Source organism: uncultured Chloroflexus sp., assembly GCF_938091255.1.
In the GTDB taxonomy this organism is placed as follows: Bacteria; Chloroflexota; Chloroflexia; order Chloroflexales; family Chloroflexaceae; genus Chloroflexus.
This window is the reverse complement of sequence record NZ_CALLJH010000014.1, coordinates 57,672-115,342: the sequence shown is the minus strand read 5'-3', so window position 1 is coordinate 115,342 and position 57,671 is coordinate 57,672. Positions and strand designations below refer to the sequence as shown.

Sequence of the window (57,671 nt, the reverse complement as noted above, 5' to 3'; positions counted from 1 at the left end):
AATATCTAGCTCACCGTTCTGGTAAGCTTGGAAGGCCACTTGGCCATCGGTGATCATGTAGTACTCAACCCGCTTGAGCTTGACCGGCCCCAGCGGTCCCACGTAATAGGGATTCGGCTCCCAGATTGCCTTGCTGTCGTGTTCCCACTCTTTCAGCACGAAGGGGCCGTTGCCAATGTAGTTGGCGGGATCGTACCACCAGTCCTCACCTTTCGCCACGTCCTCTTCGCGTACCGGTGCGCCAATCCAGAGCGCGGCCATGCTGAGGAAGTAGGGCGCCGGCGCGACCAGTTCGATCTGTAGCGTGTAATCGTCAAGCGCCTTGACACCAAACTCATCGCGCAGCTTGTCGAGATCGAGTTTCATCACCTCTTCCATCGACAAGCCTTGGCAAGCTGCGGCGCTATACTCGCTGTAGCCCTTAATAATGCCACACGGCAACGACTGGTACTCGCCCGCCGTTTCTGGGTCGGCGAGCCGCTTCCACGCATATTCAAAGTTGCGTGCAGTTAACGGCGTACCATCACTGTACTTACCGTCGCGGCGCAAGGTAAAGGTGTACACCTTTCCATCTGCCGACACGTCAACCTTCTCAGCCGCCCCCGGAATAGGGTTCATATCGAGATCAAAGGTCATCAAGGCCTGATAGGCCATCATAATGAACTGGATCTCGTTGACGAAGCTAGCCTTCTGCGGATCGATATTGTCTGGCTCCGAGCCAGTGTTAAGCCGCAACACACCGGGTTGCGCCGTTCCAGCAACTGGCGCAGCGGTTGGCCGCGTTGCAGCGGTTGGTTGCGGCGCAGCGGCGGTCGTTGGCTGTTCAACTGGGGCTGCGGTTGCTTGCGTAGCCGGGGGATTGCCGCCGCCGCAGGCTGCCAAGATGGGCAACAATAGCCCAAAGAGCAACCCAAGAGCGAGTGCGTGACGCCAGTGAAGTGAATTCATCGCCACACTCCTTGTAGCATCTGTAAAACAGCGAAACCTATCGAATCGGGGAAATGACACCTGAATTGCACCATCGTTACGGGTATCCATGCGAGGAACGTTACCAATAGCCTGCGTCCCTGACCTCCTTTCTACCTGATTCGGGTACAGTACCGAAACGGAGCGGGCAATACAGGTGGTTTATGTGGAACATTCCCTCATTCGATAGAGCGATCGTACCACGCTGGTTGGATGGTTGTCAAGGCAAATGAAAAGGTAGGGGTAAGTTTGAGACCTACCGTTATTGCCACGCGATTAGATAATTTTCAAGGCAAATGAACGTGGCGTCAACGACCAGCAGCTAACGGCTCACGATCGCAACACAGCGATTGTCGCAATCGCAAAGAAGAACTGCACACCGACCGAAAAGGCTTGCAAGAGAAGGGCAGCCAAGGGGCTGCGCCGGTAGACGATCAGACCGCCAACGAGATTGAACAGCGCGGTCAGCACCGCCGCTACTGGCAAGAAGAAGATACGGATGCGCGGGGCTAATTCGGCGGCAGCGCCAATTTGGTCACCCCGCCATGCGATCTGAGGCGGCAACGAGGGATAGATGACCGCAATCGCCCCAAACAAGCCCAGATTAAGAATGAGCGTCACGAGTAACAATCGCCGGATGACCGGATCGGCCCAGAAGTCGTAGACCAGAAAGCGGGCAACTTCAATGCCGGGAGCCAACGCTTGAATGGCGCCAAGCCGCCGTCGCTGCTCTAATTCTTGCACGAAGCCGGCTTGGTCGGTGGGAGAAATGGCGTAGGCTTCATTGCCGGCGTAGATCACTAATGCTTCGGCCAATGGCCGGGTGGTAAAGCGATGAATGACAATGCCGTCATGGGTCTGTACCCGGCCATGGTAATAGCCGATGCTCGCCAATGCTGTACGCCAACTGCCGATCGCTAACGCGCCCTGTTCAACCCGATCGATCAGGGTAAGTGGAATGACTGTGCGGCTGCCCAGCCACTGGATGTACAACCCATTGCGGTCAAGGCTATACCGTAAGGTCAACGCAGCAGCAGTCCGGTAGAGGAGGAAACCGGCCAACACTAGCAAGCCAAGCACCAGTACAGCCTGCCCAAACAGCCAGCCGTCAATCGGCCACTGCTCTGGCGGCCCGCTCAGCGCCGCCCTCATCATAAACAACAGCCAACCTGCCCCCGCTGCGCTCACAACGGCAAGAATAAGACCAAGCCAGATACGAGCTGTTGCTATTGGTCGCCAGCGTTGCATAGTGCGTCATGAAGCCAATCAGGCCCGCAATAGCATCATTGCCGGTCTGTGGCAGCAATTGCGTCCCTCATCTCATCAAACGAGCCGCACTGCCTAGGGATGGAGTGCGGCAGTTTTTACCTGCCGCACTCAGTCCCTGAGGATGTCAAACGCACCCTTCACGAAACCGGCGCTCCCCAATTACGGCGTCACCGTCGCCGTCGGCTCCGGTGTGACCGCAACGGTCGGCTCTGGCGTCGGCGTTGGCAACGGGGTCGGCGGGCCGGGCAAATAGGTCGGCACCAATGTCGGAACCGGCTCAGTTGGGAATGGCGTCGGCGTCGGCGTTGGCTCGGGGAAGCGCCGCACGTCGGCTGCAGCCCGTTGCTCAGCAATCCAACGATCGAACGATTCGGTGCGCGCCTTCTGCAACTGATCCTCTTTCGACGGGATCGTCTGATCCGTCACTTCCAGAATATGCCAGCCAAACTGGGTTCGGATCGGATCGCTGATTTGGTTCACCGGCAACGCGAAGGCAGCCTGCACCAGTTCCGGCGGGTAGGTAGCACCGTTATCGGCAAAGCCATTGCGATCAAACGAACCGATGTCGCCCCCATTCTCGCGCGAACCGGGATCGTCCGAACGTTCGGCGGCCAGCGTCGCAAAATCGGCACCGGACCGCAATTGGTCGGCCAGCTCTTGCGCAGCCGGCAACGCCGCAGCAAAGGCCGCATCGATCTGCTCGGTCGTCGCATCTGCCGGCGGGTTGACCGCGATCAAGATCTGGCGCGCGCGCACCCGCTCTGGCTCAGTGCTGGCAACGAAGGTTTCTTCCGGCACCAGCCGGGCCTGAATCTGATTGTTGAGCAACCGATCGCGGTACTGGTCGAGCAACGCTTGGCGGAACTCGTCTTTGCTCAGCTCCGGCTTTGCTTCAGTAGTGATTAGCTCAAGCTCGTAACGGCGATAAATCTCGTCGATAATCTGATCAAACTGCGTGCGCGCCTCAGCGGGTTGGGGTGTTGGCACTGGTGTAAAGGTTGGGAACGGCGTCGGCGACGGTTCTGGGGTTGGCGTTGGCCCACCGGGAGTCGGCGATGGCGTCGCCGTCGGTTCTGGCGTTGCTGTCGCCGCCGGATCAACCGTCGGCGATGGTGTTACATTCGGATCAGGCGTCGGAGTTGGTTCGGGCAGCGGCGGGATGAAGATAAAGGACAAATCGGCAACCGCTTCTTGGATTGCCGCATCGTCGCTGATCGTGATACCAAAGTCAGCCGCAGCCCGCTGTTTAAGCTGCCGATCAATCCAATCCGAAACGATCCGATCTTCAATCGCGGTATTGCGCAACCCGCGGATCTGCTGATCGATCACGATGCTGCGCCCCTGAAACTGCTGGGCAATCTGTGGGTTGCTGGCTCCAAACAGATCGAGCAACTGGAAATTCTGATAGATCTCGCGGGCGTAGGCAAGGCGACGTTCGCGCCAGTAATCGCTGCGGGTGAGGGTCGCTGCACCAACCTGCGCCACTGGCCGGCTGGGAATCCACAGTTGTTCGTAGATCAACCCGCTGACGATAGCTAATAGGGCAATCGCCAGCGCACTCGCCGTAGCGATAATGACCAGACGCTGACGGCGCTCTTCTTCGAGACGGCGGCGCGATGGGCGACGCGGCGCGGGAGGTTGCGCCGGCGCTTTTACGCTCCGTGGCGGCTTGGGTGTTTGTGACATAGGCTAGAATGGAATATCATCATCACTAATATCTGGCGGCGGTTCGCGACGGGGCGGTCGTGACGGTGAGTCGTCGGTGCGCGATTCGCGCTGCTCAAGCAAGATCATATCTTGCGCAACCACTTCCACCCGCGAACGAGCTTGCCCAGTTTGGGCATCTTCCCACGTCCGCGTTTGCAAGCGGCCCTCGATGTACACCCGCGCTCCCCGGCTCAGATACTGGTGGCAGATTTCGGCCAATCGGTTCCACGCAACGATATGAAACCATTCAGTCTCATCGTGTAGATTGCCGTTGGGATCGCGCCATTGACGGCTGGCAGCGACCCGAAAGGTAGTCACCGGCGTGCCGGTAGCAGTGTAGCGTAGTTCAGGATCGGCGCCAAGGCGACCAATGATCAAGACTTTATTTAAATCACGCGCCATGGCGCCCTCCACCACGATGAACTGCTGTCTTCACCGGCACGCTGGCGCAAGTGTTATTCGTCGCTCAGCGCCGGCTCTTCCTCTGACTCCGGCTCGACCGGCTCGACGAGGCTCGACTGAGTGGCTTTGTCCTCAACCAACACCAACAAGTGGCGTAAGATGTTGTCGTTCAACCGAATCGCCCGATCCAATTCGGCCACCTTCGACGCGCTCAAGGTGAGGGTGAAGAAGACGTAATACCCCTCGGTGAAGCTGCGGCGGCTGGCTTCGCCGGTCACATACTCGCGGATCGGGTAAGCCAGCTTGCGGCGCCCCCACGGCGACGATTGGCTCACGGTGTTGACTTGGCCCCCCAGTTGCTCGACCGTCTGCTTGACACGGTCGATGTTGGCGTTGATCCCCTCTTCGTTGGCGAAGAGCGGGCTAATGATGATGACTAGCTCGTACTCTCGACGACGATCGCGCACAAAAGCCTCCTCTGGTGATGTTCCGCTCGCCTCTCGCCCAGCGGCGCGATCCGGACGCAACGGCGGAACAGAAAGACGATTGGGAGCGTATTCCTGTTCACGCTCCCACGTGACATCATGCGATTATACCATATCTTATTTGGGCTGCGTTCGCTGTCCGCTGCGACGTTACGGCGTCACACTACTCTTGCAGTGCGCGCCACGCTTCCGGCGTATCGGCGTCGGTTATCACCGCCGGATCGTTCGTTTCATGCCAGACGATCTGATCGGTGTAACGATTGAAGACAGCGCGGGCGCCGGCGTCGCCGCGCAGCGTTGTCAGCTCGGCGAAGAGGTCGGCAGCGATGATCACGGGGTTACCGCGCTGGCTGCGGTAGACGGGCACGAGCGCGAGTGCCGCCGGCACGGCGCGATAGGCGTTGATCAATTCGTTGATGAGCCGCACCGTCACCAGCGGTTGATCAACCAGCAAGACCATCGCCGCAGTGGTATCGGCCGGCAACGCGCGCAACCCTACGGCGAGCGAGGTACCTAACCCTTCGGCATAAGCCGAGTTGGTGACGATCTGCACCGACAGATCGCGCAACGCGACCCGCACCTGCGCTTCGGCGGCGCCAACCACAACGGTAAGTCCGGCCAGTTGGCTGGCTAACGCTTCGGTAGCGATATGCGCGACCAGTGGCCGGCCTTTCCAAACTAGCAACTGCTTGGGTTGGCCCATCCGGGTCGATTGGCCAGCAGCCAGCAAGAGACCGACGATCTTCATGGTGTCACCTTGTTGGGCAGCGCGCCGCTCTGCCCTCGCTCGGCAACGCAATCCCCCGCGCGCACCTTCGCGCCCACGCTACTGGTAAGCCGCGATCAGCGCCTCGCTCAGCGTGGCGTCTTCGGCGGGAAAGACGCTGCGCAAGTCGCACACGACCTGCTCATCCATAATCCGGGCCACGACTGGCGGATCACCGGCGCGCAAGCGCGCGGCTAACGCCGTGGCAGTGCCGGTCGCCGGAACTAGCGCGACGCCAGCGCTAGGTTGGGTCGCGCCGGGGAGCGATCCGCCGCCGATCGCGCTCTCGCAGGCGATGGCGCGCGCCGACAGGCCGGCAGCGACTAGGGTGGCTGCCATCGCTTCCGCCCGCCGTTGCAATTCCGCCACCGGCGTGCTGATCAGTTGCCAGACCGGAATCTCACGCAGAGCCGCGCCGCGCAGGTAGCTGCGCAGCGTGGCAGCCAAACCGGCAATCGTACCCTTATCGACCCGTAGCGCACGGGCGAGCGGGTGGCGGCGCAATTGCCCAACGAGATCGCGCCGGCCCACGATAATGCCGGCCTGCGGCCCACCGAGCAGTTTGTCGCCGGAAAAGGTCACCAGATCGGCCCCGGCGGCAACGCTCGCTTGCACCGTCGGCTCGGCCTGCAACCCAAACTGGCGGGTATCGATCAGCGTTCCGCTGCCCAAATCGTCGAGCAGCGGTAAGCCGTGCTTGTGCGCCACTTCAGCCAGCTCGGCCAGCTTCGGCTCATGCACAAACCCAATTAAGCGGAAGTTGCTGGCATGGACGCGCAAGATCAGCGCGGTGCGCTCGGTGATGGCAGCTTCGTAGTCGCGGGCGTAGGTACGGTTGGTGGTACCCACTTCCACCAGCGTCGCCCCGCTCGCGCGCAAGACATCGGGAATGCGAAAGCCGCCGCCGATCTCGACTGCCTGCCCGCGCGAGATGATCACTTCGCGCCCAGCGGCCAGCGCAATCAAAGCTAGATAGACCGCCGCTGCATTGTTGTTGACCACCAGCGCCGCTTCCGCGCCGGTTAACCGCACCAGCAACGATTCCAGATGGACGTGGCGCGACCCGCGTTCGCCTGCCGCCAGATCGTACTCAAGGTTGCTATAGCCTGCCCCTACTGCCTGCATCGCTGCGCGCGCTGCGGCGCTGAGCGGGGCGCGGCCAAGGTTGGTCTGAATTACGACGCCGGTGGCGTTGATCAACGGGCGCAAGCTTGGGGCAAAGTTCGTCGCCAGCTCGGCATGCACCGCTGCCACTAACACCGGCAAACTAGGCGGCGGGCTGCCAGCGGCAATCGCTGCCCGTGCTTGCGCCAACACAGCCCGCGCCGCATCGCGAATCAGCTCGTGTGGCACGTCGGGCTGGCTAGTGCGCACCTCGCGGATCAAAGCATCAACGCTCGGCAAATGACGAAACGACATCGCTCACCCCAGACCATCGCGGCCCGGCTGCGTCAATTCAAACGCCTTGCGCAGCACCTGCTCGTAGCTCGGCGTCAGCTCGCGTTTACGCCGCGCCATCACAATCCGGGCCACGCTAATCATCGTATCGATCCGGTACTCGCGAAACACCTCGCCGCCCCACGTAAAATGCGGCACGTTTTTGGGTACGCTGTGCATGCCAAATACGTTCGAGCCGGTGCCAATCATCGTGCCGCCGGTCAGATGCAAGCCAATCCCTAATTTGACGTGATCGGCCAGAAAACAGCCCAACTTGAGAATGCCGGTATCGATTTGACCGATCCCCTCAAGCAACACTCGCACCGAACCATAGTTGTTCTTCAGATCGGAATTGGTCGTCATCGCGCCGATATTGACCCATTCCCCCAGCCAGCTATGACCGAGAAAGCCGTCGTGGTGCTTGTTCGAGTATCCCTGAATGATCGATGCTTCGACCTCACCGCCGACGCGGCAAACCGGGCCGAGACAGGTTTCAGCTCGGATGCGCGCGCTGGCAACTAGCGTCCCCGGCCCGATATAGGCCGGCCCCTGAATATAGCTGAACGGCTCGATCTGGGCCGCTTCGACAAACACCGGCCCGTCGCGGCTATCGAGCACTACCGGCCCAACCAACTGCGCCGTCGGATCGACATAAACGCGCCGGCCATGCGTGATCACGTGCGGCTGATCAGCCGTAAAGAGCGGTAACTGGCGCGCGAGCAACGGCTCATCGCGAATCAGTTGCTCGCCGGCTTGAGTAATCAGATCCCACGGGTAAACGAGCAACGCTGCCGGAACCTGCACCTCCACCACCCGCGCAAACCGCGCCAGCTCATTGCGCGCCGCCTCGCCCTGCTGCTCACGCAGATCATAGATGATCGCGCTCGCCAGCGCTGGCGACACTCGCGCGCCGAGTAACGTCTCACCCACGATGTACATCGTATTCACCGGCTCGCAGTCAAGCGCCGGCAACCACTCCAGATTAAGCGCGCGGCCATTCACAAACAGGATTGGATCGCTCGTGGCGAGCAGCTCGGCCAACCCTCCCGGCGGCCCAAAGTGCGGCATCAGGTGCGGACGGGCCAATCCACGCGCCGGGCGGCCAAGGATGACCGCTGCCCGCTCGCGAGCGGTAAACGCGCCACAACGCAGCTCAAAGACCGGACGGGCCTGCACCAAGGTGGCAAAATGGCGCCACTGTTCATCTTCAAACAGAATAAGGGTCATACGGATTTGGGAAAGACAGCCAATTGATCCCGGCTCGGTTCCCTTCCCAGCATAGCATAGATTGGGGCGCAAGTGATCTACGTCTTGCAAGAGTGGTTTTACCGATCACAACATTGGCTGGCGCTTGTGCGAGCAAGTCATGCGTTCCCACTCAGGCATGGCATTCCGCGAATCAGGAGATGGCTTCGGGCGCTCCGCGCCCGCGCTCTGATATTCGGAAAGCGCACTAAACTGTCATCAACCTGTAATCCACCGATATGCAAATATTATCCACAAAGTACGGCTAGTTATCCACATTTCTATCTCTTGTAGTGGAATATATGGGGATAACGAAGATAGAAGGTCAATCCGGCGGGTTGCAACAGCACCGTTCGCCTACGGTGCTACAATATGCCTAGCAAAAGTGAACTACTGGAGCGCGCTATGACCACCACTCTGATTCGCGGCTGCTGCCCGCACGACTGCCCCGACACCTGCGGCACTATCACCGAAGTGCGCGATGGCCGCGCGGTGGCGTTTTACGCCGATCCCGATCACCCAATCACGCAAGGTTGGCTCTGCGCTAAAGTGCGCCCCTACCTCGAACGGGTCTACAGTCCGGATCGGTTGCTCTACCCGCTGCGCCGGGTGGGGCCGAAGGGAGGCGGGCAGTGGGAGCGGATCAGTTGGGAGGAGGCGATTGCCACAATTGCGGCTCGCTGGCAGGCGATCATTGCCGAGTACGGCGCGGCGGCGATTTTGCCCTATTCGTACAGCGGCACGCTAGGGCTGTTACAAACCGCGATCGTTGATGCCCGGCTGTGGAACCGGATGGGGGCGAGTGGTCTTGATCGGACGATCTGCTGCGCCGCTGCCCACGCCGCCGTCTACGCCACCCTCGGCGCGCGGCACAGCCCCGATTACAACGATCTGTTGCACAGCCGCCTGATCATGCTCTGGGGGCACAACCCAGCCAGCGCCGGCCCCCACGCGATGCCGTTCATTCGGCAAGCGCAACGGGCCGGTGCGTATGTGGTGGCGATTGACCCGCGCCGTACCGCGACGGCTCGATCGGCTGACCTGCATGTGCCGATCAATCCGGCTACCGACGGCGCGCTGGCACTCGGCATGATGCATGTGATCTTCGCCGAGAATTTACACGACGAGGCGTGGCTGGAACAGCATACGAGCGGGTGGCGCGAACTGCGCGCCCGCGCCGCCGAGTACGACCCTGAGCGGGTGGCGGCGATCACCGGCTTACCGGCGGCAACGATTATCGATTTGGCCCGCCGCTATGCCACCACCAAACCGGCGATTATCAAAACTGCCGACGGTATTCAGCGCCACCAGAACGGTGGCCAAACCTTCCGCGCGCTGCTCTGTCTGCCGGCAGTGGTGGGGCAGTATGGCGTGCGTGGCGGCGGGTTTGCGTATTCCACCGGCGGCTACGCCACGTGGGATGGCGCCGCAGTTGGGCATAGCGCTGAATGCCCGCCCACACCGCGGATGATCAATATGAACCGGCTGGGGGCAGCGCTGACCGGCGAAGTGACCCATCCGCCGATTATGTCGCTCTTTGTCTATTGCGCTAACCCGCTGGCTTCGTCGCCCAACGCTAGCTTGATCGAGCAGGGATTGCGGCGCGACGATCTCTTCACCGTCGTGCATGACCTCTTTCTGACCGATACCGCACGCTATGCCGATATTGTGCTGCCGGCAACTAGCCAGCTTGAACATCTTGATCTGCACCGCGCCTACGGCCACCGCTACCTTACGCTTAACCAACCGGTGATTGCGCCGTTGGGGGAAGCGAAGAGCAATTGGGACGTGACCCGCTTGCTGGCGACGGCGATGGGCTATACCGAACCATGGCTGCACGAGAGCGCCGAGGAAGCGATCCGCGGCGTGCTTGACGCTTCGCGCGCGCGTAATCCGTTTCTGGCCGGAATTACCTACGAGCGATTGCACCGCGAGGGTACAGTACGATTAGCGTTCACACCGGAAACCGAAGTTCCGTTCGCCGATGGCCGCTTCCCGACGCCGTCGGGTAAAGTCGAGCTGTGGAGCGCGACCATGGCAGCACAGGGACTTGACCCACTGCCCCACTACGAACCGCCCGCTGAGTATATCGCTCATCCGTTGGAAGATGGCTGGCTGACCTTGATCTCAGCCGCGCCGCATCACTTCGTCTCGTCGAGCATGGCCAACCAGCCGAGTTTGCGCGCCAAAGAAGGGCCACCGAGCCTCGAAATCAATCCAGTTGACGCTGCGGCGCACGGGATTCGTAACGGTGATGAGGTGGTTGTTGGTAACCAACGCGGCGAATGCCGATTGCGCGCCGTGGTCAGCGATAACGTTCCGCCGGGAGTGGTTTTTGCTGCCAAGGGTCATTGGGCTTCGCTCTCGCCCGATGGCCGCAACGTCAATTGGACCACACCCGACGCCTTGGCCGATCTCGGCGGGCAGAGCACCTTTCACAGCAACCGGGTGAGGATTTGGCGTGCCAGTAAGTGATCCAACAGTGTAACAGGCGAGAAGTAGTCGTTGATCCACCCCCGCCGATTGCTGTGCGCTGTTGCGCTTTTGTCATCACAGGAGGCGTCACGATGACCCCCCCAAGCAGGAGAGACGCCGGCCAATCGTTCACTGAGTTGGCAATTCTGCTCGGATTGGTGGCAGCCGTTGTAGTGGTTGGGTTAACGCTCACAGGAGAGGGGACGCGCGACGCGCTCTGCCGCGCGTCCAGCGCGTTTGGCGTGGAATGCGACGATCTGCTACGAGATGATTTTTCTAGCCTTGACAACTGGTCAATTCAAAATGGACGCTGGCAGATCCGCGATGGTCGCCTCTGCATTGATGGCCCCGGACGGATCTATCACCCGCTGGACCGGAATGACTATGTGATCAACATTGATCTAGCCCGCATCACCAAAGGCAACGGTTACGGCATTTTCTTCCGTGATTCAGGTGGGGCCAAATTCAACGGTTATTCCTTCCAATACGATCCGGGTTATGGGCGCGGCGCGTTCATCATTCGCAAGTGGATCAACGGCCACGAGCTGTCGATGCCGATTGCCCGTGTCGATGCGCCCCGTGGCTACGATTGGTATGGCGCTGATCGGAAAGTGCAGGTTGAAGTGCGCGGTGACACCTTTACCGCCTCTATTGACGGCCAACCGGTCGTGCAAGCGCGCGACAGCAGTTTTACCAGCGGTGGTATTGGCTTTCGCAGTTGGGATAGTACGAGCGCCTGTTTTGATAATCTCAGTGTGCGCAGGCCATGAGCGACGCGCATACGCGACAGAGGTTTGTATGCTCTGCGTTATGAATATGTAAGGAGGCGAGCGATGTCTGAACCGCAGAATTCATCGCAACCACCATCGGGCGGCTCCGTCAATCCCGATTATTACGTTCAATGGAAACCGCCGCTCATTCCACCCGGCCAAGGGCGGCGTGTGGTACGCATCGCGATTGCCGTGCTCGCCGTTGCGCTTGTGTTCATGGGAGCAGTCACGCTCTGGCGCAGTAATTTGATCGCGCTACCCGGCGGGCGTGGCGATATTATGGGGCGTGTTGCCGCGCCAACCGGCGGCGCCGTCGTCTTTGTGCTGCCGAACCCGACCGAAATCCCGGTTGCTGCCGATGGCAGTTTCACCGTGCCCAATGTGCCGGCGGGTCGCCAGATGCTATACGTCGCTCTAGCGGGGATGGCTTGGGAGGTGCCGGTCGAGGTACCTAATCAAGGATCAGTGGATGTAGGCGTCATCACGGTCGAAGTGACAGCCGAACCGGCCCAGTAACGGCGCGGCGGTGACAGCTACCGCCGCGCCCTCCCTGATTACCCCACCGCTTCCCGCACCTGCTCGAGCGCGGTGATGATCGCCAATGCCCACTCACGCTCGTCACCCACCATCGTTTTGCACAATTCGATGAGATTGCCAATCATCTGGCGACGCTGGTCTGGCGGCGCCGCCATCATCACATCGATGGCGGTGGCATCACCCTTGAGCGCGTCCTGTAGCCGATCGTCTGCTGCCGGCGCTGCGCCGAGCACCCCGCCGCGCTCGCTCATCGCCGCACCCAGCCGTTCGACAGCGGCAACCATTGTGCTGCGCGCGTCGAAATGCACCTGCGGCGGTTCATCGGCGCTACGCAGACTCACCGTGTAAAAGAGATCACTTTCGCGGGCAATCTCTCCCTCAACGGTGGTAATCACCGGCTCCGCTGCGGCTGTGGCGCCAGCGCCACCCAATACCGGCGGTTCACCCATGCCAACCAGCATCGCACCCACCGCAAAGTGACCGTAATCAGTGCCATGCAACGCAATTTGGTAGTCACCAGCCGCCGGATTATCAATCACCACCAGATTGAGCGCCTTGCCCGCATGACCATAATTGCGCCCGCGCACCCGCCGCTGCCGGCGTAGAGCACGACTTGGCGCTGCGCCCAACACGCCAGCCGGCGCCAACGGCGGCCCGGCTGGCACTGCGACCTCGACTGTAATTGGCGATGCGGTCATTACAACCAGCCGCGGGGTTGGCGACGCTGGCAAAGCTGCCGGCGCTGCGCCCAACACACCGGGGCTAATCCCCAACTCATCAAATACGAGCGCCAGCGCCTGCGGGCTATCGGGCAATGCGCCGTGGCTCACCGCAAGCGGCGGCAGATTGTTGGCCTGCGGCACTGTCGCCATCCGCTGCAACACCGTGCCATCGCCTTGCGCATCGTAATGGCGGCTGAGCGGCACGCCATCGGCGTAGCGCAGGGAATGATCGGTTGGCGGCGGGCCAACAAGGATAGTACTAAGGGTGTTAAAGCCGACGCCGGTGATCGTCGTCACCGCAACCCGCTGTGTCAGCGCCGCCACCGCTTGGGCTTGATTGGCCATTTCACCCCACAGATTGCGACTCGTCATCCCGGTAATCGGTTTAAGTTGCGGCGGATTGCCGCTGAGCAGGTAGTCGTCGATAGGCAGCAGATCACGCACACCGGGCACTTGGGTCTGGATGGTCTTCACCTTGTCGAGTTCGGTCTGGATCGGGTGAATGTGGCGCAAGTACCACAGATAGACCGCAAACACGGTGCGAAGCATCTCGTCGGCGTGCGGTTCGGCGCCGGCCCATGCGGTGTAAGCTTCCGCCGAGCCGCGGTGTGGCGTGCCGAGTGTGATCAGATGCGCCACATCGTTACGGTTTAGGTATTCAGGCGATTGGATATAACTGCGCGCCACCAAGCCACCCATACTGTGGCCGACCAAGACAACTTTGTTGGCATTGGCCGCCTTTTTGGCCCGATCGATCCAGCCGGTCAGATAACGCCGCGCGCTCTCGTCCACCGGCTTGCGCCAGTCGTAGAAGGCGACAAAGAGATCACGGTTACGGCGATAGCCGGCCTGCATGAAGGTTTGCAGCAGTGTTTTGCCATAATCAACGAACGGCGGAAAATTCCAGCCGTTCAAGGTGGGGCCACGCCAGTCAAGTAGCACCGGCAGGTTGAACGAACCGGTAAAGCCGGGGATGAAGATCACGGGCAGGCGTGACATAATAGTTCCTTCCATGTGGAATTGACCCAGCGGCGCACTGCACACCGAATTGAACGGCTCGACCGAGCGTTTTGAGGTATTACAGCCAGTATACGCGGGCAATCCGGCAAATGCAAGATGATGCTAGGTTTCCCTCTTGGCGGGCAAGCCTCCTGCCCTCTGCACCGGGGCGCACGCTGCTGGCCCCTGTATATCGTAGAGTGCGGCGGTGGTACTGCCGCATGCGCTCCCTAGGACGCAACCAATGCTTGCCTAAGCCAGCGTAATCTTCCGCTATAATGCGGGATATGAAGCAGCTTATCCTCTTCTATTTTGGGATCGCTCTGCTCGCCAGTTGCAGTCCGCCCCCTGCAAACCCAACCGATCAACTTCGCGAACCGTTCCGCAGCGCATGGCAAGCCGCTGGCGGAGCGCGCATCGGCCCGCCACTCAGCGAACCGCGCTGGGTAGATGGCGCACTGGTACAGTATTTCGCGACATTACGGATCGTTGCACTGGAAAACGGCGGCGCTGCCGCCGAACGGCTGCCCGCCGATTGGCGCGCGCAGACGCCGGCACCGGTGTTCGAGACACCACCGGCCCCCCAGCAAGCTTCGCTAGCGCTCACTACCCCAACCCTAACGGTACAGCCGCTGCAACCGGTGACGATCACGCTGCGCATCCCGGCGTACAGCGGCCCAGCAACAGTGCAACTCTACGATGCTGCCGGGATGCTCAGCGCCGAAGGCACGGCAATCGTCACCGATGGCGCGGGTGAAATAACGTTGCCGGCGGGTGGCGCGCTTGGCCCACAGTGGGCAGTGGCATTCATCGATGGCCGGCTAGCTGGCGCGCAAAGCCAGATCGTCACCCTCGATGCCCAGACGGCGCTGATCAGCGGGCAAAGCGACATCGACTTGCTCTATCCACGCATTCGCCGGCTGATGACTGAAGCACGAGTGAGGTATGAACTGAATGGCCGCCTCATCAGCGGTTACCGCTCACCCGACAACCCGCTGCTCTGGTTGCGCGATCACGTCTATCAGGGGCGCGGGTTTCGCTACTTCGAGCACGATGTTACCAGCTTGCTCGACGCTTTTCGCGATGCCCAATTCCCCGATGGCAGCCTGCCTGATGTGATTGACTACCCTGAACGGTACGTTACAGCGTTCCGTAAAGAGGTCGAATCCGACCTTGAGTTTCTCTACATTCAAGGGGTCTACGAAGCGTGGCAGATGACCGGCGATGATGCATGGCTGCGCAGCCACCTGCCGGCTATGCGCCGCGCAGTCGAGTACATTACTACCAATCCGTTGCGCTGGAATGCCGAACGAGGCCTAGTGCGCCGGCCCTACACCATCGACATGTGGGATTTTGCCTACGGCCCGACTACAATCAGTCCCGACGGCAAACCCGCCCCACGCCACTGGATCGAGCCGGACACGATTTGGGGGACCTTCCACGGCGATAATACCGGGTTAGCGGCAGCGTTGATGTTGCTGGCCCGCATCGAGCAGCGAGTGGGCGAACCGGCATGGGCCGAGCGCTACTTCCGCCTCTCGGATGAAATGATGCAGCGGCTGAACGAGCTGGCGTGGAATGGTCGCTTCTTCACCCATTTCGTCCCCGAAGACCCGGCCTTTACCCCGGCGGGAGTCGATGCGACAGAGCAACTGAGCCTGTCGAATGCGTATGCGCTTAACCGTGGCGTGCTCTCGGCAGCGCAGGCGCAGGCGATTATCAGCAGCTACTATGAGCGGCGCGATTTTTCGCGTTCCTTTGCCGAATGGTACAGCATCGATCCGCCCTTCCCGCCGGGCAGTTTCGGTATGGCCGGCGGCAAGGGCGAGCAACCGGGCGAGTATGTCAATGGCGGGATTATGCCATTAGTCGGCGGCGAGTTGGCTCGTGGCGCATTTACCTTCGGCTTTGAGCCGTATGGGCTGGATCAGCTCCGCCGCTACGCCAACTTACTGCGCTTGACCAATGCTTCGTACCTGTGGTATTACCCCGATGGCCGGCCCGGCATTTCTGGCCCCGACACGATCCCCACCGACGGTTGGGGCGCGAGCGCGATGCTTGGTGCATTGTTTGAAGGGCTAGCCGGCATTGTTGACACCGCAAGCCGCTACGATGATGCGATTATTAGCCCCCGTTGGCCGGCTGAACCTGCTATCATGCAGGCATACGTCGTCGCCCGCTATCCTGCCTCTGATGGTTACGTCGCGTATCGCTGGCAACGCGAAGCACAAAGCTTGCGCTTGTACCTTACCGGTAGCGGTCGCACCGCCTACGTGCGTTTTATGCTACCGCCCGATGCCAGTGACGAAGTGACCATGACGGTGGCTGGCCAGCCGGTCACACCGGTGATAGAGGAGGTTGGCCTAAGCCGCTATGCCGGCGTTGCGCTCGACCGGCTCAACGTCGAGGTGGTGGTAGCGTGGCGATAGGAAAGCGCAAGCTGGTTGGCACGCGGTGGCGACCATAGCGCCCTTACCGAGCCTATGGAATGCGGCAGTGCAACGGCCGCACTCGCTAGAAGCGTAGCAATCCCTTATGCGTATCGGTTGCTTCAGCTCAGACATGGTATGCGCTAAAGCGGGAGATTGCTTCGGGCGCGGGGCAATGCTTGGCATCGCCTTATACCCTCGCAATGACAACAGCGCGCGCCAACGCAAACGATGCGGTGACATACACATACGCCAGCATACGCTCGCGTTCAAGGAGGTTCGTGTGCCGCACCCAGCCTTTCGCCCGGAAGAACACGGCTTTGCCTTCATCAATGCATGGCCGCTCAATCTCGAACAGACGGCGGAATTGCGCCAGACGCTCAGCCGTTCGGCGCAGACGGCGGTACGCGACGTGCGTGCCTCAATCGGCGGGTTCGATATTAGCGGGATGGTGCAGCGAGTGGCCGATATGTGGGCCGATGCCAACCTGCCGACCCATTATGGCATGTGCGGCGGCATGGCGTTCGCCGCTGCCGACTATTTTCGCGCGGGTACGCCATTGCCGCGCGGTAAGGATTGGAGCGATCTGCCACTCGATGACTCGCCTCGCTCGCGCGCGTTGCGTGATTATCTCTGGCAGCGGCAGGTCGAGAGTTTTGTCACCAATGCGCTGCAACTGCTGGCGTGGATGGTAATGCTGCATATGCCATTGCCGTTCGCCGGTCCGGGCTGGCTGCTCGAACGCACCAAAGCCCAATGGCGCACGCTGAAGGCCAAGATCGACGCCGGCGAGCCATGGCCGATTTGTTTAATCGGCAGTTCCCGCTCGCCGTTTGATAATCATCAAGTACTGGCGATTGGCTACGACGAAACTAGCCCCGATACCAGCGTGATCAGCCTCTACGATATGAATAGCCCCGGTCGCGCGCAGACTATCACCCTCGATATGCGCGGGTGCGAATTGATCGCGTTCGAGACCAGTCCGAGCCCGGCTCGTGGCCAATTGCGCGGCTTCTTCGTCGAGCAGTATACGCCGCAACCGCCGCCAATCTTGCCGGCAGCATAGAGAGAATGCAACGACCCGGCAAGGGTTTGCCTTGTGCGCACATTACGTCTTGACGGCTGCTCGCTGCGTTCCGCGCAAGATACGGTATACTAAAGGCCGGAATTGCATAAGGGAGCAGAACTATGCGCTACGCGCTCGAACGCTTCATTACCGAAATTACAGACGCGATTGCCGCCACCGGCAAAGTGCCGGTCGAGCTTATCGAGATTACAACCCCTAAACCGAATATTCCCGCCGACCGTACCTTTGTCGCGTTTAAGGCAGCCAAGACGCTCGGCGTTGATCCGGCAAAGCTGGCCGCTGAACTCGCTGCCGCTATCGCGCCGCCCGCCAGCTCACTGATCGGTGAGGTGACGGCCACCGGCGCCTTTCTCAACTTCTCGCTGCACCCGCAACGGCTGGCGGCGGCTGTCTTGACCGAGATCGAGACCGCCGGTGAAGCGTATGGCACTGTGGCCGATGGCGCCGGGCGCACGGTGGTGATCGACTATTCCTCGCCCAACATCGCCAAGCGCATGCACGTCGGCCACATCCGCTCGACGATCATCGGACAGGCGCTCGTGCATATCTTCCGCGCGCTTGGCTATCGCGTGATCGGCGACAACCATCTCGGCGATTGGGGGACGCAGTTTGGCATTATTTTGGCCGCAATGCAACGCTATGGCCGTCCGCAAAACGAGGGTGAAGCGGCGATGGCCGAACTTGAGGCGCTCTATGCCCGCTACAACGCCGAGATGAAAGACAATCCCGCCCTCGAAGACGAGGCCCGACGCTGGTCGCTGGCGCTCGAACAGGGTGATCCAACCGCCCGCGAGCTCTGGCAGTGGTGCGTTGATCTCTCGCTGCGGGCGGCGCAGCGTAACTACGACCGGCTCGGCATCCGCTTCGATTACGCCTATGGCGAAAGCTTCTACGAGGCGATGCTGCCCGGTGTGATCGAAGAGGCGCTTCGTTCCGAAGCAGCCTTCCGCGATGTTGATGGCGCGGTGGTGGCCGAACTCGATAAGCTGCCCAAGTTTATCATCCAGCGCAACGATGGCGGCACCGTCTATATGACCCGCGACATCGCCACGATTAAATTCCGCCTCCAAGCGTTTAACCCGTCACACATCATTTACGTGGTCGATGCCCGCCAAGAACTACACTTCCGCCAGCTCTTCGCGATAGTGCGGGCGATGGGCTATGCCCGCGATGTCGAATTGGTGCATGTACCTTTCGGCGTGATTACCACACCCGATGGCCAGCCCCTCTCGACCAAGAAGGGCAATATGGTCTACCTCGAAACCCTGCTCGACGACGCGGTAGCGCGAGCGCGCGCCTTGGTCGATGCCAAGAGCGCCGATCTGCCGCCTGCAGAGCGGGCCGCTATCGCCGAGGCAGTGGGCATTGGCGCGGTGATCTACAACGATCTGTATCAAGACCCGCGCCGCAACATCACCCTCGATTGGGATCGTATGCTCTCGATCGAGGGCAATAGCGCAGCGTACCTGCAATACTCGCACGCGCGCTGCCGTTCGATCCTACGCCGCGCTGCCGAGGAAGGGGCAACGCTGGCTGCTGCCGATCCTGCCTTGCTCACCCACCCCAGCGAGCAACGTCTGATCCGCCATCTGGCCCGCCTGCACGAAGCGGTACGCGAGGCCGGCGCGCGCTACGCGCCGTTCGTCATCGCCGACTGGTGCTACACCACTGCCCGCGAATTCGGTATCTTCTTCGAGCAGTGCCCTGTCTTGCGCGCCGAAACGCCAGCCCTGCGCGCCGCCCGGCTGCAATTGGTCGCAGCGACGGCTAATGCTCTGCGTAATGGCTTGGCCCTACTGGGCATCCGCGCGCCCGACCGAATGTAACAAGGGAGATGGGCATGCTCGCTTTCACTACCATCCGCGCCGTGTTGTTCGATATGGATGGCGTGCTCTACCGGGGGCAAACCCCGCTGCCCGGTGTAGCCGATCTGTGGCAGTTTTTGACCGAACGCCAGATCGCTTTCGCCTGCATCACCAACAACGCCTCGATGACGCCGCAGCAGTACGAGGCCAAGCTAGCGGCGATGGGCATCGCGCTGCCGGCTGAGCGCGTGATCACGTCGGCACAGGCCACGGCCCGCTATCTGCGCGAGCAGTACCCACCCGGCACGCGAGTGTTTGTGATTGGTATGCAAGGCTTGCGCGAGGCGCTCTTCGCTGACGCTCACTTCGTCGAGGATGATCACGCGCCGGAGTTGGTCGTGCAGGGGGCCGATTTTACGCTCACCTACGAGCAGCTCAAGCGGGCAACGCTGCACATCCGGCGCGGCGCTCGCTTCATTTCCACCAACCCCGACCGCACCTTTCCCAGCGAAGAGGGACTGATCCCCGGCGCCGGTGCGATCGCCGCCGCTCTCAGCGCCGCCACCGATGTTACGCCGCTGGTCATCGGCAAACCGGCTCCCACGATGTTTCTGATCGGTGCGGCTATGCTCGGCGTAACCCCAGCCCAAACCCTCGTCGTCGGTGATCGGCTCGACACCGACATTGCTGGCGCAATCGCCGCCGGTATGCCATCGGTATTGGTCTTGACTGGCGTCAGCACAGCGGCGGAAGCGACTTCCGGCCCGATCCATCCTGATCTCATCGTCACCGATCTGCCCGATCTCTTGGCCCGCTGGCGAGCGGCGGCGAGCCATGGGTCATAGAAACGGATAGCCACGACGCTGGCGAGCCGGACGGCTGGTCGGCTCCAACAACGGACGCAGGGGAATTGGTATCATCCTCTGCGTCCTCTGCGGTAAACTATTCCCTCTTCACGGCGGGAGAGTGGCCTAGATACATAGACCAAGCATTCATGCTCGGCACCTGCACACACCCGCACCGCTCTGCGCTATCATACATGGGTTAGCTCCATGCCACCATTCCACCCAGAGGGCTACGCATGCATAAGCCGACGCCAAAAGGCTGGGCGTCGAACCTGACCCTACCGGGCCAGACGCAAGCACAAGAGCACAGCTATGATTCAACCTGCTATTGTCAGTTATAACCGCGCACAGGTGATCGAAATCATCCGCACCCAATCACCCGAAGCGATTCGCGCTCGCTTGCGCGCCGGCGACTTCGATCAGGTACTTGACCCCGACGGCCATGCCCTGCTCGATGAGTTACTGACGGCATGGATTCAACGTGCGGTTGGCCCGCTGACACTCCGCGATGCGATGCTGATCGATCCCTACCGCGGCCGGCAGGTATACGGCATTCTTTGTGCAATGACTGTTCGCCAGCGGGTTGAAGTGCCGGCGGATATGGCAATCTATCTCCCCGCCGCACCAACCGATCTGGCCCAACTGCCACCGCCCTTAGCCGGCCTGCCGGAATTAGCAGCCTTGGCCGCCCAAGCCGCCCAAACCGGCCTCACCCTCGCGTGGCAGGCTCAACGCTACGACTTTGCCCCGCCCTCTAACTTGCTTGAACTAACTCCACCGCCGCCAGCGCCTTATCGCAACGATCTCGTCTTTGAACAACCCACCGGCTTGCGCCGCTGGATCGCCATCGTGTTAGCAGTATCCGGGGTGATTGTGTTGATCGTACCGCTGCTCTTCGGCCACATTCCCGAACACCCGGCAAGCTGGCCACTGGCCTTGCTCACACTAGCTTTGATGATCGGCATCAAGGCCGGCCCGCTCGGCTACCTCGGCGCATTCTGCATCTGGTTGGTCGCCAATTTACCATCATTGCGCCAAGGCACGCCGCCGATCAGCCTCTGGCCGGATATCCCGCTCGTTGCGCTAGGATTGCTGCTCTTGTGGCGTGATCGCCGGGTGCGCGCGATGTGGCAGTTCATCCGCCGCCAATTCAAGCGCCGGCACGACGTAAGCGATGCAGACTAACTTCAGGTGGGCAGCCAAAGCGTAGTGGTAACCCGCCTACCCCACGCGTAACGAACAAATGCATCGCACCGACGCGGAAGTGGCCCATATCGTAGCGCCAGCCGTGCCGCGGCAGGCAAAGCGGGCCGAGAACCGGTATGCGCACGTGTCCGCCGTGGGTATGCCCGGAAAGTTGCAGGTGGAAACCGACTGCCGCTGCTTCATCAGCAATATCGGGGCAGTGCGCCAGCAAGAGGCGAAAGTCGTGATCTGGCGCGCCACCCAATGCCAACCCCAAATCAGGCTGCCCATCCCAGTGATCATCAACCCCCGCCAGCAACAGCCGCGCGCCATTGCGCTCGATCAACCGGTGGCGATTAATTAGCAGCTGCACTCCATGTTCGCGCAAAAGCTCGGCAATGTGCGGCATCCCTTCCCAGTAATCGTGATTGCCGGGCACGGCATACACGCCAAGCGGTGCGCGCAGCCGACCCAATACCTCCGGCAATCGCGTAATGGCCGCCCGCGTCTGCACCAGATCACCGGTCAACACGATCAGCTCCGGCTGCGCCGCCAGCAGATGCTCGATCGCGCGCTGAGCATTAGCAAAGCTGTAGCGATGGCCGAGGTGCAGATCACTCAACTGGCCGATGGTCAACCCATCAAGACCGGCGGGTAAATCGGCAAATGGCAATTCATGCTCGACCAACTGCAACCGCCGCGGCTCAATCGCCAGTGCATAACCGGCCCCCGCCGCTCCTGCCCCGACCAGCGCCGCCGCCACCACCGGCCCGCCGTAAACACTGGCCACACCGGCCAGCACCCCGCCCGCTAGCCCGACCCCGATCCAGCGCGGCGAATAGCGCAACCGCGGTTGCGGTTTTGGTTTCGTTGTCGGTTGTGATGATGAAATAATCGATGCCATATCCACACCTGTCATGTGGTGACAGAATATCATCCCTCTGTAGAGCCGCACCGCCGTGCGGCGTCATCACGAGCCAGCACCTATCACCCCGCCCGGACGACCACCGCCACAAATAGCGCGCAGGATAGGTCTGTCTCATCATGCAGCCCATCCTGCGCCATTACGCCCCCTCGCCATTGACAATATACCACGAAGATGAATAATACCTGAATATGAGGGGTAACACGTGACATTGTGACTGGATCGTCATCGCTGGCCGTACCTTCCCCCTCTCCCAGTTCACTTCAAGCGCGGACAGCAAACCTGAGCGAAGATACGGTTTATGGCTTTGGGATGTGCTGGCTCAACCTCACCCCTGTCCCCTCGCCCGCCGTCGGGGGGGAGAGGGGGCCGGGGGTAAGGGCCATCAGCCCGCGTAGCAGGTTCGTAGGGTTCTCTCAGATCAAAGGTTCTGTCTGCTCTTGAACCTCATTCACGGGAAAAGGGGCTGGGGGTGAAGGTGCAACCCTACCATTCATTGGTAGCTACATTCGCCGAGAATTCGCTCGTTTTGGATTATACTACCGCGTATGGATCTCTCTCACACTGCTGTGCGTGATCACGCCGCTTTTCTCGAGCGGCTCCGCTTAGTGCCCGATCAGCCGGGTGTCTACCTTTGGAAAGACGCCACCGGTCGCTTGCTCTACGTTGGCAAGAGTAAGCGGCTGCGTGACCGCATGCGCTCGTATTTCGGCTCGCCGCGCAGCCTTACCGGCAAAACGCGCCGGCTGGTCAGCCATATCGCCGATTTTGAAATTATCGTCACCCAGAGCGAGTTAGAGGCGCTGCTGCTTGAGATGAATTTGATTAAACAGCATCGCCCGCCGTATAACATTTTGCTTAAAGACGATAAAACGTATCCGTATATCAAAGTCACCGTCAACGAAGAGTGGCCGCGCGTCTTCGCCACCCGGCAGGTGCTCAACGACGGCGCGCGCTATTTTGGCCCCTACGCCAGCGCCGGCTCGGTCTACCATGCCCTTGATATTCTCAATCGCCTGTTCGCCTTCCGCCCGCCCTACGAATGCAAAGACGACAAGTTCAACCGCCACCGCAAGCTCGGCAAACCCTGTCTCTACCACCAGATGCGCCGTTGTTTGGGGCCGTGTGTACCGGGGTTAGTGACGAAAGAAACCTACCGGCAGGCGATCGACTCCGTCTGCCGCTTCCTTGAGGGCAAGAGTGACCAAATCGTGCGCGAGTTGCGCGCGCAGATGGAAGAGGCCGCCGAGCGGCTTGAGTTCGAGCGCGCCGCCTATCTGCGCGATCGGATTCAAGCTATCGCCAAGATTTCCGAGCGCCAGCAGGTGTTGCGCACGGTTGATACCGACCAAGATGTGATCGCGTTTGCGCGCGAAGACGGTAGCGCCGTAGTGCAGGTGCTCTTTATTCGCGGCGGCAAGCTGATTAACGCCGAACCATTTACCTTGCAGGGGGCCGAAGACGAGAGCGACGAGGCGTTGCTCACGTCGTTCCTTACTCAGTTTTACCAGAACGCTCCCAGCATTCCGCCGAGCCTGTTGCTAGCCGATCATGTCGAAGAGCCGCTGATTATCGCGTCGTGGCTGCAACAGAAGAGCGGGCACCGAGTCGAGATTACCGTGCCCCGCCGTGGCGAGAAGAAGCAATTGGTTGAGATGGCTGCTGCCAATGCCCGCCAGAAATTGCGCGAGATTCGCGAGCAGTGGCTCAATTCCGAGCAGCGAGCAGTCGCGGCATTGAGTGAGTTGCGTGATCTGCTGGAGTTGCCTGCCCTGCCGCGCCGGATCGAGTGCTACGATGTCTCGAATACCCAAGGCCAGCAGTCGGTGGCCAGCATGGTCGTCTTCGAGCACGGCGAGCCGCGCCCGGCCCATTACCGCCGCTTCAAGATCAAGACGGTCAGCGGCGCGAATGATGTCGCCTCGTTGCGCGAGGTGATCAGTCGCCGTTTCCGCCGTGCCGCCGAGGCTCTCGGCGAAGCGCAGCAGGCCGCTGCCGCCGTCGAGATCGAAGGCGACAGCGAGCCATCAGCTACCGAGACAAGTGACGCCGATCGGCAGGCGCTCGAACGCTGGGCCGATCTGCCCGATCTGCTGCTGGTTGATGGCGGGCCAGCGCAGGTGGCGGCGGCGCAGGCCGCCTTGCACGAATTGGGTTTTGCCCAGATTCCAGTAGTTGGTGTGGCCAAAGGCCCCGATCGCAACCGGTTTGATCTGGTGCGCGCTGGCAGCGAGCCGCTCGTGTTGGCCCGCGATAGCAAAGCACTGGCGCTGGTGCAGCGTATCGACGAAGAGGCCCACCGCTTCGCTATCGCCTACCACCGCAAACTGCGCAATAAGGCCGCTCTGCGCTCACCGCTCGAAGAGATTCCGGGCATTGGCCCTAAACGCAAACGCGCCTTGCTCAAGGCGTTTGGTTCCCTTGACGGTATCCGCCGGGCAAGCGTTGACGAGATCGCCGCTGTGCCCGGCATGACCCGCAAAGCCGCTGAAGAGTTGAAGAGTTTGCTCTAGCCGCCGGAGGCAGCGATGTCGATCATTCATTCGCACGTGCAAACCAACAGCCCCGATTTTCAAGCCAATTTCGCCCACCACCAAGCATTGGCTGCCGACCTGCGTGAACGGTTGGCTCAAATCCGGCAGGGTGGCGGCTCCGAACAGCGCCGCCGCCACGAAGAGCGTGGCAAGCTTTTTGTCCGTGACCGGATCGACACCTTGATCGACCCCGATAGCGCCTTTCTCGAAATTGGCGCGCTGGCGGCTTACAACGTCTACGAGGAAGAGGTGCCCGCCGCCGGAATTGTCTGCGGCATTGGCCGCGTCGCCGGTCGCCCGGTGATGATTGTCGCCAACGATGCCACCGTCAAGGGTGGCACCTACTTCCCGCTCACGGTCAAGAAGCACCTGCGCGCCCAAGAGATTGCCCGCGAAAATCGCTTGCCCTGCATCTATCTCGTTGATAGCGGCGGCGCCTATCTGCCCTTGCAGAGCGAGGTCTTCCCCGATCGCGACCACTTTGGCCGCATCTTCTACAATCAGGCCCAGATGTCTGCCGAGGGCATTCCCCAGATCGCCTGCGTGATGGGCAGTTGCACCGCCGGCGGGGCCTATGTACCGGCCATGAGCGATGAAGTGGTGATTGTGAAGGGCAACGGCACCATCTTCCTCGGCGGGCCGCCGCTGGTCAAGGCCGCTACCGGCGAAGAGGTCACCGCCGAAGAACTGGGCGGGGCCGATGTCCATACCCGGATCTCCGGCGTCGCCGACTATTTCGCCAACGACGACCGCGAGGCGCTCGCGATTGTGCGCGATATTGTCGCCAATCTGGGGCCGCGCCAGCGCGCCCAATGGGAGCTGCGCGATCCTGAACCACCGCGCTACGATCCGTGCGAAATCTACGGCATTTTGCCGCGCGATTTCCGCCAGAGTTACGACGTGCGCGAGGTGATTGCCCGCATCGTTGATGGTAGCCGTTTCCACGAATTCAAAGCTCGCTACGGCACCACGCTCGTCTGTGGGTTTGCCCACATCGAAGGCTTTCCAGTTGGTATTCTCGCCAACAACGGCATCCTGTTCAGCGAAAGCTCGCTCAAGGGCGCGCACTTCATCGAGCTGTGCAGCGCGCGCAATATTCCGCTCGTCTTTTTGCAAAACATCACCGGCTTTATGGTCGGCAAGCAGTACGAAAACGGCGGCATCGCCAAAGACGGGGCCAAACTGGTGACGGCGGTGAGCTGCACCAATGTGCCGAAGTTTACCGTCATCATCGGCGGCAGCTTCGGGGCCGGCAACTACGGCATGTGCGGGAGAGCCTACCAGCCACGCCAGCTCTGGATGTGGCCCAATGCCCGCATTAGCGTTATGGGAGGAACGCAGGCCGCGAACGTGCTCCTCACGGTGCGCCGCGATAATCTGCGCGCTCGCGGCCAAGACATGACTCCCGAAGAGCAAGAGCGGTTTATGGCGCCAATTCTAGCCAAATACGAACAGGAGGGCCATCCGTACTACGCTAGCGCCCGTCTGTGGGACGATGGCGTGATCGATCCGGTCGAGACGCGCCGGGTCTTGGCGCTCGGTCTAGCTGCCGCCGCCGAAGCGCCGGTGCAACCGACCCGCTTCGGCGTCTTTCGCATGTAGGCGCCGATGACCTTCCTCCGCGCCATCACCATCGTTCTGCTGATCTGGCTGTTCTTCGATTCTAAGCCGGTGATCAGCCTGACCGTGTATGTTTTAATCGGTGTGCAGGTGATCGCGTGGCTCTGGCCGCGAATCGCGGGTCAGCAGATCGAATGGCGGCGGCAAGCGCCTCTTGTAGTATCACCCAACGAGCCGGGCGAAATCACGATCACGATCACGTACCGGGGTCACTTGCCACTGCCATACCTTGTCATTACCGAAGACATCCCGCCCGCCCTCAGCACCGACGCGCGCAAGCGGTGGGTGATCAGTCTCAAACCCGGCCAACAACAGGTGTTGCGCTATACCATCCAAAGCCGCCAGCGTGGTCTCTACTGGCTTGGGCCATTGCGGATATCGATTGGCGCTGTGCTCGATCTGAACGAAGTCCAGTTGGTCGAACAGCAGCAGACCCCGGTGACCATCATTCCCTCGGTGGTACCACTGCCGCTGCTCGCGCTGCCGGCTGGGTTGCCCTTCAGCCACGAACGGCAGCGCCTAAGTCTGTTTGACGATCCGGCGCAAAAGATGGGGGTGCGCCCCTACCGTCCCGGCGATTCGCCGCGCCGGATGGATTGGAAGACCAGCGCCCGGCTCGGCGAGTTGCAGGTGCGCGAATTGGCGCCGGTCATCGCCCGCGAAACACTGATCGCGCTTGAGTTTAGCGAAACCGCTTACCGGGGTCGCTTCGCCCGTGATAATCGCGAGCGAGCAGTGATCGCCGCCGCGTCGCTGGCGACCGCGCTGATGAACCGCCGCCAAGCGGTTGGTCTGTGCAGCAACGGCTACGATCCGCTGACCGATGATCGCATCGCTCCGTTACCACCGGCGGCTGAACTCGAACATCTCCGCGAGATCTTAGCCCGGCTCGGACGGATTGAGCCTGAGCGCAGCAGCCCGTTCCTTACCGATCTCATTGCCGCTGACCGGTACTTGAGCTGGGGTGGTACACTGATGATTATCACCGCCGCGCTGGATGAACGCTGGCTGGTTGATCTCACAACGCTCAGCCAAAGTGGTTTGCGCATCGCCGTAGCCTTGGCCGAACCGGGGCCAACCGATATCTTACTGGCGCGCCGCTATGGCCTGACTGCCTATCGAATTGATCGCACCGGCGCTATCGTACCGGAGGCGTAAAAGCGCCGCCACCCGTCGTTTATACCGGTGCAGCATTATTGCAGGAGGTTCCGTATGCTCCGCATCGCTGAAGAGGTTGCAACTGCTCTGGAAGAGGCCCACGCCGTCGTCGCCCTTGAAAGCACCCTGATCAGCCATGGATTGCCCTACCCCCATAATCTGGCCGTAGCCGAAGGGCTTGAGGCCGAAGTGCGCGCAGCGGGGGCTGTGCCGGCGACTATCGGCCTGATCGAAGGCGTGCCAGTGATCGGGTTGAACGGCAACGAATTGGAACGGCTAGCCACCGGCGGCGAGCAGGTGCGCAAGCTGAGCCGGCGCGACATCAGCGCCGCGATTGTTGATCGAGTTGATGGCGCCACCACCGTGGCAGCGACAATGGCGCTAGCTGCCGCTGCTGGTATCGAAGTCTTCGCCACCGGTGGGATCGGCGGCGTTCATCGCGGCGCCATCCACAGTTGGGATGTGAGCGCCGATCTGACCGAACTGGGCCGCACGCCGGTGCTGGTGGTCTGCGCTGGCGCCAAGGCGATCCTTGACCTGCCGGCTACCCTCGAATACCTTGAAACGCAAGGCGTACCGGTAGTTGGCTATCAGACCAACGAATTCCCTGCGTTCTATACCCCGCATAGCGGCTTACCGGTCGCCGCCGTTGCGGCTGACGCGCTAGCAGCGGCACGGATGTGGCGCCTGCAACGCCGCTACCGCACCTTTGCCGCGCCGGGAGGTATGCTGCTCTGTGTGCCGCCCCCCGAACGTAGCGCCCTCGAACGCGAAGCGGTCGAAGCTGCCATTGCACGCGCACTGGCGCGCGCTGAAGCGGAAGGGGTGCGCGGGCCAGCGGTCACCCCCTTCCTCTTAGCCGCAATGGCCGAAGAGACCAGCGGCGAAAGTATCGAAACTAACATTGCCTTGCTGCGAAACAATACCCGTGTCGCTGCTGAAGTCGCCGTTCGGATCAGTGAATTAGGATAAACGAGCATGTGAACAAATGGTGTGCAAAGTACTTGACAAATTGCGTTATTACTCGTATACTAACACTCGCTGTTACCAGATAGAGCAGCAAGTGTCGCCATATCCTTGGCGGTTCTATCCTCACACGTTACCCCGTTTTGTTACGTGCTGGGCGCCTCTGATGGCATCTCCGCTTGCGCGGAGATAAATGGTATTTTGTCCTATCATAGCTGCATAGTTCAGGCAGGAGTGCCCGCCAATGCTCAAGCGACGACCATCAAGCTGGGAACACGAAGATGCGCCGCTCTCTACGCACGAGCGCGCTGACCGTTTCGGGCACGAAGAAGATTTGCTCTCACCCGATCTGAGCGAGGTTGAGCGGATCGAGCCATCCCTCGATGCCGTACAGCACTATCTGCAAGAGATCGGTCGTGTCTCATTGCTCACCGCTGCCGAAGAGATCGAATTGGCCGAGCGGATCGAGCGCGGGAATGAAGCGGAAGCGCGTCTCGCTTCCGCAACCGATCTCACACCACGTGAGCGGTGTGAACTACTCAAAGCCGTGCAACAAGGCGAAGATGCGCGCCGCCACCTGATTCAGGCCAACCTGCGGCTCGTGGTCAGTATCGCTAAGAAGTATGTTGGCCGCGGCCTCTCGCTGCTCGACCTGATCCAAGAGGGTAATATCGGCTTGATGCGGGCCGTTGAGAAATTCGATCACCATAAAGGCAATCGCTTCAGCACCTACGCCACATGGTGGATCCGGCAGGCCGTCACGCGCGCTATCGCCGAGCAAGGCCGCACCATCCGACTGCCCGTGCATATGAGTGAGTCGGTTGGGCAAGTTAAGCGTATTGCTGACCGCTTGGCCCAATCGCTCGAGCGCCAGCCGACCGCCGAAGAGATTGCTATGGCCCTCGGCCAGCCGGTCGAGCGCATTCAGCGCGTGCTTGAAGCATCACGCCGGCCCGTCTCGCTCGAAACGCCGGTTGGCGATGAGGGTGAGCATACGCTTGGCGATTTCATCACCGACGAGGAGCTGCCAACTCCCGGTGAAGTGGCCGCGCAGAAGTTGTTGCGCCGCGATCTGTGCGCTGCGCTCGACCAGCTCAATGAACGCGAGCGCCGGATCATCGATCTGCGCTACGGCCTTATTGATGGTCGCCGCCGCACGCTCGAAGAGGTCGGGCGCGTGCTCGGCATGACCCGCGAGCGCGCGCGCCAAATCGAGGCTGAAGCTCTCCGTCGCCTACGCAGCCCCGAAGTCGGTCAGCATCTGCGGGATTATCTTGAATAAGGTTGTGACCGGCGGGGGATAGGTTGCCAACCTATCCCTCGCCGCTGTCCCTCACCGCATCCACTCGAGCGCCAGTCCAACCCATGGATCAGCCTCTAACCGGAAGCGTGTCCAGTCACTGGTTGGCTGCACGTCAGGCTGCACCCCGTGCCCTTCTAAATCAGAACCGTCATTGAGCCGGAAACCTTCCTGCGCTACCCACAACCGCGCCCCGCCAGTAATTTCGTAGGCGTAGATCGTCTCGGTGTTGCCGGCTGATGGCATTCCAATGACAATCGCGCCCGCTTCGCGCTGCAAGATTGCTGCCAGTAGCTCGGCATACGATGCTGTGCCGCGATCGATCAAGACGGCAACTGGCAGGCCGCGCAGATCGGGATCACGCGCTGCCACCACCAACGGGATTTCCCCTTTCCGGCTGATAAATGCGCCTACCTCGCCGGTGACAAAATGGCCGAGCAACCCGCTCAAGACATCGCGCCAGCCCCCCGGATTGCTGCGCAGATCAAGGATGACGCCGCGCAACGGGCGTTCAGCACCGAGTTGTTGCAACGCTGCTGCCACCTGATCATGCATGTCGCGCACCCACAACGTGCTAACGGCTACATAAGCGATATCATTGCTCAACCGCAACACCAACGGCTCGATCCGGCCTTCGACCCGTTCGCGCACTAACTCCAACTCGCGCGAACCACCCTCTGGTTGGGCGACAAGCAGGCGAACACGACTCCCCAATGGCCCTTCAATCGAACCGAGCGTGAAGGTCTGCCCATCAATCGCTACGATCCGGTCACGCGGGCGCAAACCGGCCTGCGCCGCCGGACTCGCTGGAAAGACATGTTGGATCAGCAAGCCATCACTGAGCCGCAGCGTCGTGACCCCAATCCCAACCTGCTCTTCCCTCCCACTCGTCAGCCGATCTTCGGCCACCACCGCCTGCGGCGGCACAAAGCGCGAATGATCGTCGCGTAACAGTGCTACCATCGCGCTGATCACGTTGAAGAAGGCAGAGTCATCTTCGGCTGCCAACGCTCGCGGGCTATATTCAGCTCGCACTGCGGCCCAATCAACCCCGTTAAAGGTAGGGTCGAGGTAGTGCTCATTAATTGTCGTCCAAACCTCGGTAAAAATCTGTTGGCGAAGGGTGGCATCAAGCGGCGGGAGTGGTGTTGGTGTGGCAACGCTGGCCGCCGTAACAGCTGGCGCCAGCAGTGCGGTCGCTGTTGGTTCTGGTTGAACCGTGGTTTGCCGCCCACAGGCGATCAGGCCTCCAGCCACCACCCAGAGGATTGCCCAACGGAGAACTGTGACGACGACGGTTCGTATGCAGCGCATACAATCTGAAGCCTCCCCCCTGCGGGGAGAGGCACGGGGTGAGGTATGCCAACGGTGAGTGATGCTACGAACTCGGTCTCGCACCCTACGAACCTTGCCAGTCTGTACCATGCCCATCACCGGCGCGCCATCATTCCACTGCAAAGGCCGCCGCCAACACCTCGCCAGCCAAGCGGGCAGCTGCGCCGCTCCCCTCGCCACCCTGCTCAATGATCACTGCCACCGCGTAACGCGGGGCATCGATCGGACCGATCGCGATAAACCAAGCATGCGGCGGCGCGCCGGGGACATGCTCGGCAGTCCCCGACTTGCCACCCACTGGTTGCGGCACAAACTGCGAAATAACGCTGCCAAAACCGTACTGGGCAACCGCCGCCATATAGTCGCGCATCCGGCGGGCATTCCCGCTCGACATCACCCGGCGGATCCCATTCGGCGACGCTCGCCAGATTTCACTGCCATCAGGGCGGGTGATCCGCTGCACCAAATACGGTTGCATCATCACGCCATCGTTAGCGATCGCTGCCGCCACCAACGCCATCTGCAACGGTGTCACTAATAACTGCCCTTGCCCGTAGCCGGTATCGGCTAATGCCCGCGGCTGATCGAGAAAGTCAGGCCGCACCGCCAGCAGACTCGGCTCAGACGGCACATCACGCAACGGGCGAAATCCTGTGGGCACCCGGTCGGGTGTGAAGATATTAAAGCGTTGCGCGACTTCAGCCAAACGCTCGGCACCAAGCCGCACGGCGTATTGGGCAAAGGCGGTATTGCACGAGAACGCGTATACCCGCTCTAAGGTGGCCGGTTCGCCAATCCGCGCGCCGAGGTTGTCAACCGCATTAACGATAGGCGGTGCGTCAGGTTGCGGGAAATATTCATTCGGACAGGTAATCTGGTTTGGTTGCCCTTGCAGCGGGTGTTCCAACACCGCCACTGCTGTCACCGTCTTGAAGGTCGAACCCGGTGGATAACGACCCTGCGTGGCCCGGTTGAGCAATGGCTGCCCAGAGTCATCACGGTTCAACTGAGACCAATAGTCGCTCACCCGGCGCCGCTCGGCGGCTAGATCGGGCGCTGCCGGATCAACCACAAGCTGGCTCGGATCGAAGCCGGGCCGGCTAACGAGGGCCAAGATTGCACCACTACGCGGATCGAGCACTACGACTGCGCCGCGTCGATCGCCAAGCAACGCTGCAACCCGTGCCTGCAATTCAGCATCGAGCGTTAGGGTCAACGAGTTACCCCGTTGCCCTTCCCCTGTCCATTCACTAAGTAGCATCTGCCATTCGTTACCGCGCTCACCTGACAGATAGGCATTGTACGTGGCTTCAAGACCGCTTTGCCCGTAGCGAGGGCTAAAAAACCCCAACACCTGCCCAAAGGCGGTCATGTCATATTGAGCAGCGAGCGGATAGGTACGGCGGGCAATGCCGTTGACCGAGACACTCTCGGCGAGCGTGCGTCCTCGCCGGTCGAGAATCGCGCCCCGCACCACGCGCTGCGTCGCTAAGACTGGGCGAACATTGCTGGTGGTGCTACCATCGGCACTCGTGACGATATAGTTGCTGATCACACCCGCCTGAACAAACTGTTGGCGGAGCAGTTGCAGGCTCAGCATTAGAAAACCAATCATAACTACTGCCCCCAACCGAGCAACCGTGCGCGCAAGATCACTGCCCGGCGGGGTGTCGCTGAACCGGCTGATCAACACTAACCCGGCCAATGGCCCGCCAATCCAGAGGAAGAGCAACCAACGGGATTCTTGCTCAACCGGTAGTGAGATGCCGTACCCTAATAACGCCAGCGCCAAGACGAGCGCCGGCGCATGCCAAAAACGGCGCGGTCTCATGCGTTTAGAACTCCTCGCCAATTCCTCCACTGCTAGCGCAGCGAGTGCCTATCGGCATGATACCGCAACTTCATGGTTCGAGGGGAAGCGTTACCCGCACGGTCAGGCCACCCTGTTCGCCTTCAAAGACGGCGAGCTGGCCGTCGAATTCCGCGACTCGGTAGCGCAGTGCACGCAGAGCATGTAAATGCGGACGCTCGTAGGTACCATCGAGCAAACCGACACCATCATCTTCGACTTGCAACGTCGCCGCCTGATCGTCAATATGGAGCCAGACCTTACATGACGAGGCGTGGGCATGGCGGCGCACATTCGCCAGCGCTTCTTGAGCGGCGCGCAACAGCACCCCTTGTTGGGCCGCCGTCAACTTCTGCACCGCACCATCAATCTGGCACGCCACTTGTAAGCCGCCGCGCTGCCGTTCACCATCAACTAACTGGGTGATGGCAAGGCGCAGGTCTGGCCGTAACGAGACCGCAGGCGCCAATTCGGCCCCGCGCCGGCTGCCAGATCCGGAAATGGATGGCGGATACCATTCCGGCGCTGTCCCGATGTGCTCGCTACCCGGTAACGTTGGACGGCGCAACGCTGCTGGCGGCGCTGAAGCATCGCGGTGTAACAGCGTCCGCCCTCGCGCACGATCCGGCGGCATGCGCCGCCACGCCGCGAACGCCGCCCAACCCAGCGCGAAGAGCAGCGGCACACCCGCCCGCATCCCAGCCAGATCGGTAATGCCGAGGATTGAGCCGCCGATCAAATGCAACAGCCCAGCTCCGATCCCGCTGATCAGCGCGCCTTGCCAACTAAACAGTAACGCTGGCGCAATCAGGCTGCTCAAGGCATACGGCCCAAACGGCAGCAAGCCACCGCCACTCAAGATGACCACCAGCCAGCCTAACAACACATCAAGGATGAGTAACACTGGCCGGCGTTGCATCAGGCGCAGATAGCCCTCTGCTTGGCGAGTAATCACGAGCGTGACTAGCAATACCACTAGCAAGAGACCAGCGTGTTGGGGAAGACTCGCAACTGCGTAGCCGGGTAAGGTCAACGCAAGCCCGGCAATGAGCCATGCCAGCCAGCGATAACCGGCGAAGAGAAAGACGGGGTTGAGGCGCTGTCGCCACTCATCAATCATGTGTCGCACGCGCTTTCTCCCGGCGGCGGCCGGAAGGATGAGGTCGCCGCGATGAATCTGGGGTACGATCAATAAAGCATGAGTAAGTGTAGCAGAAAGCCTGCAACGCGGCAAGACCGATCTTCACGACACTTGTTTGGAAGATTGATGATGCCTAGAGCTAGCCCAAACAGACGGCGCTTCAGTGATCACAACCAAGCGACAAGCATCGCGTTAAGAGTCTTTATTGCAATCACTACCAATCTCAGCTATGGCCCGGCGCAGTCGCCACCACCTTAGCGCAATGACATATATGCCACACCGCCTACCAATGCTATCCCCACAAGGCTGTATTCAAGCAGAAGCCGACGATTCAATTGACCGATACAGGCATAGCCCAACAATCCGACGACAACATACAATACCGTCACCAACACCACTCCCGCCAACAGAAAGGTGGTCTGCCAATAGTTGAGAGCCCACATCAGCTCGGCGATCCCGATGCCGGCAACCAGCGCCACCCCAAACGAAACCGGCCGGCGCTGGATGTTGAGCAGCGCATAGATGAGGAACGCAGATACCAACGCCACCATTGTCGCCGAATAGAGCGTGCGATAGCGCGTATAGTAAATCGCGCTAAAGCTGCCAAACGCGATGAGATAGCCGATGATATGCAACACGATCTGCGCCGGCGTATGGATCTCGGCCCGCCGGTCGAGACTAAAATATTGCGCCGCGAGTGTCACGATTAACATCCCGGCAGTGACTATCAACGCTAGCAAGAAGGCCGTCCCGCCCAACACTGAATTGAAGAGTTGCCAGAAGGCGTAGGCTGCTACCACACTCAGCCCCGGCAGGAACCAGAATGCTGGAGTTACACTGCGTAATGGCCCGAACGAACGGACAATCCAGTTCATCGGGTGCGGATGCGAGCGCGCAACCCAATCGGCGCCCATTGCCGCTAACAATGCTAGTGAGCCGATTAACAACCATGATAGGCTGATTTCAGGTAGATCGCCGCCAAACGCAAAGCGTGGATTGACCGTACTGGTGTCGATGAGAAACACGATTACCAGCCCGATTGTGACGATAAACGCAATCGTAACAATCTGCTCATAACGCGGTTGTGGTGATTGCACGCCCCGTTCTCCTTAAATGAGTAGAAACTGTTTCATTTGAAACAATATTGACACGCCAGTCATAGTCATGTTATAGTTGCATGTAGCAGGAATTATACGGTAGACAACTATTACTCCTGTTTGCCTAGTGACACTATTTTATTTGACTCCTACCCCTGCGCCTCCAGCGCACTAGTGAGGAGACAGCGATGAGCCTCTCCACCGAGCCTACCGGACGGCAGCAGAGTAGTGAGACGACGCCTGAGCTTGAGGCATATACCTTGCTGCGTCAGGTTCACTCGATGCTCGAGACGTACAATCGCTACGATCTGCGCGGTGAGGATTTGACGGTTCCGCAATTTATGATCCTGAATTATGCGTCGCGTAGCGGTGTGCCGCTCAGCGAGATCAGCGCACGCATGATGTGCGACAACTCCAATTTGACCGGTATTGTCGATCGTCTGATCGCCAAAGGGTATGTCGAGCGCCGTCCCGATCCGAACGATCGCCGGGTGAGCCTCATTTGCCTCACCGAAGCCGGCGCTGAGAAATTGCGTAATTTGCGCCCGCGCCATCACGAACGCTTGCGTAGGCGGATGCGTTCGCTCTCTGAGCACGAGGTGCATCAATTGCGCGAATTGCTGCGCTCATTGTACAGCGGGTTGCTTGCGCCAGTTGAGGATGACCGCAATGGGCAAGAGGCGAACGACTAAGCCCTGCCATTTATCCCACGCTGAGATAATCCCGGCCCGGTTGATAGCCCATCTCCGCTAACCAGCCATCGATCAAGTCGCGCGCGCCATGGTTGGTGACGTACACCAGCACGAATGGCCGTGGCTGGCGGTCGAGCCATTTCGGTGCATGCACCGGCGCGCCCCAAATGGTTTGGCCGATTTTGGCTGGATCAATATCGATCCATGCCGCTGGCGGAAAGCCGCGTTCGATCAGCCGGCGCGCCCGTCGGCGCGTAACTCGGCCTGCCCCCCAATAAACCAGCGCCCGCCCGCTGTGTAGCCGTGGATCATTGGCTAAGAAACAAGCCCGTAATTCGTCAAAAGCGGCGCGGGCATAGCGCGGATCGGTGCGCGTCGCGCGATCGGGTCGCTCGCGCCAAGCCAGCAGATTGCGCGGTAGTTTGGCCATCTGCAACCCCGCTGCATGCATCCGTAGCCACAATTCGTAGTCTTCGGGCCACGGTTCATTGGTGTAACCGCCCAATCTCTGCACTGCCTCGCACCGGAACATCACCGAGGGGTGAGCAAAGGGCGACTCAACGTAGATCTCAGCCGCCACCTGTTCCGGTGTAAGCACCCGATTCTGCCAACGCAGGTATTCGCGTAAACCGGCTCGCACTTCCCGCGCCGGAAAAGCCACCACCCGGCTAGCAATCAGAGCGAGCTGAGGCTGCGCCATTAAGGCCTGATATTGCAGCGCCAGCCGATCTGGGTGCATCACGTCATCAGCATCCATCCGGGCAATGATCGGCGCGCGTGCTAACGCAAGACCGAGATTGAGCGCCGCCGTCAATCCGATCCGTCCGGCCTTGATCGGCACGATCCGCGCGTCACCCGCCGCCGCTGCGGCGACAATGGCCGGCGATTCGTCGTCAGAACCATCGTCAATCGCCAGCACTTCGTAGTCTGTGAAACGCTGCCGCGCCAGCGAACGCAAACAGGCCGGCAAGGTCGTTGCCGCATTGCGGATGGGCAAGATGATTGAGATACGTGGTACAGTCATGAATATGTAACGCAAAGGCGCAACGAGCGCCAAGGACATTGAGGATGGTGACTAACGAGTGGAAAAACCACCCCAATTCCAACGCTTTGCGCCCTTGGCGTCCTCTGCGCCTTCGCGTTTCACCCTCTACGGCGTAGGGAGACGGACGAACGTCCGTCTCTACATACCACGCTCATCGCCGGACGCCGTGCCGCTAACGCTCTCTAACAACATTTCGGCCACATCGCGCCGCTGCAACGTCTCGGCGCGACCGGTGTTCTTGGCCGCATCTTCAAACATCACCATGCAGAATGGGCAGGCAACCGCCAGCGTCTGCGGTTGCGGCGCAACGAGCTGTTCCAGCCGGATCACATTCACATTGCGCTCACCCCAGCGTTCTAGCCAGACGTTGCCGCCGCCGCCGCCGCAACACATTGCCCGCTCGCGGTTGCGCTCCGGCGCTTCGACCAGCTCAAGGCCGGGGATGCTATTCAGCAAGCTGCGCGGATCATCGTAGATGTCGTTGTAGCGCCCGATATAGCAAGGATCGTGGTAGACTACGCGCTCTCTCACCGCTTTGGCCGGCTTGAGTTTGCCCTCGCGCACCAAGCGGGCCAAAAACTCGGTGTGATGGACGACCTCGTAATCAATGCCGGCCCGCCCGCCGAACTGCGGGTACTCGTTCTTGATACTGTTGAAGCAGTGGGCGCAGGTGGTGACGACCGTGCGGAACTTGTATTGGTGCATAGTCTCGATCGCCTGTTGGGCTTGGGCTTGAAAGAGCATCTCTTCGCCCATGCGACGGGCCGGGTCGCCAGTGCAGCACTCCTCTTCGCCGAGGATGGCGAAATCAACCCCAGCTTGTTGCAGCAGTTGCACCATGGCCCGCGCCACTTTGCGCGATCGTTCGTCATAGCTCGGCGCACAACCAACCCAATAGAGCACCTCGACCTGCTCTTTCTCGGCTAGCACTGGCACATCTAGCCCTTCCGTCCACGCGCTACGCTCGCGGGCCGGCAGCCGCCATGGGTTGCTCTGCCGCTCGATCCCTTCTAGCACCCGCTTAACGCCTTGCGGTACCTCGCTCGCGATCATCGTCAAGTGGCGACGCATGTCAACGATGTCATCAACGTGCTCGATCATCGCCGGGCATTCATGCACGCAAGCATTGCAGGTGGTACAAGCCCACAGCTCCTCAGGTTCGATCAACGTGCCAATCAATGGCATCGTCTCGGCAGTCACGCCGTTACCATTCAATTCGGCCAGCTTACGCACCGTGCCATCTTTGAAATGGATAGGATCGCCGCGCTGCAAGTCGGCTAGCTTGGTGATGATGTACTTCGGCGAGAGCAACGCACCGCTGGCATGAGCCGGGCAGACACTCTGGCAGCGACCGCAACGCATACAGGCATCAAGATCCATCCGCCGCTTCCACGTCAGATCGGCCAGCGTCGTCACACCTAGACGCGGCTCGTCTTTCTCGATCTCAGCCTCAAGGTTGGGGATCGGATCGAGCGCGCCTTTTGGTTGCAAGTCGCGGAAGAGTGTATTCAGCGGCGTGTAGATAATATGGCGGAACTTGCTGAACGGCAGCGAGGCCATGAATAGGCCGGTCGCGGCAGCGTGGGTATACCAAAGCACCGGATGGATGGCGAGCGCCACCGGACTACCGTCACCGAGGCCGATTGCGCGGAAGATGGTGGCTAGCGCAAAGCCAACATACGCCAGCTTGGCCCACTCTTGCTCGTAAACCGGCACACCGCCGATAGTCTGGTTCGCGATCCGCAACCCCTCGATGAGAAAGCCGCCAATCCCCAAAAACAACAGCACCCCCAACACCCAACTATCGGTGCGCCGGTTATCGAGCCGGTCAGGCTTGGTGCGGTAGCGCCGCCACGTTGCCCACAGCAAACCGGCGACGAAGGCTAAACCGAGCGTATCGAGGATGAACTCATACGCCTTGTAGAAATCGCCGACCAAAATCTTGCCGGCCTGCTCACCCATCAGCGGAATGGTAAAATCTTCTTCGACCGCAATAATATCGGTGCCGATGAACAGAGTGAGAAAGCCAAAGAAGATCAAAGCGTGCATCACGCCGGCCCGGCGGTCGCGCAGCACCTTCTTTTGACCAAGACTCTGGCGGGTAAACTCAAGCAAGCGGGTGATCGGATTGCCGATCCGGTTGGCGGGCCGTCCGCGTCGCCAACGGGCGATATCGCGCAGGATGCCCCATGCCATCACCGCAGTGGTAATCAGAACCGTCAAGTAGAGGAACGTTGCGCCAATCGTATGGTCAATGTTCCAATAGATCTCGCGGATCGCGATAATCTGCTCTTGCTCCATTGCCTTTCTCCGCACAAATGCCGGCGCCCGGAACTGGGCCGATCATAGCATTCGTGCTGCAAAGCGTCAATGCGACAAGGATGGCATACGACATCACGCTCGAAACGCCGCCAGTACCGGCACCCTTCTGCATCACTCGGCAAAGGCCACCAACGCCCCCCGCACCACGACATTGACCCGTGTGCCCACTGGCACATCGTGCCACGGGGCCAGACGCGCTGTGATCATAGCACCGTCGCTCAGGCGCACCTCGTATCGCACATCGGCACCGAAATAGTTACGCTCGACGATCTGGTGCGGCGATTCGTCATCGACCTCTAATTCGATCGCTTCGGGCCGGATCATTACGCTGACCAAGCCATGGTGCGGGGTCAGCAACGGCAGGCGCCCGATCACGCTCTGCGCAACCAGACCGTGCGCTTCCGCTGGAATAAAATTAGCAGCACCGACAAACGAAGCGACGGCGCGATTGGTCGGACGCTCATACAGGTCACGCGGCGGTGCAACCTGCACAATCCTCCCGTTGATCATGACCCCGACCAGATCGGCAATGCTGAGTGCCTCTTCCTGATCGTGAGTGACGAAGAGAGCCGTCGCGCCTTCGCGGCGCAGAATCTGGCGTACTTCATTGCGCACCGCCATACGCAATCCGGCGTCAAGGTTCGAGAAGGGTTCATCGAGCAAGATCAAGGTCGGACGGGGAGCCAAGGCGCGTGCCAGTGCCACTCGTTGCTGCTGCCCGCCCGACAATTCGTGCGGCATGCGCCGGCCAGCATCAGCCAACCCCACCAACGTCAGCAACTCATGCACCCGCGTCTCGCGTTCAGGACTACGCGGCAAGCCGTAGGCCACGTTTTGCGCCACGCTGAGATGGGGAAAGAGGGCGTAATCTTGAAACACCATCCCCACTCGACGCTGTTCGGGAGGGATGCCAGCCCCGCATGGCCCCACCACCGTGCGCCCGCCGATCATAATGACACCGCTATCGGGCTGCTCGAAACCGGCAATCAGGCGCAGCAACGTGGTCTTGCCGCAGCCCGATGGGCCGAGCAGGGCCATAAACTTGCCGGCAGCCAGCTCGAGACTGACTTCATTGACCGCCGTGAGCGATCCGTAATGGCGGCTCAGGCGTTGAATGGAGAGCGCGGTTGTTTCGATTGAGATCATGGTTTACGGATGGCGTAGAGGGCAGAGCGGCGCTCGGCCCGCACAATACGGATAGCGTAGAAGGCAGAGCGGCGCGCTGCCTGTACCGGTCTTTCGATTCGGATTGTAACATACCCGTGAAAGTTGTTACCCATTTACTTCGCACAATACAGGCGCATGGTATAGTTGAAGATAGAGAGCAGCGAAGGCGCTGCTCGTGACGAGGCGTCAGGGAGGTAGCGTTATGTTTGTTGGCGAGCGGATGTCGCATCCCCCGATTACGGTAACTCCAGAAACGTCGATCCACGATGCAATGCACTTGATGCGTACCGAACATATCCGGCGCGCGCCGGTGGTTTCCCACGGTCGTCTGGTCGGTATTGTCTCGCTGAAAGACCTGATCAACGCCTCGCCTTCGCCAGCAACGACGCTGAGCGTGTGGGAATTGAACTACTTGCTAAGCAAGCTGACGGTTGACCGCGTGATGACCCGCGATGTCTATACGGTTTCGGTTGACACGCCGATCGAGGAAGCGGCGCGAATTATGGCCGACCGACGGGTAGGCGGGTTGCCGGTCATGCGCGGGAATGAGCTGGTCGGTATTATTACCGAGACCGATCTATTTAAGATCTTTCTTGAGCTCATGGGCGCACGCAGCCCCGGCATCCGGGTGACGGTGAGCATGGCCGATGAACCGGGATCGCTCGCCAAACTCACGGCAGCGATTGCCAATAGCGGCGGGAATATCATTGCGCTTGGCACCTTCGCCGGCGAGACGGCGGCTATGTCGGAAGTGACCTTTAAGGTCAGCGGAATGGCGATCGATCAGGTGCGCGAGGTGATTACGCCAGTGGTGGCGAAAGTGATAGATGTGCGCGAGACGCATCCATAATAGCAGCGCGGTAGGCACAACGTCTGCGTTGCCCCTACCGCGTGACCCACGGCAACATTGCACGGTAAATCGTCATCGCGCTATCGACCCGCAATGGCAACGAGAGGATTTCGCTCTCGTTGCCGTTGGTATCAATGGCCTGATAGCGCAAGCGGTATTCGCCATCGGCCAGCGCCTCGATCTCGATCACGTTATCAGTCGTGGTAATCCACGTTTCGCCATCCCACGAGTAGCGTAGCCGCGCGCTGCCGCCGCCTAAATCAGATGCACTTAGCCGTAGACCGGTGAGTGTGCGGAAATGTGATCCAACCCCCTCACCTTGGGCCAACCCATCACGCACAAGCTCAAAATCGTCAGCCCCCGGCGCTTTGACCCGGTAGCCAACCGCTGCTCCGCCCTCCAACTCAAAATATTTGATCGCAAGCGTATGCAACCCGGCAGTGAGCGAGATAGTGCCGGTCACCGTCGTAAAGGGATGAATACCAGCATTTGCGACAACCAGTTGCTCGTTGACCCACAGCCATGCCCCGTCGTCGCTGCTCAGCTCGAAGGTATATTCACCGCTCACCGGCGCGACAAAGGTGCGAGTCTGTTCGATCAGAAAGTGGTTGCTCAGGCCGGGCAACGGCCCGCCGCCACCCCAATCGCGCAACTCGCCATACCAGACGAAACTGCCGAGCAGTGCGCCACGCCGGATGCTGAGCGGGTTTTGCGTGCGGGCAAGCAGCCGTTCCGGGGTGTTGGCCAATTCGTACACCATCGCCAGCGGTTGCAAACTCTCATTATAGCGGGCCGGCTGCGGCGGCTGCCGTTCCGGCGTGATCGTAATCTGCTGCTCAGCTTGTGCCGTGGTCACGTAGGCCACATACTCTTGGATCGCGCCAGCCCGCAGCGTCACCGTCCCCGGAGCCCGGAACCGCACATAGCCGACAATGGTCTGGGTTTGGCCGGGGTCAAGCCGCCCGCTGATCCCCCATCGCCACGGGTAGCCACCGGTTGCGCCGGCGCAGCTTACCTCGCGATCTACCGGCCCCAACATCACCCGGAAGGACCCAGCTTCTTTGGGAAAGGTTGGGTAACTCTGATTAGGCGCGCCAAGGAAGCATTCGCCTTCATCGTAGACGTACCCTTCGCGCTCGAACGTGCCGGCGCTGAGATCAAACACACTTCCCCCCAGTGGATCTTGGCCATAGATCGGTGCTGCGCCGGCATTGCGCACGGTAAAGCGCACCGGCAATACCTCGCCAGCGGCAATGGTTGTGGCGCCATACTCCACCGCTACTAGTTCAAGGCGCTGGTTAGCGGTATCAATCGGCTGCCATTGCATGGCATCAAACAGCACGGCCCGCCGGTCGCTTAACGGTTCGCCAGTCAGATCCGAAAGAGATATGCTCGCAGTGCTGCCGGCAAAGTTATACACCCCGAGCTCGACCCAACCTTGCTGAGTCGCTTGGTCAACCACCCGTTCGACCACCCCGTTGGCAGTCGTGATCCGGTAGCGCGCTTGCCGGCTGGGATTGAGATTGGCGCAATTGGCCGGAATATGCACCAGTACCCGATAGACGCCGGAGGCCGGCAGATTGGGTCGCCACGTTGCCCAGTTGGCACTTGCGGATGGTTGATTGGTGGCGTAGGTATAGAGCGCGCTGCCGCCATAGCCGCAGGCGCTCTGATACCACGTAGCGTTGCTGCGCGTAAAGCCGCTCTCGTGTTCTTCGATCACTAGATCGCCGTTGTCGGGCTGGCTTTCGCCGGCAAGCCGGGCCTGCACCCGCTGGCGAACCAGCGGCAACAGGTTAAACAACCGGTCGCCGGGGCAGGTAGTGTAGCCGTTAGGGGTAACCTGCCGGTGGCCGCTGATATGGTCAATCACGGCGCCGGGATTGAAGGGAGCACAGTAGCGCGAGATCGAGCAGCCGTAGTAGAAGCTGCGCCCCATCGGATCGATCCGCTTTTGATCTGCTTTCCACGCCAGTAGCGCCACGAGCGAGTCAATCGCAGCCGCGGTTGGCTCAACCGTGCTATAGTTACCGATCAGCGAGACACCCATTGAACCGTAATTGGCCGTATCGTGAAAGCCAACCACATCATCGCCGCCAGCCCGCCCTTCGTAGATCACGCCATCGGGGTCGATCAGATAGTTATAGCCGATGTCGCCCCAACCACGGGTATACGTATGGAACGACCAGATCGAACGCACCACATCAACCCACGTCTGGCCTTCGGCTAGGGTATTTGAGCCAGCAGTATGGTGAACCACCAAATGGCGCACCGGGTAATAGGCTGGCGGTGCTTGCGGGCTGGTCTGGCCGTGCGGATTGCCCCATGCCGTGCGGCTCACTACCGGCGGGCGCGAGACGGCGGCGACTTCCGCGGATGGCGTTGCCACCGGAACCGCCGGGCCAAACCGGCTATCGACCGTGTTGACCGCAACCGAGCGAAACGCGGCAGGATCATTAGTTTCAACCCGCACCTGATACCAGTTCCGATCTTCACCGGCATAGACAATCTCGCTCCAGTGCAGATCATCGCCATCACCAGCCTGCCAGAGTTCCTCATCCTCGGCCACAATGGCCCAATCACTCCACATCACACCATCGCCGCTCACCCGCACCATCACGACCGGCGCACTAGCCGGATCAGCCGTCCAGTTCAGCAGCAAATGGGTAAACGGGCGCGGCGCGGGAGTCGGCGCAGTTTGATACCCGCTAGCGGTTGCCAACAGAGGCAGAGCGGCTGCCGGTGCGGTCGTCATATCGGTGGCAAAGAGCTGCGTATCGGGCCGGCCATCGGCATTGGCAGCCGGGGCTGCCGGCACCGGCGTTAACGGCAGAAGCAGCGCCCAGAGGAGGCCGATGGAGAGGAGAAGACGAATGCCCGTAATCATCGTACACCTCGGCGAATAGGTTTTCATCTGCCCTCATTCTAACGATAGCTCGTCGTAAAAGCGAGAGGCTGGGGTGACGAATCGATGACAGCCACCCTGTAAGCCATCCGTCATCTGCACCCGATTGCTGATTGGGGAAACTTCTGTTACCATACACAAAGGTTTAATTAACCAGTCAACCAAACCCTGCTCTGAGCTTCATCGCCATATTTGCCAGCGTTTATGAACGCCATTCGCTCAAGCATTCAACTCAAAATCCTGCTGCTGCTGCTCGGTCTTGCCTTACCACCGCTGATTATCGTCGGCTGGCTCGGACTGAGCAGTTTGAATATTGCCCGTGAAACGGCGGTAGTCGAGGGCACGAATGGTCTACGCCAACAGGCCACCTCCAGCTTGCGCCAGCGCGCCGCCGACAAAGCGCAGTTGTACGATACGGCGTTGATGAGCGTGCAGCAACAAGTCGAGACAGTGGCCGGGTACGCACTCGATCGTTATAATGTGCCGGTCATCGCCTTCAGCAGCGACCGGGTATGGATCGCGCCGCGCCCCACCGATGACTTGCTGCGCCAATACGCCAATCAAGCAGCCTACGTGCGCCAGATGATCCCCCTCCTGCGTGAAATGGTTGCGAAGAATCCACTCGTCAACATTGGGTACATTGCGCTGGAAGAGGGTGGGATCCTCGCGTTTGACAACGAAGCGGTCATTGACCAACTACTGACGCTCGAAGCGTTCGACCCGCGGGTGCGCCCGTGGTATCGCAAAGCGCGTGACGCCGGCGCAACGGTGTGGACGGAACCATACGTTGATGCCAATACCGGTTTGCTCGCCACAACCTGCGCCAGCCCGCTCTACGACCGGCAGGGCCGGTTTATCGGGGTGGTAGCGTTCGATCTCCTGCTCAAGACCATCCAGCAAGACCTCCTTACTGTTGATGTTGGTTCAAGCGGATATGCGTTGCTGATTAATGCCGACGGCGATGTGATCGTGCGCCCAGATATGCGAGCTAATGTGCGGTGGGATCAACCGTACCGCACCGAGAATCTGCTCGAGTCAACCAATACCGATCTGCGCGCTGTGGCTGAAATGATGGTTGGCCGCCAATCGGGGGTGCAATTGATCCAAGAGCAGGATCAGGCGAGCTATGTCGCCTTCGCGCCGATCACCACTGCCGGCTGGAGCGTAGCTCTGATCATTCCCGCGAATGAAATTGACGCCCCTGCGATCACCGTCGGCCAGCGCCTCAGCGAGAGCCAGAGCCGGCTGTGGAACCAATTAGTGGCTGTGTTGCTGATGATCATTGTCACCATCAGCATGCTTGGCCTCTTGCTTTCGCTCTCGTTCACCAACCGGATCAGCGTGCTGCGCGAGGGTGTGCAAGCGGTAGCCGGCGGCGATCTGACTCAACGCCTTCCCGCTGCGGGTAGCGATGAGATTGGGCAGTTGGTCGATGCCTTTAACCGCATGACCGACACTTTGCAAAGCAAGATTGCCGAACTCGAAGAAAACGCGCGCCAATTGGCCACCCTGAATGCCGTCTCGAACGAACTGAAAGGCATTCTCTCGTGGCCCGTCTTGCTCGAAACGATCCCTAAGGCCGTGCGCGAACGATTTGGCTTCGATCGGGCCGTGCTCTATCTGGTTGACGGCGAAGTCCTGCGCGCGGTCAGCGCCTCATTCGGCCCCGGCAACGAGTTGCAAGCGCAGCAGTTTCTGGCGGTGGCAAACGCGAAACCGCTGCGGCTCGATGGCAATAGCGTCGAAGCTGATGTGGTGCGCAGCCGGAAGGCGATAATCGTTGATAATCCATGGGAGAATCCTTGGGTTGATCAGACCAAGCAGGCTGCTTCGGCCAGCCGGTCGTATGTGCAAGCCCCTATCTTCGGGCGCAACGATGCGGTGATCGGGATCATTTCCGCCGATTACAAACTGAGTCAGCGTCCGGTGCAGACCCGCGACGCCGCGCAATTGCTGATGTTTGCCAGCATGGTCGGCCTGACGATTGAGAACGTACAACTGTACAACGACCTCGAACAACAAGTAGCGCAACGTACTGAAGAGCTGCGCGCTGCGCTCGAACGGGCGCAACTCGCCGACCGGCGCAAGAGCGATTTCCTCGCCAGTATCAGTCATGAATTACGCACGCCGCTGAACGCGATCATCGGCTTTTCGACCGTCTTGCTCGACGATACCGACCAACCGTTGACGCCGACCCAACGCGAAGATGTGCAGAGTATCAATCGCAATGGGCGGTTCTTGTTGCACTTGATCAACGAACTGCTTGATCTGGCACGCATTGAAGCCGGTCACCTAAATCTTGAAATTAGCCCAGTTGATCTGCAACAGGTGGCCGGTGAAGTGTGTGACACGGTGCAGACACTGTTGCGCAACCGTCCGGTTACGCTGCGCAACGCCTTACCGGCGACGCTGCCTAAGGTAGCGGCTGATAGTGACCGGTTGCGCCAGATTCTGTTTAATTTACTCTCGAATGCGATCAAATTTACCGAACGTGGTACTATTACAGTAAGCGCGCAAATGTATGATGAGGTCAATGGCGATGGTAAAATTGAGCGGTACGTGGCGGTAAGCGTCTCTGACACCGGCATCGGTATTCCGCTCGAGCGGCAACAAGATATCTTTGGCGAGTTTGTGCAGATCCATGGCCGGCGTTCACGCCTCGGTGGCACAGGGCTAGGGTTGGCGATTACCCGCAAGCTGGTGCTAGCCCAAGGCGGCCGGATCTGGGTTGACAGCACACCGGGTATTGGGTCAACGTTCACCTTCACCTTACCCGTTGCCCAATCAGCGTTGCTTGCTGCGCCGGTTAGGGCCAATGTCGTCATGTCATGAGCCAACCAGCACAGATCTTATACATCGAAGATAATCCTGATAATCAACGTCTGGTGCAGCGGGTGCTCAGCGCTCGCGGCTATCAGGTAGTGATTGCTGAAGACGGGCCAAACGGGTTGGCGCTCGCCCGTACAAGCCATCCGACGCTCGTGCTTGTCGATCTCGGCATTCCCGGCCTCGATGGCTACGAAACGACCACGCGCCTACGCTCGCTGCCGCATTTGCGTGGCGTGCCGATTATTGCCTTGACCGCTGATGCATCGCCGGGCTCGCGCGAGCGGGCCTTGGTCGCGGGGTGCGATGGCTATTTGAGCAAGCCGATCGATGCCCGTGCACTGCCGGCCCAAATCGCCGAATTCATCGAGGGGCGGCGCGAACGATTGCCGGAAACGATGGAGACGGCGCTGCTGCGGTCGTATAACCAAAAACTGGTTGAGCGGCTAGAGGCGCGGGTACGGGAGTTGACAATCGCCAATGCCCAACTGCAAGACCTCGACCGGCTTAAAGATCAGTTCCTCGCCACCCTCTCGCACGAATTGCGCACCCCGCTTACCTCGCTGCTTGGTTATCTCGAACTCTTCGATCGCGGCATGCTTGGCCCGCTCAACCCGCAACAAGAAGAAGCGGTGCGCGTGATGCGGCGCAGCGGCGAGATTTTGGCGCGTCAGCTCAACAATTTGCTCTACTTTCAAGAGATCCGCAGCCGCGCGCTCAACTTTGTGGCCTTGCAGCCGCTTGATGTGCTGCGTCCGCTGATCGCGATGTTCCGTGAACGAGCAGCGCAGGCGCAGTTGCAGTTCGATGTGGCACTCTCGGATATCCAACCGATTGAGGTTGATCGATCAGCATTTGAGCATTTAGTGCGCAACTTGCTGGATAATGCCTTCCAGTACAACAAACCGGGTGGGAAGGTGTGCTTCATTGTGCGCGATGAGCCGACCCGCTTGATTATGCGGGTAGAGGATACTGGGATCGGGATCGCGCCCACCGAACACGAAAAGATCTTTCTCCCCTTCTATCAGGTTGATCATTCGTTGGCCCGCGGCCATCCCGGCAGCGGACTTGGGTTGGCGATTGTGCGCCATATCGTCGAAGCGCACGGTGGCCAAATCGCGTTGCGCAGCGCGCCGGGTGAGGGCAGCGCGTTCACCGTCGCCATCCCGCGCCGGTCGGTAGGGGTATAGCACCGTTATGCCCCTACGTCAGCAAATTGCAATTGGTAGAGCCGGTAGTAGTAGCCACGCCGAGCCAATAGCTCGTCGTGGGTGCCATCTTCGACCACCCGCCCCTTGTGCAGCACGATAATCCGATCCACGTGGCGGATGGTGCTAAGGCGGTGGGCAATAATGATACTGGTACGGTTGCGCATCAAGCGAGCCAAGGCCGCTTGAATCAACGCCTCGGTTTCGGTATCAACACTGCTGGTCGCTTCATCGAGAATCAGCAACACTTCAGGGTTAAACGCAATCGCGCGGGCAAAGGCGAGCAACTGGCGCTGGCCGATCGAGAGATTCGCACCACGTTCACGCACTTCGTACTCGTACCCGCCGGGCAGCCGTTCAATGAAGCGGTGCGCACCGACCAGCTCGGCGGCGGCGCGCACCTGCTCATCGCTGATCGCGTTGTTGTGCAGGCGAATATTGCTGGCAATTGTCCCGCTGAAACAGATCGGGTCTTGGGGCACGGCGGCGATATGGCGGCGCAACTCGGTTTGTGCGAGCTCGCGAATGTCGATGCCGTCGAGCATAATGCTCCCGGCTTGCACATCGTAGAAACGCGCCAGCAGGCCAACCAGCGAACTCTTGCCGGCGCCGGTCGCGCCGACGATTGCGACCGATTGGCCGGCAGGAATATGTAAGTTGATCCCGCGCAGCACCGGTTCCGCCGGATCGTAGCCGAACACCACATTGCGCAGCTCGATTTCGCCGCGCACCGGCGTGGGCAGCGCACGGGGATGGGCCGGATCGCGCACTTCGGCTTGAGTATCAAGGACGGCAAAGATACGCTCGGCGGAAGCCATCGCCGATTGCAGGATGGTATACCGCTCAGCGAGATTGCGAATCGGCTGAAACGCGCGCTCAAGGTACTGGATAAAGGCCGCCAGCATACCAAGCGATGCCCAACCGGCCAGTACGCCGTTGCCGCCGCCCCACAGCAGCGCCGCAGTGCCGATCGCCGCTAGCAAGTTGACCGAGGGGATAAAGATGGCAAAGATCAAGACTGAGCGAATGTTGGCTTGCATATAATCGTCGCTCAGACGGGCAAACGCAACGCGACTGCGCCCTTCACCGTTAAAGAGCTGCGTCACAAGCATGCCGCTGATCTGTTCACTGAGGAAAGCGTTGATTCGGGCCAATCGCTGCCGCACCAGCCGGTAGGCCGAGCGCATCAACCGCTGGTAGATCGCAACGATCACCACCAGCACCGGCAAGGTGGCGATGCTGATCAAGGCCAACCGCCAATTGAGCACAAACATCACCACGATAATGCCAATCAAGGTGAGCAGATCAGCCACGATCATCACTACCCCTTGGGTGAGAAACTCGTTGAGCGCATCGACATCGTTCGTGATGCGGGTGATCAAGCGGCCCACCGGGTTGCGGTTAAAGAACGACAGGCTCATGTGCTGAATGTGGCGAAAAATTGCCACCCGCAAGTCTTTCATCACCTGCTGACCAACGCTGTTGATAAAGTAGGAATGGCTATAACGAAAGGCGAAATTAGCCAACAGTGCGCTAAGAAAAGCGACGAAATAGGGCCAGACGCCATCAACCGCACCGGCGCTGATTGGGCCGTCAATCGCCTGCTGAACGAGCAACGGTGGCAGCAGATCGGTCAAAATCGCACCGATCAACAACCCAATGGCAACGCTCAACCGGCCCCAGTACGGGATCACGTAACCGGCCAAGCGGCGCACCAGTCGGCCATCGTAGGCTTTGCCAAGGATGGTATCGTCATCAAACCCGTGTGACATGAGCAACTCCGATATGTATTTCGTAGTCGTAAGGATACAGCGGCACTGTATCCCTACTCTTCGCGTTCGAGTTCAGCGGCGAGCAACTCACGGCGATACATTGCGGCGTAGCGACCGTTCAGCGCCAACAACGCCTGATGCGAACCCTGTTCAACAATCCGGCCCTCATCGAGCACAATAATCTGATCGGCGTCGCGCACGGTGGCGATCCGTTGGGCGATGATAATGGTGGTGCGTCCGGCCATCTCGGCGCGCAAATCGGCCAGAATTTGGGCCGCAGTATGGGTATCGACACTGCTCAGCGCATCGTCAAGAATGAGAATACGCGGATCGCGCATCAGAGCACGGGCAATCGCTACCCGCTGCTTTTGGCCACCCGACAACGTCACGCCACGTTCACCAACCATCGTCTCCAAGCCGCCGGGAAACTGGTCGAGATCGTTTACAAGGCGCGACACGGTAATCACGTGTTCCAGCCGGGCAGGATCGATCGTCTCGACGCCGAAGCCAACATTCTCGCGCAGTGGGATGCTGAACAGAAAACTCTCTTGTAGCACATAACCAATCATGCGGCGCAAAGCGGCCAGATCCAACTCACGCACATCAACACCATCAACCAACACCTGACCCACATCTGGATCCCGTACCCGGCCTAGCAGATGTACCAGCGTCGTCTTGCCGGCACCGGTCGCGCCGACGATGGCCAGCGTTTTGCCGGCAGGCACGGTAAACGACAGATCGCGCAATAACCAGCGATCGGCGGAGTGATCGGCGCGAATGCCCACCTTGCGGAACTCGATCGCGCCATGACCGGCGGGCTGGCGCGGCGCAGGAGGCGACGCAATCGTCGGTTGGCGACGTAACACCTCACCGAGCCGTTCGAGCGAGGCGATCGCCTGCTGCGACAGATTGACCATCCAACCCAGAATGATCATCGGGAAGGCCAGCAGCGCCAAATAGGCATTAAACTGCACCAACTCGCCGATCGTCAACGTCCCGGCAGCCACCATCCGCCCGCCCACCAACAAGATCAGCGCGGCAATCAGGCCAAGGCAAAGGGTCATTGCCGGCCACAACAGGCCAGAGAGCAGCACATAGCGCAGATTAAGATCGCGGTACCGTTCGTTATCGGCAGTAAAGACGGCAACTTCAGCCTCTTCTTGGGCAAAGGCTTTAATCGTGCGAATGCCGGCAAAATTCTCTTGGGCGCGGGTTGACAGCACCCCAAACTGATCTTGCACCCGGTGAAAGATCTGGCGCATACGGCTGCCAATCGCGACAAAGACAACAGTCGCGATCGGCAACAGCAAGATAACAATCAACGCCAGCAATGGTTGGACAACCAGCATCAGCACCGCCGCGGCCAGAAAGGTCAGCAACGCCGTCGCCGCGCCATTGAGGCCGGGGCCGAGAAACTGGCGCACGGCGCTGAGATCGTTGGTCATACGAGCCATCAAATCGCCAGTGTAGTGCTGATGGTAAAACGCCTGATCAAGACTGAGCAAGCGGTCAAACAGATCGGCGCGCAGATCGTTCTCGATGTAGTACGAAGTGACGGCAATCAACATCCGTTGGGCGAATTTCATCACTCCATCGACAACAGCCAGACCAATCAACGCACCGCCGAACCAAAGCAACTGCTGCGAGGAGAGATGGCCACTGGCGACACTATCCACCGCTATGCGCAAGACAAGCGGAGCAAGCGCGCTTACCGCTGCGCCGAGCGCGGCAACCAGCCCGCCGAGCAGCAGCCGGCGGCGGTAACGGCGCAGATAAGGAAACAGCAGGCGCAGATGAGTCATAGCAACTCCTGACAAAGCAAATATCGCCCTTGCAGTATAAAAGATTGCCAACCGGGTGTCGTCAGTCGCAAGGTGGAAGCGAGTTGCGCTACGCCACGCAAATCGCAACCTACAATTGTCTTTTTTCTTAAAAGCAACGGATTGACATTTTTCGTTGACTTCTATATAATTTAAGCAACACACCACTGATGCATGGTCTTCACCAAACGCCGCTGAAGGGCGCAGAGGAGAGCGGAAGCGTTGTGGAAGACTGGCCGGGTGTCAAAGGAAGTCGTGTTGGTAGCAGAAAAGTGGAGGTTCGCCCATGCGCGACGATGACGATCTGGTTCCACCGAAATGGCGTTCTCTGTTCAACAACCAAGACTGGCTGTTGCATGACATCGTGGTGAAGTCGTTCTACGGCTTCGGCGCCATCGCGGTGGTCGCGCACTTGCTGGTCTATCTGTGGAAGCCGTGGCTCCCCTAAGCAATGGCCTATAGTGTGAGGAGGAACAATTCATGCAGCCTCGCAGCCCGGTGCGGACGAATATCGTCATTTTCACCATTCTCGGTTTTGTGGTAGCGTTGCTCATTCACTTCATCGTGCTGAGCAGCCCAGAGTACAACTGGCTGTCGGATTCAGGCGGCGCTCTGTTGCTGAGCACAGCGCGTGCGCTGTTCGGGATCTGATCGATGGCGGGCCGGCCACGGCTCGCGTGAGACGGCAACCGCCAGCAGAGACGCTGCTGGCGGTTGTTGTTCGTAAGCAGCAAGGAATCTACGCTTTTTTTGCACATAGATAAAAAATTGACCTTCTGAACCAATTCGTGTATACTTAAGATCAGGCACGAAGTGACAGGCGGCGTAGCCCTTCCGCCGCGATCTCACGTTTGCATCGGCGCCGGCATCGCCGGGCAGCCGATCTGGAGCAGGAGAGACCCATGCAATCGTCACGACCAAGTGATCGGCAATTGGCGATCGTTGTCTCGGTGGCGGTGGGAATTATTGTTGCAGTCATTACCACAGCCACCTTCTGGTGGGTCTACGATCTGACATTGGGCCGCGCACAACGGGTAGCGGCACAATTAGCGGGCGTACGCTGGAGTCCGAGCGACGGCATTAAGGTAATCACAGAATCGCAACCAGTTACCCCCACCGATGGGCGGCAGAATTGGTTGGGCCAGCAAGCATGGACGGAAGGTGTACAAGCTGGCCAAGCTTGGGTCCAGCAGTATCCTAACACCGTAAACGTACAGGTGCTGGTCGGCATGAGTTCAGCGCAGATCTGGACGTACATGCAACAGTATGTATCTGGCGCGCTTGGTGTAGGCTGCCAATATTGCCACAACATTAACAACTTTGCTAGCGATGAGTATCCTCAAAAGATAGCAGCGCGCAACATGCTGCGGCTCGTTCGTGATGTCAACGCCGAGTTTATTGTCAATTTGCCCAACTGGAAGGGCAACTACGTGCAGTGCGCCACCTGCCATAACAATGCACCCAACAATCTTGAGAGCTTTGGCGCACAGTTTATCAATTCGGTTCCACCGATTAAGGTAACGGTTGATCCGCTCGATGCAAACGGCCAAGCGATCCTTGATCCCGCGCTCAAACCGGAAGCCATCCGTGATCAGGTGCTGCTCAAGGATGCGGTTCTTTACTACATCTATAACTATCAGGTCTGGAAACCGTTCGATCCGGCAGTTCCCGACAGCGGACGAGGATCGCTGGCGTTGACCTACGATGGCGGCCGAACGCAGGATCAGGTGACGATCAACCAGAACGTGATGAATTATCAATCTTGGTCGCTCGGAGTCGGTTGTACCTTCTGCCACAATTCGCGCAACTTTGTTGCCTATGAGCTGAATCCGGCCGGCGATAATGTGCTTAATCCGGCCTACGCTTACAACAAGTTGAAGGCGCAGCGCATGCTGTTGCTGACCACATGGCTGGCTGAAAATTGGACGAAGTATGGCGCGATCGGCAAGCCGGAAGTGCCAACTGGCCGCGACGCTGCCAGCCGCTATTCGTACCAACGGCTTGGCGACGGGCAGGTTTACAATGTGCCCGGCTGCTATACCTGCCACCGCGGCAACAGTATTCCGCTGGCCTCGATCAATCAAGCAGACATTCCCAACAACGATGCTGGCGTGGTGATTTTGCCACCGCAGATCCGCGGACGTTGACAGTATGTGCCGGGGGCATTGGTAAGCTCCCGGCGATCCTACTTCGCGATGGGTTGACGCGAAGACGCAACGGCGCACAAGTTGCGCATGCTGGCTACTGCTGGTATGCAAGCTACGGTATTGGTGATCGACATCGCTAGCCGCGGCTTCTGAACTAGAGAGCACTCGTTATGAGCGACATGAGCGACCGCACCGGATTGAATCCTCCACCGTCGCTGCCACTAACTGATCAGCCCCAACCGCGCTATGCGTGGTTCACCCGTTCCATCCAATTAATGAAGCCGGTCACGTGGTTTGCACCGACGTGGGCGTTTATGTGCGGCGCGATTGCGAGCGGCGCGCTCGGATGGAACGAGTCGATCGGGCGCTTGCTGCTCGGTATGTTTATGGCTGGGCCGGTGTTGTGTGGCTTGTCGCAGGTCGTGAATGATTATGCCGACCGCGAGGTCGATGCGATTAACGAGCCACACCGGTTGATCCCCTCGGGCAAAGTCTCGCTGCGCCATGTCTATATTCTGACTGCCATCTTGACGTGGATCGGGGCAAGCATTGCGCTCTTCCTTGGCCGGAACGTGGCGTTCTTTGTCGCTCTCGGCTTGATCTTTGCGCTGGCCTATAGCCTGCGCCCGGTGCGCGGCAAGCGAAATGGCTGGATCGGGAACGCACTGGTGGCGATCTCATACGAAGGGTTAGCATGGATGGCTGGGCATGCCGCGTTTGCTCCGCTGACCGGTGAGAGCGTAACGATTGCGCTGCTCTATTCGCTCGGCGCGCACGGGATTATGACAGTCAATGATTTCAAGAGCATCAAAGGCGATACCCTGATGGGTATCCGCTCGATTCCGGTGCAGTATGGCAAGGTGATGGCGGCGCGCATGGTGGTGACGACGATGGGCGTAGCCCAGATCGCGGTGATTGGGTTGCTCTACCATTGGGGTCACCCGGTGGCAGCTACCGTGGTCTTGATCTTGCTGGCGGCACAAAGCATTCCGAACGCGCGCTTTATCCGTGATCCCGAAAACAATGAGGTCTTTTTCAACGCCACCGCGATTATGCTCTACGTCTGGGGCATGTTGGCGGCGGCGATCGGTCTGGCGGCGTGATGGGCGTAAGCCCCTAGAAGTGTGATGTTGATGGCACCACGAGTTCTCGTCGTTGGCGCATCGGTCGGCGGAGCGACCGCAGCAATTACGCTGCGGTCGTTCGGTATTGAAACCATCATGATCGAGAAGGAGTTGGTGAAGGCTAAACCATGCGGCGGCGCAGTGCCGCCGGCAGCCTTTCACGAATTTGATTTACCAACCAGCTTGATCGACCGCAAGGTGCGCCAGTGTCTGATTGTATCCCCCTCTGGTCAAGAGACTCACGTGCCGGTGGCGGGGACGGTTCCGAGTGACGATGATTATGTCGCGATGGTGCGGCGCGAGGTGTTCGATAGCTTTTTGCGCCAGCGCGCCCAAGAACGCGGCGCTGAACTGATCCACGCCCAGTTGACCGGTTTGCGGGTTGACCGGCGCGGGGTAGAGGCGACGTACCGTACCCCAACGGGCCACGAGGGTTCGGTGTGGGCCGACGTCGTGATCGGGGCCGACGGCGCGTACTCGCCAACGGCTAAATTCCTTGGCCTGCCCAACTTGCCGCGGGCAGTGGCAATGCAAGAGCGAATTAAGTTGCCGCCCGACAAGATGGCGCGCTGGGAAGAGACGGCTGACCTGTACCTTGGCCGCGAAGTCAGCCCCGACCTGTACGCATGGGCTTTCCCCAAACGCGACCACATCGCAGTCGGCATTGGCGCTGGCCCCGGCCACGGCTCAGCAGCCAAGCAGTTGCTGGCCAATCTCAAACGGCGGCTGGGCCCGGCCCTCGATGGCGGGCAGGTGATTCTGCGCGAGGCCCACGCCCTGCCGATGGAACCGCGCCCACATATGGCTTTTGACCGGGCAATGCTGATTGGCGACGCGGCCGGACTAGTGGTGCATACCTCTGGTGAAGGCATCTATTGGGCAATGAAGAGCGGGCAGATGGCGGCGCAAACGCTGGCCGAGTATCTCGATGTGCCGAGCGCGGCCAATTTGCGCCACTACGAACGGCGCTGGTGGAAGCAGTACGGCACGATGTACCGCTTCCTGCGCTTTTTGCAGATCTGGGGCTATGGCAACGAGCGGCAGATGGAGGTCTTTACCGAAATGTGCCGCAATTACGATGTGCAACGACTCACCTTCGACAGCTATATGCACAAGAAGATGGCCCCGGCGCCGTGGCTGGCCCAGTTGCGCATGACCGCCGAGATTATTGCCAGCGAGGTGCGCAATTATGTCCGCCCACGCACACCGTTACGCGAACAGCTCGGTTTGATGGTGGTTGAAAAGGCACGGGCCATGGCGGCTGACGAGGCGATAGCGGCCAATTCAGCCAAATAGCGCGCTACCATCTCGCTACCGCCGAACAGGCAAGGTAGCGCGATTTTTTCATTGGGCGCGTGCAGGTTGTCGTCGGGTAGGCCAAAACCGGTGATGATTAACGGCGCGCACAGGTATGTCTGAAATGTCGCCGCAATCGGCAAGGTGCCACCGTCAATGGTAAACGTTGCCGGATTGTCAAAGGCGGCGGTGAAGGCATCTGAAGCGGCTTGTACAGCGGGGTGGCGATAATCAACCAGCACCGGATGCGAGGTGCTCAGCACTTCAACGCTTAACGTGACGCTCGGTGGCGCGAGCCGCTGCAAAAACGCATGCACGAGTTCGGCAATCTCATGCGGGGCTTGCAGGGGAACCAGTCGCATTGAGAGCTTGGCTGTCGCTTGGGCTGGATCACCGTCTTCTTCCCCGGCCCGGTAAAGCCGCCGCCAATGCCGTGAATGTCGAGCGTCGGGCGGATGCTGGCCCGTTCGAGCACGGCACATTCGGTCTCGCCAGACAATGCCGGCGTGCCGGTCAACGCCAGCCATGCCTGCTCGCTCACCGGCAGTTGGGTGATCAATGCGCATTCGGCGTCATCAACCTCACGAACGTTGTGGTAAAAGCCGGACACTAACACGCGCCCCGTGTCACCGTCTTGCAGAGCAGTCAGTAGGCGCACCAGTACATTGAATGGATTGTCTACCACCCCGCCAAAGGTACCCGAATGGAGATCGGTCGCCAGTCTGCGCATGGTCACTTCGAGATAGCAGTTGCCGCGCGTGCCGTAAAGAATGAGCGGCTATTGCGGGCTGAGCATCATCGAGTCGACGAACAGAACGGCATCACAATGCAGCCGCCCGGCAGCCGCAACGACAAAGTGGTGGAGCGCGGTGCTGGAAACTTCCTCTTCGCCTTCGATGAGCAGCTTAACGTTGACCGGCAACCGGCCACTCGTTTGCAACCACGCTACGAGCGCGGCCATCACGGCCATCACCTGCCCTTTATTGTCAGAGGCGCTGCAGGCGTAGAGGTCATCGCCGATGATGATTGGGGTGAAAGGCGGCGTGCGCCATTCGGCGAGAGGATCGGCGGGCTGAACGTCGTAATGGCCGTAGATGAGCAGAGTTGGCACCGCCTCAGCGCCAAGTCATTCGCCGTAGACAGTGGGTAGACCACCCTCAGCTATGATCTCAGTGTAGCGCATGCCAATCTGGCGGAGATAGGCGGCTAGCTATTCGGCGGCCTGCACTATATCGGCCTGATGAGCCGGATCTAGGCTCACGCTGGGAATGCTGAGGAATGCGCACAGCGCCTCAACGTTGGCGAGCACGGTGTTCGGCGAGATAGGCGAGAGCGGCAGGTAACGCGGTCACTGTGCTTCTCCTCTCAGGTACTCAACAATACTGCTCGGTTGGCTGGGAGCGTTAATCACGTTGATGATCGCCAGCAACCCGCTCGCGAA

46 protein-coding genes (2 of these 46 cut by a window edge) are annotated in these 57,671 nt (G+C 60.0%); 22 read left to right on the top strand and 24 right to left on the bottom strand.

What is annotated here, in order from left to right; genetic code table 11:
• The 8 genes from Q1A00_RS06370 to Q1A00_RS06335 form a co-directional block, all read right to left on the bottom strand.
• Positions 1-948, bottom strand: partial view of a peptide ABC transporter substrate-binding protein gene (locus tag Q1A00_RS06370; protein ID WP_298400466.1) — the 5' portion only. The gene continues 831 nt to the left of window position 1, outside the view; only the first 948 of its 1,779 coding nucleotides appear in the window; it begins with the start codon at positions 946-948; its stop codon lies off the left edge, out of view.
• A gap of 348 nt (positions 949-1,296) precedes the next feature.
• Positions 1,297-2,214, bottom strand: coding sequence for a PH domain-containing protein (locus Q1A00_RS06365; RefSeq protein WP_299755787.1), 918 nt, complete (start codon positions 2,212-2,214; stop codon positions 1,297-1,299).
• Positions 2,215-2,394: 180 nt separating this feature from the next.
• The gene (locus Q1A00_RS06360; protein WP_298482238.1) at positions 2,395-3,921 is read right to left on the bottom strand and encodes a peptidylprolyl isomerase; all 1,527 of its coding nucleotides are present in this window, start codon (positions 3,919-3,921) and stop codon (positions 2,395-2,397) included.
• Positions 3,922-3,924: 3 nt separating this feature from the next.
• Positions 3,925-4,344, bottom strand: a complete 420-nt coding sequence (locus Q1A00_RS06355) for a single-stranded DNA-binding protein (protein WP_298400474.1) — start codon at positions 4,342-4,344, stop codon at positions 3,925-3,927.
• Positions 4,345-4,397: 53 nt separating this feature from the next.
• A complete protein-coding gene (gene rpsF, locus Q1A00_RS06350; protein WP_298400478.1) occupies positions 4,398-4,811 on the bottom strand; it encodes a 30S ribosomal protein S6 in 414 nt (137 codons plus the stop codon).
• Positions 4,812-4,992: 181 nt separating this feature from the next.
• The gene (locus Q1A00_RS06345; RefSeq protein WP_298400481.1) at positions 4,993-5,577 is read right to left on the bottom strand and encodes a nucleotidyltransferase family protein; all 585 of its coding nucleotides are present in this window, start codon (positions 5,575-5,577) and stop codon (positions 4,993-4,995) included.
• Between the two features lie 78 nt (positions 5,578-5,655).
• Positions 5,656-7,014, bottom strand: coding sequence for an L-seryl-tRNA(Sec) selenium transferase (gene selA, locus Q1A00_RS06340; RefSeq protein ID WP_298400484.1), 1,359 nt, complete (start codon positions 7,012-7,014; stop codon positions 5,656-5,658).
• Between the two features lie 3 nt (positions 7,015-7,017).
• On the bottom strand, positions 7,018-8,259 hold the full coding sequence (locus tag Q1A00_RS06335) for a putative sugar nucleotidyl transferase (protein WP_298400487.1): 1,242 nt from the start codon (positions 8,257-8,259) through the stop codon (positions 7,018-7,020).
• A gap of 423 nt (positions 8,260-8,682) precedes the next feature.
• On the opposite strand from Q1A00_RS06335, the gene Q1A00_RS06330 reads away from it, so the two are divergent.
• From Q1A00_RS06330 to Q1A00_RS06320, 3 genes are all read left to right on the top strand, one after another.
• A complete protein-coding gene (locus tag Q1A00_RS06330; RefSeq protein ID WP_298400491.1) occupies positions 8,683-10,752 on the top strand; it encodes a molybdopterin oxidoreductase family protein in 2,070 nt (689 codons plus the stop codon).
• Positions 10,753-10,844: 92 nt separating this feature from the next.
• On the top strand, positions 10,845-11,522 hold the full coding sequence (locus tag Q1A00_RS06325; protein WP_298490448.1) for a family 16 glycoside hydrolase: 678 nt from the start codon (positions 10,845-10,847) through the stop codon (positions 11,520-11,522).
• A 63-nt stretch (positions 11,523-11,585) separates the two neighbouring features.
• Positions 11,586-12,038, top strand: coding sequence for a hypothetical protein (locus tag Q1A00_RS06320; RefSeq protein WP_298400497.1), 453 nt, complete (start codon positions 11,586-11,588; stop codon positions 12,036-12,038).
• Between the two features lie 38 nt (positions 12,039-12,076).
• On the opposite strand, the gene Q1A00_RS06315 is transcribed toward Q1A00_RS06320, so the two are convergent.
• A complete protein-coding gene (locus Q1A00_RS06315) occupies positions 12,077-13,780 on the bottom strand; it encodes a permease (protein WP_298400500.1) in 1,704 nt (567 codons plus the stop codon).
• 287 nt (positions 13,781-14,067) lie between these two features.
• On the opposite strand from Q1A00_RS06315, the gene Q1A00_RS06310 reads away from it, so the two are divergent.
• The 5 genes from Q1A00_RS06310 (at position 14,068) to Q1A00_RS06290 (ending at position 21,131) form a co-directional block, all read left to right on the top strand.
• Positions 14,068-16,209, top strand: coding sequence for a hypothetical protein (locus Q1A00_RS06310; RefSeq protein WP_298400503.1), 2,142 nt, complete (start codon positions 14,068-14,070; stop codon positions 16,207-16,209).
• A 283-nt stretch (positions 16,210-16,492) separates the two neighbouring features.
• Positions 16,493-17,275, top strand: a complete 783-nt coding sequence (locus Q1A00_RS06305) for a hypothetical protein (protein WP_299755778.1) — start codon at positions 16,493-16,495, stop codon at positions 17,273-17,275.
• Positions 17,276-17,397: 122 nt separating this feature from the next.
• Positions 17,398-19,122, top strand: a complete 1,725-nt coding sequence (argS, locus tag Q1A00_RS06300) for an arginine--tRNA ligase (protein ID WP_298400508.1) — start codon at positions 17,398-17,400, stop codon at positions 19,120-19,122.
• A 14-nt stretch (positions 19,123-19,136) separates the two neighbouring features.
• Positions 19,137-19,946, top strand: coding sequence for an HAD-IIA family hydrolase (locus Q1A00_RS06295; RefSeq protein WP_298400511.1), 810 nt, complete (start codon positions 19,137-19,139; stop codon positions 19,944-19,946).
• A 312-nt stretch (positions 19,947-20,258) separates the two neighbouring features.
• Positions 20,259-21,131, top strand: coding sequence for a hypothetical protein (locus tag Q1A00_RS06290; protein ID WP_298400514.1), 873 nt, complete (start codon positions 20,259-20,261; stop codon positions 21,129-21,131).
• Here the strand turns inward: Q1A00_RS06290 and Q1A00_RS06285 are convergent.
• A complete protein-coding gene (locus Q1A00_RS06285; RefSeq protein WP_298400516.1) occupies positions 21,097-22,035 on the bottom strand; it encodes a metallophosphoesterase in 939 nt (312 codons plus the stop codon). The genes Q1A00_RS06290 and Q1A00_RS06285 overlap by 35 nt on opposite strands.
• A gap of 569 nt (positions 22,036-22,604) precedes the next feature.
• Between Q1A00_RS06285 and uvrC the strand changes: the two genes are divergently transcribed.
• The 5 genes from uvrC to Q1A00_RS06260 all read left to right on the top strand — a co-directional run bounded on the left by uvrC (position 22,605) and on the right by Q1A00_RS06260 (position 29,616).
• Positions 22,605-24,569: an excinuclease ABC subunit UvrC gene (uvrC, locus tag Q1A00_RS06280; RefSeq protein WP_298400518.1), complete on the top strand. Its 1,965-nt coding sequence runs from the start codon at positions 22,605-22,607 to the stop codon at positions 24,567-24,569.
• 15 nt (positions 24,570-24,584) lie between these two features.
• The gene (locus Q1A00_RS06275) at positions 24,585-26,192 is read left to right on the top strand and encodes a carboxyl transferase domain-containing protein (protein ID WP_298400521.1); all 1,608 of its coding nucleotides are present in this window, start codon (positions 24,585-24,587) and stop codon (positions 26,190-26,192) included.
• A gap of 6 nt (positions 26,193-26,198) precedes the next feature.
• Positions 26,199-27,368 carry a DUF58 domain-containing protein gene (locus Q1A00_RS06270; RefSeq protein ID WP_299755774.1) on the top strand — a complete coding sequence of 390 codons (1,170 nt, stop codon included), beginning with the start codon at positions 26,199-26,201 and terminating at the stop codon, positions 27,366-27,368.
• A gap of 54 nt (positions 27,369-27,422) precedes the next feature.
• Positions 27,423-28,340, top strand: coding sequence for a pseudouridine-5'-phosphate glycosidase (locus tag Q1A00_RS06265; protein ID WP_298400528.1), 918 nt, complete (start codon positions 27,423-27,425; stop codon positions 28,338-28,340).
• A gap of 238 nt (positions 28,341-28,578) precedes the next feature.
• On the top strand, positions 28,579-29,616 hold the full coding sequence (locus Q1A00_RS06260; RefSeq protein WP_298400531.1) for a sigma-70 family RNA polymerase sigma factor: 1,038 nt from the start codon (positions 28,579-28,581) through the stop codon (positions 29,614-29,616).
• 51 nt (positions 29,617-29,667) lie between these two features.
• Here Q1A00_RS06260 and Q1A00_RS06255 read toward each other — a convergent pair whose 3' ends face one another.
• The 4 genes from Q1A00_RS06255 to Q1A00_RS06240 form a co-directional block, all read right to left on the bottom strand.
• Positions 29,668-30,948 (bottom strand): S41 family peptidase, encoded by a 1,281-nt coding sequence (locus tag Q1A00_RS06255; RefSeq protein ID WP_299755771.1) that lies wholly within the window; start codon positions 30,946-30,948, stop codon positions 29,668-29,670.
• Positions 30,949-31,078: 130 nt separating this feature from the next.
• Complete coding sequence (locus tag Q1A00_RS06250; protein ID WP_298400538.1) at positions 31,079-32,800, bottom strand: penicillin-binding protein 2; 1,722 nt, start codon at positions 32,798-32,800, stop codon at positions 31,079-31,081.
• A 70-nt stretch (positions 32,801-32,870) separates the two neighbouring features.
• The gene (locus Q1A00_RS06245; protein ID WP_299755828.1) at positions 32,871-33,938 is read right to left on the bottom strand and encodes an ATP-binding protein; all 1,068 of its coding nucleotides are present in this window, start codon (positions 33,936-33,938) and stop codon (positions 32,871-32,873) included.
• A gap of 275 nt (positions 33,939-34,213) precedes the next feature.
• Positions 34,214-35,056, bottom strand: coding sequence for a hypothetical protein (locus Q1A00_RS06240; RefSeq protein ID WP_298400541.1), 843 nt, complete (start codon positions 35,054-35,056; stop codon positions 34,214-34,216).
• A 188-nt stretch (positions 35,057-35,244) separates the two neighbouring features.
• Between Q1A00_RS06240 and Q1A00_RS06235 the strand changes: the two genes are divergently transcribed.
• Positions 35,245-35,748: a MarR family winged helix-turn-helix transcriptional regulator gene (locus Q1A00_RS06235; RefSeq protein ID WP_298400544.1), complete on the top strand. Its 504-nt coding sequence runs from the start codon at positions 35,245-35,247 to the stop codon at positions 35,746-35,748.
• 10 nt (positions 35,749-35,758) lie between these two features.
• Here Q1A00_RS06235 and Q1A00_RS06230 read toward each other — a convergent pair whose 3' ends face one another.
• From Q1A00_RS06230 to Q1A00_RS06220, 3 genes are all read right to left on the bottom strand, one after another.
• Positions 35,759-36,772: a glycosyltransferase family 2 protein gene (locus Q1A00_RS06230; RefSeq protein WP_298400547.1), complete on the bottom strand. Its 1,014-nt coding sequence runs from the start codon at positions 36,770-36,772 to the stop codon at positions 35,759-35,761.
• A 159-nt stretch (positions 36,773-36,931) separates the two neighbouring features.
• Complete coding sequence (locus tag Q1A00_RS06225; RefSeq protein ID WP_299755767.1) at positions 36,932-39,094, bottom strand: heterodisulfide reductase-related iron-sulfur binding cluster; 2,163 nt, start codon at positions 39,092-39,094, stop codon at positions 36,932-36,934.
• A 132-nt stretch (positions 39,095-39,226) separates the two neighbouring features.
• Positions 39,227-40,261 carry an ABC transporter ATP-binding protein gene (locus tag Q1A00_RS06220; RefSeq protein ID WP_298400552.1) on the bottom strand — a complete coding sequence of 345 codons (1,035 nt, stop codon included), beginning with the start codon at positions 40,259-40,261 and terminating at the stop codon, positions 39,227-39,229.
• Positions 40,262-40,484: 223 nt separating this feature from the next.
• On the opposite strand from Q1A00_RS06220, the gene Q1A00_RS06215 reads away from it, so the two are divergent.
• Positions 40,485-41,132 carry a CBS domain-containing protein gene (locus Q1A00_RS06215; RefSeq protein WP_298400554.1) on the top strand — a complete coding sequence of 216 codons (648 nt, stop codon included), beginning with the start codon at positions 40,485-40,487 and terminating at the stop codon, positions 41,130-41,132.
• A gap of 34 nt (positions 41,133-41,166) precedes the next feature.
• On the opposite strand, the gene Q1A00_RS06210 is transcribed toward Q1A00_RS06215, so the two are convergent.
• On the bottom strand, positions 41,167-44,046 hold the full coding sequence (locus tag Q1A00_RS06210; protein ID WP_298482245.1) for an N-acetylmuramoyl-L-alanine amidase: 2,880 nt from the start codon (positions 44,044-44,046) through the stop codon (positions 41,167-41,169).
• Positions 44,047-44,241: 195 nt separating this feature from the next.
• Here Q1A00_RS06210 and Q1A00_RS06205 point away from each other — a divergent pair, with 195 nt between their 5' ends.
• Together Q1A00_RS06205 and Q1A00_RS06200 are read left to right on the top strand one after the other, a co-directional pair.
• Positions 44,242-46,869 (top strand): ATP-binding protein, encoded by a 2,628-nt coding sequence (locus Q1A00_RS06205; RefSeq protein WP_298400558.1) that lies wholly within the window; start codon positions 44,242-44,244, stop codon positions 46,867-46,869.
• Positions 46,866-48,053: a hybrid sensor histidine kinase/response regulator gene (locus tag Q1A00_RS06200; protein ID WP_298400560.1), complete on the top strand. Its 1,188-nt coding sequence runs from the start codon at positions 46,866-46,868 to the stop codon at positions 48,051-48,053. The genes Q1A00_RS06205 and Q1A00_RS06200 overlap by 4 nt, the downstream gene beginning before the upstream one ends.
• A 5-nt stretch (positions 48,054-48,058) precedes the next feature.
• Here the strand turns inward: Q1A00_RS06200 and Q1A00_RS06195 are convergent, their stop codons facing one another.
• Together Q1A00_RS06195 and Q1A00_RS06190 are read right to left on the bottom strand one after the other, a co-directional pair.
• On the bottom strand, positions 48,059-49,843 hold the full coding sequence (locus tag Q1A00_RS06195; RefSeq protein WP_298400562.1) for an ABC transporter ATP-binding protein: 1,785 nt from the start codon (positions 49,841-49,843) through the stop codon (positions 48,059-48,061).
• Between the two features lie 53 nt (positions 49,844-49,896).
• Positions 49,897-51,645 carry an ABC transporter ATP-binding protein gene (locus Q1A00_RS06190; protein ID WP_299755764.1) on the bottom strand — a complete coding sequence of 583 codons (1,749 nt, stop codon included), beginning with the start codon at positions 51,643-51,645 and terminating at the stop codon, positions 49,897-49,899.
• Positions 51,646-51,949: 304 nt separating this feature from the next.
• On the opposite strand from Q1A00_RS06190, the gene pufB reads away from it, so the two are divergent.
• The 5 genes from pufB to Q1A00_RS06165 all read left to right on the top strand — a co-directional run bounded on the left by pufB (position 51,950) and on the right by Q1A00_RS06165 (position 56,230).
• Positions 51,950-52,111, top strand: a complete 162-nt coding sequence (gene pufB / locus Q1A00_RS06185; protein WP_298400567.1) for a light-harvesting antenna LH1, beta subunit — start codon at positions 51,950-51,952, stop codon at positions 52,109-52,111.
• A gap of 32 nt (positions 52,112-52,143) precedes the next feature.
• On the top strand, positions 52,144-52,314 hold the full coding sequence (pufA, locus tag Q1A00_RS06180) for a light-harvesting protein (RefSeq protein WP_015941356.1): 171 nt from the start codon (positions 52,144-52,146) through the stop codon (positions 52,312-52,314).
• A gap of 251 nt (positions 52,315-52,565) precedes the next feature.
• Positions 52,566-53,810 (top strand): cytochrome c-554 Puf2C, encoded by a 1,245-nt coding sequence (puf2C, locus tag Q1A00_RS06175; protein WP_298400575.1) that lies wholly within the window; start codon positions 52,566-52,568, stop codon positions 53,808-53,810.
• Positions 53,811-53,980: 170 nt separating this feature from the next.
• A complete protein-coding gene (chlG, locus tag Q1A00_RS06170) occupies positions 53,981-54,913 on the top strand; it encodes a chlorophyll synthase ChlG (RefSeq protein ID WP_298400577.1) in 933 nt (310 codons plus the stop codon).
• Positions 54,914-54,943: 30 nt separating this feature from the next.
• Positions 54,944-56,230: a geranylgeranyl diphosphate reductase gene (locus tag Q1A00_RS06165; protein WP_298400579.1), complete on the top strand. Its 1,287-nt coding sequence runs from the start codon at positions 54,944-54,946 to the stop codon at positions 56,228-56,230.
• Here the strand turns inward: Q1A00_RS06165 and Q1A00_RS06160 are convergent.
• The 4 genes from Q1A00_RS06160 to Q1A00_RS06145 all read right to left on the bottom strand — a co-directional run.
• Positions 56,122-56,592: a M20/M25/M40 family metallo-hydrolase gene (locus Q1A00_RS06160; protein ID WP_298490457.1), complete on the bottom strand. Its 471-nt coding sequence runs from the start codon at positions 56,590-56,592 to the stop codon at positions 56,122-56,124. The genes Q1A00_RS06165 and Q1A00_RS06160 overlap by 109 nt on opposite strands.
• Entirely contained in the window at positions 56,502-56,960 is a 459-nt protein-coding gene (locus tag Q1A00_RS06155) for a peptidase dimerization domain-containing protein (protein ID WP_299645215.1), read from the bottom strand. Before Q1A00_RS06155 ends, Q1A00_RS06160 begins: the two co-directional genes overlap by 91 nt.
• 48 nt (positions 56,961-57,008) lie before the next feature.
• Positions 57,009-57,341 carry a M20/M25/M40 family metallo-hydrolase gene (locus Q1A00_RS06150; RefSeq protein WP_299755757.1) on the bottom strand — a complete coding sequence of 111 codons (333 nt, stop codon included), beginning with the start codon at positions 57,339-57,341 and terminating at the stop codon, positions 57,009-57,011.
• 237 nt (positions 57,342-57,578) lie between these two features.
• A protein-coding gene (locus tag Q1A00_RS06145) for a hypothetical protein (protein WP_298400586.1) crosses the window boundary here: on the bottom strand, positions 57,579-57,671 show its 3' portion. 42 nt of this gene lie beyond the right edge of the window; 93 of the gene's 135 nt are visible here — the last part of the coding sequence; its start codon lies beyond the right edge, outside the window; the stop codon is at positions 57,579-57,581.

Bases quoted from the DNA above. Each gene is read 5' to 3' on its own strand.
- Q1A00_RS06365 (WP_299755787.1), bottom strand. From the start codon at position 2,214: ATGCAACGCTGGCGACCAATAGCAACAGCTCGTATCTGGCTTGGTCTT.
- Q1A00_RS06360 (WP_298482238.1), bottom strand. From the start codon at position 3,921: ATGTCACAAACACCCAAGCCGCCACGGAGCGTAAAAGCGCCGGCGCAA.
- Q1A00_RS06355 (WP_298400474.1), bottom strand. From the start codon at position 4,344: ATGGCGCGTGATTTAAATAAAGTCTTGATCATTGGTCGCCTTGGCGCC.
- Q1A00_RS06345 (WP_298400481.1), bottom strand. From the start codon at position 5,577: ATGAAGATCGTCGGTCTCTTGCTGGCTGCTGGCCAATCGACCCGGATG.
- selA (WP_298400484.1), bottom strand. From the start codon at position 7,014: ATGTCGTTTCGTCATTTGCCGAGCGTTGATGCTTTGATCCGCGAGGTG.
- Q1A00_RS06335 (WP_298400487.1), bottom strand. From the start codon at position 8,259: ATGACCCTTATTCTGTTTGAAGATGAACAGTGGCGCCATTTTGCCACC.
- Q1A00_RS06330 (WP_298400491.1), top strand. From the start codon at position 8,683: ATGACCACCACTCTGATTCGCGGCTGCTGCCCGCACGACTGCCCCGAC.
- Q1A00_RS06325 (WP_298490448.1), top strand. From the start codon at position 10,845: ATGACCCCCCCAAGCAGGAGAGACGCCGGCCAATCGTTCACTGAGTTG.
- Q1A00_RS06320 (WP_298400497.1), top strand. From the start codon at position 11,586: ATGTCTGAACCGCAGAATTCATCGCAACCACCATCGGGCGGCTCCGTC.
- Q1A00_RS06315 (WP_298400500.1), bottom strand. From the start codon at position 13,780: ATGTCACGCCTGCCCGTGATCTTCATCCCCGGCTTTACCGGTTCGTTC.
- Q1A00_RS06310 (WP_298400503.1), top strand. From the start codon at position 14,068: ATGAAGCAGCTTATCCTCTTCTATTTTGGGATCGCTCTGCTCGCCAGT.
- argS (WP_298400508.1), top strand. From the start codon at position 17,398: ATGCGCTACGCGCTCGAACGCTTCATTACCGAAATTACAGACGCGATT.
- Q1A00_RS06295 (WP_298400511.1), top strand. From the start codon at position 19,137: ATGCTCGCTTTCACTACCATCCGCGCCGTGTTGTTCGATATGGATGGC.
- Q1A00_RS06290 (WP_298400514.1), top strand. From the start codon at position 20,259: ATGATTCAACCTGCTATTGTCAGTTATAACCGCGCACAGGTGATCGAA.
- Q1A00_RS06285 (WP_298400516.1), bottom strand. From the start codon at position 22,035: ATGGCATCGATTATTTCATCATCACAACCGACAACGAAACCAAAACCG.
- uvrC (WP_298400518.1), top strand. From the start codon at position 22,605: ATGGATCTCTCTCACACTGCTGTGCGTGATCACGCCGCTTTTCTCGAG.
- Q1A00_RS06275 (WP_298400521.1), top strand. From the start codon at position 24,585: ATGTCGATCATTCATTCGCACGTGCAAACCAACAGCCCCGATTTTCAA.
- Q1A00_RS06270 (WP_299755774.1), top strand. From the start codon at position 26,199: ATGACCTTCCTCCGCGCCATCACCATCGTTCTGCTGATCTGGCTGTTC.
- Q1A00_RS06265 (WP_298400528.1), top strand. From the start codon at position 27,423: ATGCTCCGCATCGCTGAAGAGGTTGCAACTGCTCTGGAAGAGGCCCAC.
- Q1A00_RS06260 (WP_298400531.1), top strand. From the start codon at position 28,579: ATGCTCAAGCGACGACCATCAAGCTGGGAACACGAAGATGCGCCGCTC.
- Q1A00_RS06255 (WP_299755771.1), bottom strand. From the start codon at position 30,948: ATGCGCTGCATACGAACCGTCGTCGTCACAGTTCTCCGTTGGGCAATC.
- Q1A00_RS06250 (WP_298400538.1), bottom strand. From the start codon at position 32,800: ATGAGACCGCGCCGTTTTTGGCATGCGCCGGCGCTCGTCTTGGCGCTG.
- Q1A00_RS06245 (WP_299755828.1), bottom strand. From the start codon at position 33,938: ATGATTGATGAGTGGCGACAGCGCCTCAACCCCGTCTTTCTCTTCGCC.
- Q1A00_RS06235 (WP_298400544.1), top strand. From the start codon at position 35,245: ATGAGCCTCTCCACCGAGCCTACCGGACGGCAGCAGAGTAGTGAGACG.
- Q1A00_RS06230 (WP_298400547.1), bottom strand. From the start codon at position 36,772: ATGACTGTACCACGTATCTCAATCATCTTGCCCATCCGCAATGCGGCA.
- Q1A00_RS06225 (WP_299755767.1), bottom strand. From the start codon at position 39,094: ATGGAGCAAGAGCAGATTATCGCGATCCGCGAGATCTATTGGAACATT.
- Q1A00_RS06220 (WP_298400552.1), bottom strand. From the start codon at position 40,261: ATGATCTCAATCGAAACAACCGCGCTCTCCATTCAACGCCTGAGCCGC.
- Q1A00_RS06215 (WP_298400554.1), top strand. From the start codon at position 40,485: ATGTTTGTTGGCGAGCGGATGTCGCATCCCCCGATTACGGTAACTCCA.
- Q1A00_RS06210 (WP_298482245.1), bottom strand. From the start codon at position 44,046: ATGAAAACCTATTCGCCGAGGTGTACGATGATTACGGGCATTCGTCTT.
- Q1A00_RS06205 (WP_298400558.1), top strand. From the start codon at position 44,242: ATGAACGCCATTCGCTCAAGCATTCAACTCAAAATCCTGCTGCTGCTG.
- Q1A00_RS06200 (WP_298400560.1), top strand. From the start codon at position 46,866: ATGAGCCAACCAGCACAGATCTTATACATCGAAGATAATCCTGATAAT.
- Q1A00_RS06195 (WP_298400562.1), bottom strand. From the start codon at position 49,843: ATGTCACACGGGTTTGATGACGATACCATCCTTGGCAAAGCCTACGAT.
- Q1A00_RS06190 (WP_299755764.1), bottom strand. From the start codon at position 51,645: ATGACTCATCTGCGCCTGCTGTTTCCTTATCTGCGCCGTTACCGCCGC.
- pufB (WP_298400567.1), top strand. From the start codon at position 51,950: ATGCGCGACGATGACGATCTGGTTCCACCGAAATGGCGTTCTCTGTTC.
- pufA (WP_015941356.1), top strand. From the start codon at position 52,144: ATGCAGCCTCGCAGCCCGGTGCGGACGAATATCGTCATTTTCACCATT.
- puf2C (WP_298400575.1), top strand. From the start codon at position 52,566: ATGCAATCGTCACGACCAAGTGATCGGCAATTGGCGATCGTTGTCTCG.
- chlG (WP_298400577.1), top strand. From the start codon at position 53,981: ATGAGCGACATGAGCGACCGCACCGGATTGAATCCTCCACCGTCGCTG.
- Q1A00_RS06165 (WP_298400579.1), top strand. From the start codon at position 54,944: ATGGCACCACGAGTTCTCGTCGTTGGCGCATCGGTCGGCGGAGCGACC.
- Q1A00_RS06160 (WP_298490457.1), bottom strand. From the start codon at position 56,592: ATGCGACTGGTTCCCCTGCAAGCCCCGCATGAGATTGCCGAACTCGTG.
- Q1A00_RS06155 (WP_299645215.1), bottom strand. From the start codon at position 56,960: ATGCGCAGACTGGCGACCGATCTCCATTCGGGTACCTTTGGCGGGGTG.